At 53.6% G+C, this 56757-nt stretch carries 57 protein-coding genes and 1 pseudogene (2 of these 58 cut by a window edge); 27 read left to right on the forward strand and 31 right to left on the reverse strand.

The genetic code is table 11. The features are described from left to right. Both MUA00_RS19515 and MUA00_RS19520 read right to left on the reverse strand, forming a co-directional pair. On the reverse strand, nt 1–475 hold the 5' portion of the coding sequence (locus MUA00_RS19515; RefSeq protein WP_271124652.1) for a rhodanese homology domain-containing protein. It extends 1097 nt beyond the left edge of the window; only the first 475 of its 1572 coding nucleotides appear in the window; it begins with the start codon at nt 473–475; the stop codon falls past the left edge of the window. Beyond that, nucleotides 472–1083: a cysteine dioxygenase family protein gene (locus MUA00_RS19520; protein WP_271124653.1), complete on the reverse strand. Its 612-nt coding sequence runs from the start codon at nt 1081–1083 to the stop codon at nt 472–474. The genes MUA00_RS19515 and MUA00_RS19520 overlap by 4 nt, the downstream gene beginning before the upstream one ends. A 189-nt stretch (nt 1084–1272) precedes the next feature. On the opposite strand from MUA00_RS19520, the gene MUA00_RS19525 reads away from it, so the two are divergent. Both MUA00_RS19525 and MUA00_RS19530 read left to right on the forward strand, forming a co-directional pair. Further along, a complete protein-coding gene (locus MUA00_RS19525) occupies nt 1273–2358 on the forward strand; it encodes an LLM class flavin-dependent oxidoreductase (protein WP_271124654.1) in 1086 nt (361 codons plus the stop codon). Continuing rightward, a complete protein-coding gene (locus MUA00_RS19530; RefSeq protein ID WP_271124655.1) occupies nt 2358–3287 on the forward strand; it encodes an ABC transporter substrate-binding protein in 930 nt (309 codons plus the stop codon). The genes MUA00_RS19525 and MUA00_RS19530 overlap by 1 nt, the downstream gene beginning before the upstream one ends. Before the next feature lies 1 nt (nt 3288). Here MUA00_RS19530 and MUA00_RS19535 read toward each other — a convergent pair whose 3' ends face one another. The 4 genes from MUA00_RS19535 to MUA00_RS19550 form a co-directional block, all read right to left on the reverse strand. Further along, complete coding sequence (locus MUA00_RS19535) at nt 3289–4089, reverse strand: YdcF family protein (RefSeq protein WP_271124656.1); 801 nt, start codon at nt 4087–4089, stop codon at nt 3289–3291. Nucleotides 4090–4231: 142 nt separating this feature from the next. Further along, nucleotides 4232–4645, reverse strand: a complete 414-nt coding sequence (locus MUA00_RS19540) for a hypothetical protein (protein ID WP_271124657.1) — start codon at nt 4643–4645, stop codon at nt 4232–4234. 23 nt (nt 4646–4668) lie between these two features. Further along, nucleotides 4669–5832: a coiled-coil domain-containing protein gene (locus tag MUA00_RS19545; protein WP_408639735.1), complete on the reverse strand. Its 1164-nt coding sequence runs from the start codon at nt 5830–5832 to the stop codon at nt 4669–4671. 206 nt (nt 5833–6038) lie between these two features. Then, entirely contained in the window at nt 6039–7730 is a 1692-nt protein-coding gene (locus MUA00_RS19550) for a methyl-accepting chemotaxis protein (RefSeq protein ID WP_408639727.1), read from the reverse strand. A 288-nt stretch (nt 7731–8018) separates the two neighbouring features. Here MUA00_RS19550 and MUA00_RS19555 point away from each other — a divergent pair, with 288 nt between their 5' ends. After that, on the forward strand, nt 8019–8234 hold the full coding sequence (locus MUA00_RS19555) for a hypothetical protein (RefSeq protein WP_271124660.1): 216 nt from the start codon (nt 8019–8021) through the stop codon (nt 8232–8234). Between the two features lie 11 nt (nt 8235–8245). Here the strand turns inward: MUA00_RS19555 and bla are convergent, their stop codons facing one another. Continuing rightward, nucleotides 8246–9100 (reverse strand): class A beta-lactamase, encoded by an 855-nt coding sequence (gene bla / locus MUA00_RS19560; RefSeq protein ID WP_369123870.1) that lies wholly within the window; start codon nt 9098–9100, stop codon nt 8246–8248. Between the two features lie 207 nt (nt 9101–9307). On the opposite strand from bla, the gene MUA00_RS19565 reads away from it, so the two are divergent. Both MUA00_RS19565 and MUA00_RS19570 read left to right on the forward strand, forming a co-directional pair. Next, on the forward strand, nt 9308–11605 hold the full coding sequence (locus tag MUA00_RS19565) for an FdhF/YdeP family oxidoreductase (protein WP_271124661.1): 2298 nt from the start codon (nt 9308–9310) through the stop codon (nt 11603–11605). A gap of 385 nt (nt 11606–11990) precedes the next feature. Further along, entirely contained in the window at nt 11991–14381 is a 2391-nt protein-coding gene (locus MUA00_RS19570; protein WP_271124662.1) for a glucose/quinate/shikimate family membrane-bound PQQ-dependent dehydrogenase, read from the forward strand. Nucleotides 14382–14491: 110 nt separating this feature from the next. Here the strand turns inward: MUA00_RS19570 and MUA00_RS19575 are convergent. Beyond that, a pseudogene (locus tag MUA00_RS19575) lies at nt 14492–14626 on the reverse strand (rhodanese-like domain-containing protein); the annotation flags it as partial. Between the two features lie 170 nt (nt 14627–14796). On the opposite strand from MUA00_RS19575, the gene mgtS reads away from it, so the two are divergent. After that, a complete protein-coding gene (gene mgtS / locus MUA00_RS19580; protein ID WP_271124663.1) occupies nt 14797–14892 on the forward strand; it encodes a protein MgtS in 96 nt (31 codons plus the stop codon). Nucleotides 14893–15284: 392 nt separating this feature from the next. Then, nucleotides 15285–15635 (forward strand): RcnB family protein, encoded by a 351-nt coding sequence (locus MUA00_RS19585; protein WP_271124664.1) that lies wholly within the window; start codon nt 15285–15287, stop codon nt 15633–15635. A 521-nt stretch (nt 15636–16156) separates the two neighbouring features. On the opposite strand, the gene MUA00_RS19590 is transcribed toward MUA00_RS19585, so the two are convergent. The 9 genes from MUA00_RS19590 to MUA00_RS19630 all read right to left on the reverse strand — a co-directional run bounded on the left by MUA00_RS19590 (nt 16157) and on the right by MUA00_RS19630 (nt 26857). Continuing rightward, nucleotides 16157–16450 (reverse strand): hypothetical protein, encoded by a 294-nt coding sequence (locus tag MUA00_RS19590; protein WP_271124665.1) that lies wholly within the window; start codon nt 16448–16450, stop codon nt 16157–16159. A 73-nt stretch (nt 16451–16523) separates the two neighbouring features. Then, on the reverse strand, nt 16524–17972 hold the full coding sequence (locus MUA00_RS19595) for a mannitol dehydrogenase family protein (protein ID WP_271124666.1): 1449 nt from the start codon (nt 17970–17972) through the stop codon (nt 16524–16526). A 132-nt stretch (nt 17973–18104) separates the two neighbouring features. Beyond that, entirely contained in the window at nt 18105–19658 is a 1554-nt protein-coding gene (locus MUA00_RS19600) for an MFS transporter (protein ID WP_271124667.1), read from the reverse strand. A gap of 28 nt (nt 19659–19686) precedes the next feature. After that, complete coding sequence (gene uxaC / locus MUA00_RS19605) at nt 19687–21090, reverse strand: glucuronate isomerase (RefSeq protein WP_271124668.1); 1404 nt, start codon at nt 21088–21090, stop codon at nt 19687–19689. Between the two features lie 107 nt (nt 21091–21197). After that, the gene (locus MUA00_RS19610; RefSeq protein WP_271124669.1) at nt 21198–22598 is read right to left on the reverse strand and encodes an MFS transporter; all 1401 of its coding nucleotides are present in this window, start codon (nt 22596–22598) and stop codon (nt 21198–21200) included. Nucleotides 22599–22660: 62 nt separating this feature from the next. Continuing rightward, on the reverse strand, nt 22661–23674 hold the full coding sequence (locus MUA00_RS19615) for a Zn-dependent oxidoreductase (RefSeq protein WP_271124670.1): 1014 nt from the start codon (nt 23672–23674) through the stop codon (nt 22661–22663). 66 nt (nt 23675–23740) lie between these two features. Beyond that, a complete protein-coding gene (locus tag MUA00_RS19620) occupies nt 23741–25075 on the reverse strand; it encodes an MFS transporter (RefSeq protein ID WP_271124671.1) in 1335 nt (444 codons plus the stop codon). Nucleotides 25076–25134: 59 nt separating this feature from the next. Continuing rightward, on the reverse strand, nt 25135–26349 hold the full coding sequence (gene rspA, locus MUA00_RS19625) for a starvation-sensing protein RspA (protein ID WP_271124672.1): 1215 nt from the start codon (nt 26347–26349) through the stop codon (nt 25135–25137). Nucleotides 26350–26530: 181 nt separating this feature from the next. Then, nucleotides 26531–26857 carry a YnfA family protein gene (locus MUA00_RS19630; protein WP_271124673.1) on the reverse strand — a complete coding sequence of 109 codons (327 nt, stop codon included), beginning with the start codon at nt 26855–26857 and terminating at the stop codon, nt 26531–26533. A 111-nt stretch (nt 26858–26968) separates the two neighbouring features. Here MUA00_RS19630 and MUA00_RS19635 point away from each other — a divergent pair, with 111 nt between their 5' ends. Both MUA00_RS19635 and speG read left to right on the forward strand, forming a co-directional pair. Beyond that, entirely contained in the window at nt 26969–27319 is a 351-nt protein-coding gene (locus tag MUA00_RS19635) for a DUF1283 family protein (protein ID WP_271124674.1), read from the forward strand. 63 nt (nt 27320–27382) lie between these two features. Beyond that, nucleotides 27383–27940: a spermidine N1-acetyltransferase gene (gene speG, locus MUA00_RS19640; RefSeq protein ID WP_271124675.1), complete on the forward strand. Its 558-nt coding sequence runs from the start codon at nt 27383–27385 to the stop codon at nt 27938–27940. Nucleotides 27941–27966: 26 nt separating this feature from the next. On the opposite strand, the gene MUA00_RS19645 is transcribed toward speG, so the two are convergent. Further along, a complete protein-coding gene (locus MUA00_RS19645; protein ID WP_271124676.1) occupies nt 27967–28677 on the reverse strand; it encodes a YnfC family lipoprotein in 711 nt (236 codons plus the stop codon). A gap of 108 nt (nt 28678–28785) precedes the next feature. Between MUA00_RS19645 and MUA00_RS19650 the strand changes: the two genes are divergently transcribed. The 6 genes from MUA00_RS19650 (at nt 28786) to osmV (ending at nt 33669) form a co-directional block, all read left to right on the forward strand. Further along, complete coding sequence (locus MUA00_RS19650; protein ID WP_271124677.1) at nt 28786–29091, forward strand: DUF1161 domain-containing protein; 306 nt, start codon at nt 28786–28788, stop codon at nt 29089–29091. A gap of 162 nt (nt 29092–29253) precedes the next feature. Further along, entirely contained in the window at nt 29254–29883 is a 630-nt protein-coding gene (gene dmsD, locus MUA00_RS19655) for a Tat proofreading chaperone DmsD (protein WP_271124678.1), read from the forward strand. A gap of 342 nt (nt 29884–30225) precedes the next feature. Next, a complete protein-coding gene (gene osmY, locus MUA00_RS19660; RefSeq protein WP_271124679.1) occupies nt 30226–30942 on the forward strand; it encodes an osmoprotectant ABC transporter permease OsmY in 717 nt (238 codons plus the stop codon). Nucleotides 30943–30961: 19 nt separating this feature from the next. Further along, nucleotides 30962–31867 (forward strand): glycine betaine ABC transporter substrate-binding protein, encoded by a 906-nt coding sequence (locus MUA00_RS19665; protein WP_271124680.1) that lies wholly within the window; start codon nt 30962–30964, stop codon nt 31865–31867. A 9-nt stretch (nt 31868–31876) separates the two neighbouring features. Next, on the forward strand, nt 31877–32524 hold the full coding sequence (gene osmW / locus MUA00_RS19670; RefSeq protein ID WP_271124681.1) for an osmoprotectant ABC transporter permease OsmW: 648 nt from the start codon (nt 31877–31879) through the stop codon (nt 32522–32524). Next, nucleotides 32524–33669: an osmoprotectant ABC transporter ATP-binding protein OsmV gene (gene osmV / locus MUA00_RS19675; RefSeq protein ID WP_271124682.1), complete on the forward strand. Its 1146-nt coding sequence runs from the start codon at nt 32524–32526 to the stop codon at nt 33667–33669. Before osmW ends, osmV begins: the two co-directional genes overlap by 1 nt. 43 nt (nt 33670–33712) lie before the next feature. Here osmV and hisD (MUA00_RS19680) read toward each other — a convergent pair whose 3' ends face one another. The 4 genes from hisD (MUA00_RS19680) to MUA00_RS19695 all read right to left on the reverse strand — a co-directional run bounded on the left by hisD (MUA00_RS19680) (nt 33713) and on the right by MUA00_RS19695 (nt 38381). After that, on the reverse strand, nt 33713–35020 hold the full coding sequence (gene hisD / locus MUA00_RS19680; RefSeq protein WP_271124683.1) for a histidinol dehydrogenase: 1308 nt from the start codon (nt 35018–35020) through the stop codon (nt 33713–33715). Between the two features lie 3 nt (nt 35021–35023). Further along, complete coding sequence (locus tag MUA00_RS19685; protein ID WP_271124684.1) at nt 35024–36163, reverse strand: nuclear transport factor 2 family protein; 1140 nt, start codon at nt 36161–36163, stop codon at nt 35024–35026. Nucleotides 36164–36342: 179 nt separating this feature from the next. Further along, entirely contained in the window at nt 36343–37314 is a 972-nt protein-coding gene (locus MUA00_RS19690; RefSeq protein WP_271124685.1) for a nuclear transport factor 2 family protein, read from the reverse strand. After that, entirely contained in the window at nt 37311–38381 is a 1071-nt protein-coding gene (locus MUA00_RS19695) for a LacI family DNA-binding transcriptional regulator (RefSeq protein WP_271124686.1), read from the reverse strand. Before MUA00_RS19695 ends, MUA00_RS19690 begins: the two co-directional genes overlap by 4 nt. Before the next feature lie 369 nt (nt 38382–38750). Between MUA00_RS19695 and MUA00_RS19700 the strand changes: the two genes are divergently transcribed. The 6 genes from MUA00_RS19700 to MUA00_RS19725 all read left to right on the forward strand — a co-directional run bounded on the left by MUA00_RS19700 (nt 38751) and on the right by MUA00_RS19725 (nt 44891). Then, complete coding sequence (locus MUA00_RS19700; RefSeq protein WP_271124687.1) at nt 38751–40001, forward strand: MFS transporter; 1251 nt, start codon at nt 38751–38753, stop codon at nt 39999–40001. Between the two features lie 84 nt (nt 40002–40085). Then, nucleotides 40086–41417, forward strand: a complete 1332-nt coding sequence (hisD, locus tag MUA00_RS19705) for a histidinol dehydrogenase (protein ID WP_271124688.1) — start codon at nt 40086–40088, stop codon at nt 41415–41417. Next, the gene (locus MUA00_RS19710; RefSeq protein WP_271124689.1) at nt 41417–42184 is read left to right on the forward strand and encodes an SDR family NAD(P)-dependent oxidoreductase; all 768 of its coding nucleotides are present in this window, start codon (nt 41417–41419) and stop codon (nt 42182–42184) included. The genes hisD (MUA00_RS19705) and MUA00_RS19710 overlap by 1 nt, the downstream gene beginning before the upstream one ends. Beyond that, complete coding sequence (locus tag MUA00_RS19715) at nt 42181–42924, forward strand: alpha/beta fold hydrolase (RefSeq protein ID WP_271124690.1); 744 nt, start codon at nt 42181–42183, stop codon at nt 42922–42924. The genes MUA00_RS19710 and MUA00_RS19715 overlap by 4 nt, the downstream gene beginning before the upstream one ends. Next, complete coding sequence (locus MUA00_RS19720) at nt 42921–43712, forward strand: HpcH/HpaI aldolase family protein (protein ID WP_271124691.1); 792 nt, start codon at nt 42921–42923, stop codon at nt 43710–43712. Before MUA00_RS19715 ends, MUA00_RS19720 begins: the two co-directional genes overlap by 4 nt. 12 nt (nt 43713–43724) lie before the next feature. Further along, nucleotides 43725–44891, forward strand: a complete 1167-nt coding sequence (locus MUA00_RS19725; protein WP_271124692.1) for a cupin domain-containing protein — start codon at nt 43725–43727, stop codon at nt 44889–44891. 80 nt (nt 44892–44971) lie between these two features. Here MUA00_RS19725 and bioD read toward each other — a convergent pair whose 3' ends face one another. The 3 genes from bioD to MUA00_RS19740 all read right to left on the reverse strand — a co-directional run bounded on the left by bioD (nt 44972) and on the right by MUA00_RS19740 (nt 48035). Then, a complete protein-coding gene (gene bioD / locus MUA00_RS19730) occupies nt 44972–45664 on the reverse strand; it encodes a dethiobiotin synthase (protein ID WP_271124693.1) in 693 nt (230 codons plus the stop codon). Between the two features lie 126 nt (nt 45665–45790). After that, nucleotides 45791–47008, reverse strand: a complete 1218-nt coding sequence (gene mlc / locus MUA00_RS19735) for a sugar metabolism global transcriptional regulator Mlc (RefSeq protein WP_271124694.1) — start codon at nt 47006–47008, stop codon at nt 45791–45793. A gap of 124 nt (nt 47009–47132) precedes the next feature. Further along, nucleotides 47133–48035 (reverse strand): LysR family transcriptional regulator, encoded by a 903-nt coding sequence (locus MUA00_RS19740; RefSeq protein WP_271124695.1) that lies wholly within the window; start codon nt 48033–48035, stop codon nt 47133–47135. A 158-nt stretch (nt 48036–48193) separates the two neighbouring features. Here MUA00_RS19740 and MUA00_RS19745 point away from each other — a divergent pair, with 158 nt between their 5' ends. The 5 genes from MUA00_RS19745 (at nt 48194) to MUA00_RS19760 (ending at nt 52676) form a co-directional block, all read left to right on the forward strand. Next, nucleotides 48194–49390, forward strand: coding sequence for an MFS transporter (locus MUA00_RS19745; RefSeq protein WP_408639736.1), 1197 nt, complete (start codon nt 48194–48196; stop codon nt 49388–49390). Nucleotides 49391–49461: 71 nt separating this feature from the next. Next, nucleotides 49462–50946, forward strand: coding sequence for a carboxypeptidase M32 (locus tag MUA00_RS19750; RefSeq protein ID WP_271124697.1), 1485 nt, complete (start codon nt 49462–49464; stop codon nt 50944–50946). A 172-nt stretch (nt 50947–51118) separates the two neighbouring features. Continuing rightward, complete coding sequence (gene asr / locus MUA00_RS19755; protein ID WP_271124698.1) at nt 51119–51442, forward strand: acid resistance repetitive basic protein Asr; 324 nt, start codon at nt 51119–51121, stop codon at nt 51440–51442. A 238-nt stretch (nt 51443–51680) separates the two neighbouring features. Continuing rightward, nucleotides 51681–51761, forward strand: a complete 81-nt coding sequence (ydgU, locus tag MUA00_RS21420) for a small membrane protein YdgU (protein ID WP_456298741.1) — start codon at nt 51681–51683, stop codon at nt 51759–51761. Nucleotides 51762–51869: 108 nt separating this feature from the next. Further along, entirely contained in the window at nt 51870–52676 is an 807-nt protein-coding gene (locus MUA00_RS19760; protein WP_271124699.1) for a trypsin-like serine peptidase, read from the forward strand. A gap of 26 nt (nt 52677–52702) precedes the next feature. Here the strand turns inward: MUA00_RS19760 and mdtI are convergent, their stop codons facing one another. The 3 genes from mdtI to MUA00_RS19775 form a co-directional block, all read right to left on the reverse strand. After that, nucleotides 52703–53032, reverse strand: a complete 330-nt coding sequence (gene mdtI, locus MUA00_RS19765; protein ID WP_271124700.1) for a multidrug/spermidine efflux SMR transporter subunit MdtI — start codon at nt 53030–53032, stop codon at nt 52703–52705. Continuing rightward, nucleotides 53019–53393 (reverse strand): multidrug/spermidine efflux SMR transporter subunit MdtJ, encoded by a 375-nt coding sequence (mdtJ, locus tag MUA00_RS19770; protein WP_271124701.1) that lies wholly within the window; start codon nt 53391–53393, stop codon nt 53019–53021. Before mdtJ ends, mdtI begins: the two co-directional genes overlap by 14 nt. A 137-nt stretch (nt 53394–53530) precedes the next feature. Further along, nucleotides 53531–53644, reverse strand: coding sequence for a protein YdgV (locus tag MUA00_RS19775; protein ID WP_438941037.1), 114 nt, complete (start codon nt 53642–53644; stop codon nt 53531–53533). 235 nt (nt 53645–53879) lie between these two features. Here MUA00_RS19775 and MUA00_RS19780 point away from each other — a divergent pair, with 235 nt between their 5' ends. Further along, the gene (locus MUA00_RS19780) at nt 53880–54914 is read left to right on the forward strand and encodes an AI-2E family transporter (protein ID WP_271124703.1); all 1035 of its coding nucleotides are present in this window, start codon (nt 53880–53882) and stop codon (nt 54912–54914) included. Between the two features lie 160 nt (nt 54915–55074). Here MUA00_RS19780 and pptA read toward each other — a convergent pair whose 3' ends face one another. The 3 genes from pptA to MUA00_RS19795 form a co-directional block, all read right to left on the reverse strand. Then, nucleotides 55075–55305, reverse strand: a complete 231-nt coding sequence (pptA, locus tag MUA00_RS19785) for a tautomerase PptA (RefSeq protein WP_271124704.1) — start codon at nt 55303–55305, stop codon at nt 55075–55077. A gap of 32 nt (nt 55306–55337) precedes the next feature. Continuing rightward, on the reverse strand, nt 55338–56153 hold the full coding sequence (locus MUA00_RS19790; RefSeq protein WP_271124705.1) for an arylamine N-acetyltransferase family protein: 816 nt from the start codon (nt 56151–56153) through the stop codon (nt 55338–55340). Between the two features lie 74 nt (nt 56154–56227). Next, nucleotides 56228–56757, reverse strand: partial view of a glutathione S-transferase family protein gene (locus MUA00_RS19795; RefSeq protein WP_271124706.1) — the 3' portion only. It continues 88 nt past the right edge of the window; only the last 530 of its 618 coding nucleotides appear in the window; its start codon lies off the right edge, out of view — the gene reads right to left on this strand; it ends in the stop codon at nt 56228–56230.

Consider the following 56757-nt stretch of genomic DNA (forward strand, 5'->3'; position numbering starts at 1 on the left):
TATTCATCGTCTGGTATTCATCAAACCGCCTCACGTCCAGCACCACCAGCTCGGTTCCCTGCCGTTGCAGTTTTTGCACCTCTTCGGCGCTTAACGAAGGCGTGTGCCGCTTCGCCTCTACCAGTTCACCAAACGCTTTACTCGGCGCGTTCACGTCGATAAAAATCTCCCCGCCCGCTTCCTGCCAGCCCTGTAAACCGCCTGCCAGCAGCGCCACATCCCGATAGCCAAGCTGTTTGAGCTTTTCGACAGCTTTGATGGCCAGCCCTTCGCCGTTGTCATAGACGGTTATCGGCGTAGTGCGGCGCGGGATACGCGCATAAACCTCAAGCTCCAGCTTGCCGAGGGGAATATTCGCGGCAAACAAAGGATGACCGGAAGCAAACGGAGCCTCTTCGCGCACGTCTATCAGCGCCAGCTCTTCTTTAGCCGCCAGCGTTGCGCGCAGTTGTGCATAGTGCCGTAATTCACTCATACCGCCCTCTCTTTAGACAGGTCCCAGATGTTCGGCAGGAAAGCCCCCGAATAGCCGGAAATAAATGGTTTCTCGTCGCCGTCGGTGGTGTACACCCGGCGTTGAACCGCGCCAATATTGGCGCCGTAGACATGAATGCTGACAGAAACCCGATCGTCAAAGGCATTGCTTACCTGATGCACATCCTGCGCGCCAGGAGAGACGGTTTCGATGTCGCCCGGCCTGAGCGTGACCGCCTCGCCTTCCGGCACCCATTTGCCGTTAACTCGGGCATAAAACTGGCTGCGCTCAGAACCGCGCAGCATGCCAATCAGGCCCCACACGCCATGGTTATGAATCGGGGTTTGTTGTCCCGGGCCCCAAACAAAACTTACCACCGAGAAGCGCCCCTGAGGGTCGGCATACAACAAATGTTGCTGGTAATGCTGAGGATGGGGGATCGCTGCGACTTCAGGCAGCCAGTCGTCGTGACGCACCAGCTCGGACAGGAGCCGGTGGCCTTTTTCCAGCAGCGGTTTCTCCTGATGAAAATGCTCCACAAGCCTTGAGAACTCGGCGAGGAAATGGCGTAAGCGCGCATAGTTTGGCGCAGATGGCGATGTGGACATGGCGGGCTCTCAGTGAGTCTAAAAACCAAAGACTACCAGCGTCGCTCATCACCCCAAATGCCGGAAAAGCAATTGGTTATGCGCAATCCGGCATAGGCCCATCCTGGCAAAGCATAGCCAGAATTCGCATTTCAGCGGTGACGACTCCCCCGCTATGGTGGGTACACAAACAACGATAAGGAACCTGCAATGAGCATTCAATTCCTCGGCATGATAGGCCATCGTCTGGCCTCAGAAATCCTGCCTGCTACCGGGCCTGTATTTGATAAAGACTATATTGCGCGCTTTGCCAAAGCCCACGAAGACGCAGGCTTTGACCGTATTCTGGTGGGCTACTGGTCGGATCAACCAGACGGATTTCTGGTCACCGCACACGCCGGAGCCAACACTTCACGCGTGAAATTTTTGCTGGCGCACCGGCCGGGTTTCGTTGCGCCAACGCTTGCGGCACGGAAACTCGCCACGCTGGATCACCTGTTGGATGGCCGTCTGGCGGTGCATATCATCAGCGGCGGCAGCGACGCCGAACAGCGTAAAGACGGCGACTGGCTGAATAAAGAAGAACGCTACGCGCGCACCGATGAATTTCTTACCGTGTTGAACAACAGCCTGCACGGCGAAGAACCCTACGATCACACGGGAGGATTCTTCCGGGCTGAACAGGCTTTCTCTGCCATTAAACCTGTGCAGCCTCGCCTGCCGGTTTACTTCGGCGGTTCGTCCAACGAGGCCATTGAGGTTGCGGCAAAACATGCGGATGTTTTTGCATTGTGGGGCGAGCCGCTAGCCGGAGCGCGTCAAACGGTGGAAGCCGTACGGGCCGCAGCCAAACAGCACAATCGGAGTATCAGTTTTAATATTTCATTCCGTCCGATCCTCGGCAAAACGGAGGCCGAAGCCTGGGAGAAAGCAGAGCATATTCGCGAAACAACCCGCCAAAACCTGGCAGAAAACCACCACACCTACGGCCTGAAAAAACCGCAAAGCGTGGGGGCGAAGCGCCTGCTTGAAGCGGCGCATCAGGGCGATCGCCTGGATAGCAGATTATGGACGGGCATCGCGGCGCTGGTTGGCGGCGGCTACAACTCTACCGCGCTTGTGGGCACGCCGGATCAGGTTTCCGACGCCCTGCTTGAGTATTACGACTTAGGCATCGACAGTTTCCTGATCCGCGGATTTGACCCGCTTAACGACGCCGTCGAATACGGTAAAGAGCTGATTCCGCTGACGCGCGAAAAGGCCGCGGCCCGCCATCGTCTTGCAAGGAGCGCCTGATGAAAAAGTGGATAACCGCCGGGCTCGCCCTGGCGATGTGGAGCGCCTTCTCACAGGCGGAAGTTACCCTGCACATTGGGGATCAGAAAGGCGGGATGCGCTCACAGCTTGAGGCGGCAAATAAACTTGAAAACCTGCCGTATAAAATCGAATGGTCCGAGTTTCCCGCTGCCGCGCCGCTGGCTGAAGCGCTGAACGCCGGGGCAATCGACGTGGGCATTATCGGCGATGCGCCGTTGCTGTTTGCCGTTGCTGCTGGAGCGCAAGCAAAGGCTATTGCGGTAAGCAAATCTGATCCGTACGGCACCGCGTTGCTGGTGCGCCCGGACAGCCCGGTCAAATCTGCCGCCGATCTAAAAGGCAAAAGCATCGCGACAAACCGCGGCTCAATCGGCCATTTTGTCGCGCTGAAAGCGCTGGAATCCGCCGGGCTAAGCGCAAAAGACGTTACTTTCCGTTTTCTGCCGCCGAGCGAAGCAAAACTGGCGCTGATTCAGGGGTCGGTGGATGTCTGGGCAACCTGGGAACCTTATACCGCTTATGCTGAAAGCGTGGATAAGCTGCGGGTGGCGGTGAGCGGACGTGGATTATGGTCAGGCAATACGTTTCTTGCCGCCACCGACAGCGCGCTGGCAGACAGCGAGAAAAAAGCCGCTATCGCCGATTATCTGCAGCGTCTGAACGCCGCACAGGTGTGGGCAAACCAGCATCCTGACGTTTATGGTAAAACGCTGGCGAAGATAATCGGTTTTCCGCAAGACGTGGCGCGTTTGTCCTTTGAGCGTCGCCATTCTGCCTGGCAAACCATCGACGACACCACGGTAACGCAACAGCAGCAAACCGCCGACTTCTACCATACAAGCAGTTTGCTGCCGAAAACGATTCAGGTAACGCCGACGTTCAGCCACGCTTTTCAGGTGAGCAAGTAGTTTACAGCCCGCGCTCGCTAATCCATTTCGCTAAAGCGACATCGTTTTGCAAAAGCCGCCAGGCCTCTGTGACCCGCGCAGGGATTTCTACATGAGTAATGAAATCCCTGCCTTTTGGGCCGTAGCCCTGCTCGTCGTCTCTGATACGCGGGAGTTCGCCAAGAATCAGCGAAATATAACGCGCAACCGGCCACAATCCTTTTTCATTCGGCGTGAAACGGGTCGCCCGTTCATCGCTTTTAACGACGGGTATGAAACCAGGCCAGTTGCGCCACTGCGGCTGCAACGCTTCTTTCTGCCATGCTCGTTCAAAAGTTGCCGCCGTGCGGCGTTGCATGGTCGGGTCCTGAATCAGAACCACACGCTCCGGCGTTAACGCCTGTTCAGCCATAACCCGCTTCGCAAAGCTGGCGTTCTCGCCGCAGTTGGTAGATTTCTCTTCCGTGATGACTTTATCCGCCGGAATTTTCCAGAACGTTGTTGCAATGTCTTTCAGGATGGCGGCTTCGGCACGCCCCGTGGTCGGGAGGGTGTTATAACGAGGATGAGCGGCGATGGCGCCGTATAAAAAAGTGGTTGAATGGCCAATGCCGCCGGCAATCAGAAGCGGGAGTTCACTGCCCGCTGCAAACTGGCACGCAGCATCAATGGTGGGGATGACCGCATTGCCTGCCAGCACAATGAGTTCTGCATCGTCTGCCTGCGGGGAGCGGGCAAAATCATTGCGCGCAAGCCACTGCCCCAGGATGTTAATCGCATCGATCGTTGTTGCCTGTAAGGCCGGGAAAGTTGTCGTCAACATAACCCCTCCGTGTCAAAAACCAATGGGTATTCTATATCAACGCAGGCTCAGGCCGAATCAGAAGGAGCCGAAAGGAAATGCGGCACGGCGGGCGCTCAGGATAACGTACTCACGCCGCTGGACATGAGTACGTTTGCAGGAATTAAACGCTTGGTTCTTCCGCTGAAGGGGTTATTTCTTCAGGCTGAACTTCTTTAAACTCCGGCTTGCTTTTGGTCACGGCATATTCCACCGCTTTCTTGCTATTGGCGGTGGTGGTGAGCTTCACAGGCGCTACGCTTACTTTGCCGATTAAAGATTTAGCATAGCCGCCAATCTGGTAGGTTCCTTCCGGCAGGCGAAGCGCGACGCTTTCGCCAACTTTTAACGCAGCGGCATCTTTACCGTCCACGGTTACATACACCGTGGTGCCATCATCGGTACGGGTCCAGGCGTGCTCAACGGTGACAAGCGTAGGGCCGGTAGTAAAGTCTGCCGCTGGCTCTCCGGTGACAGGTTTGGCACAGCCCAAAAGAGAAAAAGCCGCGAGTGCGGTAAGGGTGAAACGATAACTCATTGATTAATTCCTGCGGGGGTGGGTTATTTTTCTGTCATCCAGCGCATGAAGCTTTTCGCGCCTTTCGAACGGGTAAGCTCAGCTTCGGCTGCTTCAAGCTTACGGCTCAATGTTTCACAATGTGAATAGCTGTGCCGGTTGTCGCTGAGCGCCTGCTCCAGCGCGGCACGGAGCTGCGACAGTTCGGCTTCAGCATTTTCTCGTGCATGAGCGTGATTCTGCGCGGTTTCGGCCATCTCGTCCAGAGTCTGTTGCAGACTGAGAACCTTCCTGGATAAGTCATCAGCTTGTTGGCTGCTGGCCTGCGCTTCGCCGCGCTGTTCTGTAAGGCTTGCTTCGAGGATTTTATTCTTGCGGGTTAACTCGCCAAGTTCGTTCTTCAGCACGTTAATGTAAATCTGATGCGCCTGGAGCGCCTGCTCATAGGCGCCCCGCGCCGTGTCGCTTTCCGCGCCCGTTTCCTGCAACTGTTGCTTAAGCCCGACAATCTGGTTTTGCAGCTCCTGTACCGTTTCGATCAGAGCATCGCCATTTTTAACCAGTTCGCTGCGTAGCATGCGTTGGTTGTCAATGTCCTGCTGCATGGTTTCGTGCAGTTGGGCAAGCTCAGCGCTGTGCATTTCTTTCTGCGCGCCAAGCGAATCCTGCAGGAAAAGAATACGCTCGGACAGTTGCTGATTCACCCTGCCGTCCGGCGTCTGGCGAACCTGTTCGTCCATTTTGCGCTGGAGGGTTTCACGCAGTAAGGCCAGCTCCTGATAATGGTGTTCGCGCTCGTCTTCAAGGCTTTTTTGTAGGCTGGCGATGCGCGTTGAAAGGCGTTGAAGTTCGGCTGGCGGCACAGTGTTTAGCCGTGCGGCGGCCAGTTCGCTCTGCACTTCCGCAAGGCGTCTGAGCGTTTCAGGATTGTCCTGATAAAGGGTTTTCGTTTTACTCTTACCAACGGCGGCTCTTAATTCCGCGCGGAGCTGCATGGCCTCAGCCTCGGCAGCTTTCAGACGTGCCAGAACGCCCACGTCATGGCTGCCGAGCCGATTGAGGTTCACACCGCACAGCGCCTGCTCGATTTCAAACTGAATCTCAGCTTTGCTGCTGTTTTTCATACGATTGCATGCGCTGGCTAAAAAGCTGGCCGCCTCGTTGCTATTGACGGTTCCAAAGGCCTTCTTAATCAGATTTTGGATCATGCTCACAGCAGTGTGTTCCTGTTGTTGGGTGATGTTGAATAGCCCGCGCCGCGCCTGAAAAATCGTATTAGCCTTTCATTCATCGGCTGATACGAATATTTCTTTATTTATACAGCGCTTTAGGGGATTCAGCCAGGGCGGCAAGCTGTCGTTAAACCTGCCGCCCTCACCCTTTCCTTCTTCTCGTCAGAAGAAGGAACTTAACGTCAAAAAGTCGCCCAGTTATCGTCGCCTTCCGCCGCAGGGGCAGGTTTAAGCCTGGCGATTTTAACCGCTGCTGGTTTTGCCGCCTGCGTTTGTGCATGGCTATTCAGGCGGAAAATGCCAACGGCTGCGGTCAGGCGCGCGGCCTGCTCTTCCAGCGATACGGCGGCGGCCGAGGCTTCTTCCACAAGCGAAGCGTTTTGCTGCGTTACGTTGTCCATCTCGTTAATCGCCTGGCCGACCTGCTGAATCCCACGGCTTTGTTCGTCGGATGCGGCAGCGATTTCGAGCATGATGTCCGTTACGCGTCGTACCGCATCAACCAGCCCGTTCATGGTTTCGCCTGCGTGAACCACCTGGTCGGAACCAGAATCAATTAAAGAAACGGATTCGCTAATCAACCCCTCAATCTCTTTTGCCGCCTGAGCGCTGCGCTGAGCCAGCGTGCGCACTTCGCTTGCCACAACGGCAAACCCACGACCTTGCTCTCCGGCGCGTGCAGCTTCGACAGCGGCATTGAGCGCCAGAATATTGGTCTGGAAAGCAATGCTGTTTATCACCGCGGTTATCTCAGAGATCTTTTTAGAGCTGGTGGAGATATTGTTCATGGTCTTCACAACGCCTGAAACGATGCGCCCGCCGTCGCTCGCTTTTTTCGAGGCGTCTTCTGCAAGCTTGCTGGCATGGTGGGCGTTATCGGCATTCTGTTTGACCGTCGCCGTCAGTTGTTCCATGCTGGCCGCCGTCTGTTCAAGCGCCGCCGCCTGCTCTTCCGTGCGAGAAGAAAGGTCGGTGTTACCGGCGGAAATTTCGCTGGTTCCCTGATAAATAGCTTCAGCGCCTTCACGCACCGAACCCACCGTTTTTACCAGCGCAGACTGCATTGTCTGCAAATGCTGGCTAAGTTTACCTATTTCACTGCGCCCACACGCCTGCTCCGGCAGGGTTAAATCTCCATCCGCGATATGTTCAATACGAGTTGCGGCCTGTTGCAATGGCCCGATAACGACACGGCGCAGCAATACGAATGTGAAAATTGTCATAAATAGCGCCACGGCAAACGCGCCCGCCATTATCATCACGCTCAGGCGCGTGTGCGCCTGAGCTTCATCCCGTAATGCCGTAGCCCTTTCGGTGCGGATGGCGATGGCTTTGAGCAGCACCGCGTTGTAATCCGCATCGAGTTTGCGCGCTTCTTCGTTCTCATGGTTGATAATTGCCTCAAACATGCCGTTTTTGGCATATTTCATCATCGGCAACATTCCTTTGTTAATATAGGCGTCGAAACGCGTGCGTAGCTCGGCATCCAGCGCTTCGTCCTGCGGGGTTTTAACTCGTCTTTCTAAGTAGGCGTTAAAACCTTCCTGGGCCTGCTTTATGCGCGTGCCAGCCTCGGCAATATTGAGCTTCATATCGTCCATATCGGCCACGCGGCCAGCCGCTCCGGCATGAATGATATTTAACCGCGCCGTGCGCAAATGGTTTGAACTGTTCGAGATCCCCATTCGAACCTGAATTTCTTCGGTGACATCCTGCAACGCCCTATCGCTCTGGATCAGAAAATAGCTCGCCAGGGCAATACACAGGGCAAATAACACCAGTATCCCGCCAAGAATGGAGCTAAATAACGGGACCAGCCGGATGTGATGCCAGAAATTTACTGCGACATGTCGGGAGGGTATTTTTGTAGCCATGTCCATGGGTTCTCTTTATAAGAAAGATGTTGTAGAAGCTTCATCGGCCCGGGAATCAGAATCCTTATTGCCGGGGTGCAGAATTGTGCACTCAGTAGCAAATAAGCCATGGAAAGTTAAACGGATCACATAAATTGAAACAGCAGTCCACTTTAATGTGTAACCGCTGCATGGACAGATAAAATGCGGACTGTTATTACTGAATAGCGCGCCTGGAGAGATCGGACGACTAAGCGTCATTTTTGCGCGTTATAATTGTGCTCACAAACCTCAACGGACAGGTATGCTGTGGCAAAACATCGGGTAACCCGACCAGACGAAATTGAAATGAAACGCCGGGCCCTGCGGCAAGCCCGACGTGCGATAATGAGCGCCCGGCCAGAAATGCCTCCGCAGGCTCCCCCCGTTACCCTTTATGAAGAGCTGGCCATTGGCTATCACATTCGCCAGCTCGCAAAGCTCGAACAGTGGTTTATCGCGCAGGGGCTGCCCGTACCTGAGTAACCGGCATTGTCCTATTTACCCTGCAATACAATTTCCGCCGCTTTAGCCAACACATCCCGGCGCGCCTGTGCGTCCTGTTTATGCTGAGTGAAATAGACGGTAAGCACCAGCGGGGCTTTTCCCGGCGGCCAGATCACCGCAACATCATTGGTCGTGCCATAATCACCGGCGCCGGTTTTGTCCCCAACCGTCCAGCCGCCCGGCGTCCCCGCACGAATGCTTTGCGCCCCCGTCTGGCTTTGCTTAAGCCAGGTTTGCAGCCGCTGTTTCTGATTTGCCGCAAGGGCATCGCCGGCAACCAGTTTTTGCAGATTATTTGCCATGGCGTCAGGCGTCGTTGTGTCCCGCTCGTCACCCGGTATTGCCGTATTGAGATGAGGCTCCCAACGGTCAAGGCGGGTTTGGTTATCACCAAGTGTTGCGGCCAGTTTAGCGATACCCGACGGGCCGCCGATCTCTTTGAGCAATACATTGCCCGCAGTATTATCGCTCCATTCAATGGCTGCGGCGGCGATGTCCTTCAGCTTCATGCCCTGCGCGACATGTTTTTCCAGCACCGGTGACCAGGCCACCAAATCGCTTTGCTGGTACGCAATATGTTTGTTCAGCAAGTCCGGCTGCTGTTCGCTCTTTTTCAATACCGCTCCTGCAGCCAGCACCTTAAATGTGCTGGTCAACGGGAAACGCTCATCGCCGCGGTAGCTGTAACGCTCACCGCTTGCTGTATCAATTAATGCCAGGCCAAGCCGACCCTCGGCGTTTTTTTCTAATGCGGCGAGTTTTACGTCGAATGAAGGCTGCGCGGCATAAGAGACAAAACTCGTCAGAAAAATAAATGCCAGCGAAGAATACGCTACGGATTTCATATTAATTTCAATCAAATTAAGGGTAAGCAGAGGCTAGCATAAATAAGCGTCGTGATTAACTTTTCGCGCCGGAGGGCGCGTAGCTTATCTCCCTGCGCCTACTCGTCGTTATTACCCTTACGTATTCTCCTGACGACGTGCTTGTACCCTTTTCGTTAAACAGGAGTAAACTGGATGTAATTATTTGCGCAACAAGATATCCGCCCGATGAAATTCAAATCAGCCATTAAGCCCTATCGCGCAGCAGCCGGCGGCTGGGGTTCGCTCGAAGCCACAACTCGTTTTGTTATCGACAGCAAACACGCCCTGAAAAATTTGCGCAACCTGATGCGCATGAACAAAGCCCGTGGGTTTGACTGCCCGGGCTGCGCCTGGGGCGATGATAATAAAAGCACCTTCAGCTTCTGTGAAAACGGCGCCAAGGCCGTCACCTGGGAGGCGACGCGTCGTTTTATCGACCGGCAGTTTTTTGCCCAGCACAGCGTCAGCAAGCTGTATGCGCAAAGCGACTATTTCCTTGAATATCAAGGGCGTTTAACCGAACCGTTGCGCTATAACGCCCGCACCGACCACTACGAGCCGATAAGCTGGGATGACGCCCTCGCGCTGATTGCGCAACATATTCATGGGATGGATAACCCAAACCAACTGGAGCTTTACACCTCCGGGCGCGCCAGCAACGAAGCGTCTTATATTTATCAACTGTTCGGGCGCATGGTCGGCACCAATAACTTCCCGGACTGCTCGAATATGTGTCACGAAGCCAGCGGCAGCGGGCTGAAACGCAGCATCGGCGTGGGTAAAGGCACCATTCAACTGGATGATTTTGATAAAGCCAATGCGATTTTTGTTTTCGGGCAGAATCCTGGCACCAACCATCCGCGCATGCTCCACAGCCTGCGCCACGCCGCTGAAAACGGCGCGCAAATCGTTACCTTTAATACGTTGCGTGAGCGCGGGCTGGAGCGTTTTGCCGATCCGCAAAAACCGCTGGAAGTGATCACTCCTCTTGCGGGCAGCATCAGCACTCATTATTACCAGCCAAATCTCGGCGGGGACATGGCCGCCGTGCGTGGCATGGCGAAGGCGCTGCTGGAAACCCATCGCGAATGTCTTGCGCGTGGCGACAAGGGCATTTTCGACGAGTGGTTTATCGCTGAGCATACTCACGGCATAGACGACTGGTTTGCTGAAATCGACAAGACCGCCTGGGAGCACATCACGCGGCAGTCCGGTTTGAGCGAGCAGCAGCTACGCGATGCGGCAGCTATCTGGCAGCAGGCTGAACGCGTTATTTGCACCTGGGCGATGGGCATCACGCAGCATAAGCACTCCCTGAATACGGTTCGTGAAATCGTTAACCTGCAACTGCTGGGGGGCCACCTTGGCAAGCCGGGCGCGGGACTTTGCCCGGTACGCGGGCACAGCAACGTGCAGGGAAATCGCACGATGGGAATTGACGAAAAACCCTCAGCCGCCCTGCTGGACAGCCTGAGCGCGCATTTCGGATTCAAGGCGCCGCGCGAAAAAGGGCATAACACCGTTGAAGCTTTGGCTGCCATGCTACGCGACGAGGTCAAGGTGCTGATTGCGCTGGGCGGTAACCTGGCCGCCGCCGCGCCGGACAGCCCGCGAACCGAAGAGGCGCTGCGCCGCTGTGGTTTGACGGTTCATATCAGCACCAAACTTAATCGCAGCCATCTGGTACCGGGACGCGATGGCTTGATTCTGCCGACGCTTGGCCGCACCGAGGCGGATATTCAGGCTACGGGCCGCCAGTTTATTACCGTCGAAGACTCGTTCAGCATGGTGCACGCCTCCGAAGGGATCGGCCAACCCATTGCCGATACGCAGCGCTCGGAAACAGCCATTGTGGCGGGCATTGCCGATGCCGTTTTGGGGAAAGATAAACTTAACTGGCAGGCGTTCGCCGATGATTACAATCTGATCCGCGATCGCATTGCGGCCACCATTCCGGGCTTCCAGAACTTCAATCAGCAGTGTGAAAAACCCGGCGGATTTTATCTGGGTAATGCTGCGGCGCAGTTGCGGTTTAGCACGCCGAGCGGAAAAGCGGAATTCAGCGCGGCAGCGCTTCCTGCTTCGCTATTTGGCGATCTGGATGCGCCCTTCGTCCTGCAAACGCTGCGATCGCATGACCAGTACAACACCACGATTTATGGCCTCGACGATCGTTATCGCGGGGTTTACGGCCAGCGCGAGGTGCTGTTTATTCATCCCGATGATTTAGCAGGGCTTGGCCTGCAGGAAGGCGACCTGGTGGATATCGAAACGGTGTGGAACGATGGCATTACGCGCAAAGTCAGCGGGTTTAAAATCGTGTCTTATAACATTCCACGCGGCAATCTGGCCGCCTACTATCCGGAAACGAACCCGTTGGTTCCCCTGGCAAGCGTAGGCGACGGCACGGGGACGCCAACCTCAAAATCAGTCCCGGTAAAAATCAGCCGTTCAGCATTAAAAACAAATAATCGTATCGCGTAAAAGTGTCTTTCCCTTCCTTGGCTATACTCAGATAAACCGGCTGGGCTTCAGTAACAGCACTTCGTCGGGTGGCGCCGCTTCACCCGACGAAGCCGATTTTCGGCTCCCCGGGCAACCTCTGTGCAATAAATGCGAGATTTCTCATTAACAACTTTGCAATATCATAGCGGCAGATTATGATAGCCGCGGCATTCACCATTTGGTTCGTTATGATTTCGTCTTTCGGCTGAAAGTCCGTTAACCGCGCGCCAGATGCGTTCATGTTTACCCCAATCGGTACAAATCAGGCGATCTCTCGCAACAGGGAGACGCCGCGACATCTGCAGTTTATGTAACAGAATAGATGGGACATCCTATAAGGAACATGTTCCGACAGGAGAACGTTATGGTAAGTCAAACTCCCCCGCGCGGCCTCGCACTGGCGCTGCTGTGGGTACTCGGCGGATTGATGGCTCTTATTGGCCTCGCCATCGGCATCGGCGGGGCTTATTTAGTCTCGCTGGGCGGCAGTTGGTATTTCCTACTGATGGGCATCGTGATGCTTATTTCCGCCGTCTTAATTTTAAGGAAAAAAGTCTCCGGACTGGCGCTTTACGCGCTGGCCTTTATTTGCTCAATATTTTGGGCCATCAGCGATGCTGGTATGGATTTCTGGCCGCTGTTTTCTCGCCTGTTTACCTTTGCGGTGCTTGCGTTTCTGGCGGCTATCGCCTGGCCGATTCTGCGTGCTGCAAACACGTCAGCTCCGGTAAAAAAAGCGCCGGCTTACGGCATTGCCGCGATCCTCGCCGTATGTATGCTGGTAAGCGCAGGCTGGATGTTTGTGCCGCAGGTGCAGGTGGCGGCTACTGAAGATGTACCGGTTAAGCCGGTTAGCGCGGGTGATGAGCAAAAAGACTGGAAGCACTGGGGCAACACTACCCACGGCGACCGTTTTGCCGCACTTGATCAAATTAATAAAGGCAACGTTTCCGATCTTAAAGTCGCCTGGGTTGCGCACACCGGCGATATCCCACAGAGCAACGGTTCTGGCGCAGAAGACCAAAACACGCCGCTTCAGGTTGGCGACACGCTGTTTGTCTGTACGCCATACAGCAAGGTGCTGGCGCTGGATGTGGATTCCGGTAAAGAGAAGTGGCGCTTTGACAGCAAGGCTACCGCGCCAAACTGGCAGCGCTGCCGTGGTTTAGGCTACTTCGAAGAAACTACCCAGCAGGCAGCCGCTACGCTTGCCGCCCCGGCTCAGCCAGCAGCCTGCCCTCGCCGCCTGTTCCTGCCAACCACCGATGCGCGCCTGCTGGCGATCAACGCGGATAACGGCAAGCTGTGCGATGACTTTGGCGACCACGGAACCGTGGATCTGAAAGTCGGCATGGGCGAAGTTAAACCGGGTTATTACCAGCAAACGTCCACGCCGCTCGTTGCGGGCAATGTGGTTGTGGTTGGCGGCCGCGTGGCGGATAACTTCTCCACCGGCGAACCTCCGGGCGTTGTACGCGCTTACGATGTGCACACCGGCAAACTGGCGTGGGCATGGGACCCGGGCAATCCGGCAATCACCGGCTTGCCGCCTGAAGGCCAGACCTATACGCGCGGTACGCCAAACGTATGGTCAGCGATGTCTTACGACGCCAAACTGGGCCTGATTTATCTGCCAACCGGGAACGCCACGCCAGACTTCTTCGGCGGCACGCGTACTGCGGAGGATGATAAATACAGCTCTTCTATCGTGGCCGTTGATGCGGCAACGGGACAGGTACGCTGGCATTACCAGACGACTCACCACGATCTGTGGGACTTTGACCTGCCGTCGCAGCCGCTGCTTTACGATCTGCCAGACGCTAAAGGCGGCACCACGCCGGTAATTGTCCAGACCTCCAAGCAGGGCATGATCTTCATGCTTAACCGTGAAACCGGCGAACCGGTGGCGAAAGTGGAAGAACGTCCGGTTCCGCAGGGCAACATTGAAGGCGAGCGCTATTCTAAAACCCAGCCGTATTCTGTCGGTATGCCGATGATTGGCAACGAAACGCTTACGGAATCGGATATGTGGGGCGCGACGCCAATCGACCTGTTGATCTGCCGTATCGAATTCAAAGGCATGCGCCACGAAGGCGTCTTTACGCCGCCTGGACTTGATCGCTCACTGCAATATCCCGGTTCGCTGGGCGGCATGAACTGGGGCAGCGTTTCCGTTGACCCGAACAACAGCCTGATGTTCGTCAACGATATGCGCCTGGGTCTGGCGAACTATATGGTGCCACGCGCGAATGTAGCGAAAGACGCAAGCGGCATTGAGATGGGTATTGTGCCGATGGACGGCACGCCGTTCGGCGCAATGCGCGAGCGTTTCCTGTCGCCGCTGGGTATTCCATGTCAGAAACCGCCGTTTGGCACCATGTCTGCGGTTGACCTGAAGTCCGGGAAAATCGTCTGGCAGGTTCCGGTTGGCACCGTGCAGGATACCGGCCCGTTAGGCATCCGCATGCATATGCCAATCCCAATCGGCATGCCGACCCTGGGCGCGACACTTTCAACGCAGTCCGGCCTGCTGTTCTTCGCGGGTACCCAGGACTTCTATCTGCGCGCGTTTGATACCGCAAACGGCAAAGAGATCTGGAAATCTCGTCTGCCGGTCGGCAGCCAGTCCGGCCCGATGACCTATGTGTCACCGAAAACCGGTAAGCAATACATTGTGATTAATGCAGGCGGGGCGCGTCAGTCTCCTGACCGTGGCGATTACATCATTGCTTATGCGTTGCCGGATACGAAATAGTTAACGGCGGGCGGCGTTTTGCCGCTCGCCTTCACTGCAACCCTCAGTCATTCATTTACTGAGGGTTTTTTATTGCAACCTGCAAATCTTCTTTGCAGCAGCGCTTACCTTCAGGCGAAGCTAAACCCCTCATCCGCCCAGCCGGTTATTCCACCCGGCATTATTTTGACCGCCCGTCCCAGGCGAGCCAGCTTCAGCGCCGCTCGATCCGCGCCGTTGCAATGGGGGCCTGCGCAGTACACAACTCGCCACAACCCCTGCGACCTATCGCAAAACATTTACCCCGCCTGGGTAATAATTTACGAACGGTTAGTCCTTGTTTAACTTTCGCCCGTTATGATGACTTCACTCTGATGAGTCAATTTCAATTAACGAGAGGTATTTCTATAGGAATGCGCAACAACGAGGAGTAATTATGCTGGGAAATATGAACGTATTTATAGCAGTGCTGGGATTGATTGTTTTTTCCGGATTTCTTGCTGCTTACTTAAGCTACAAATGGGATGACTGATGAACGGTGATTGCCCCCCACCAACCAGGCCCCTCGCAGATGCATATCTCGAGGGGCATTTTTTTGCGCGCGTTGCGTTAAAAGCGCGAAAAAAAACCGCCATTCTGGATGACGGTTCAAAGCTGCATGGATAGGTTTTTATTATTCACTAAATGAAATCGCGCAGATAAAGCCGTTTATTTTGCGCAGATCCCACCAGGCCAACAAAATAGCCTCCGCTGACTCAACCTTGCTTAAACAAGCTGTCAAAATATGTTTTCAGGCCAACTTGTGATGTGCGCCATTCGCAGCCATTCTTATCATGTTACGTTTGCACATCATTCGACAGACTCTTTTGGGTGATGATACGTTTAGTGCGCTACTACAAAAAATGATCTACAAGTGGAGATGTTATGCGTAAGTCGAAAGTTGTGTTGCTCTCAGTGCTGTTGATGGGTTTGCCCGTCGCTTTTTCCGCGCAGGCTTATAGTGAACCCGCGCCTGCGGCCCCGCAAAGCAATGCCAACACCTCGTATGAGCTTAAAGAGTTCTACGCCGACTATAAGCATTTTGCTATCGGCGATATCGCGCCCGATCTTTATCACACCAAACAGTACCAGATCGATGCCTGGAAAATCAGGCACCTCCCGGCCCCTGAAGCTGGCAGCCACTGGACATATATGGGCGGCAACTACGTGCTGATTACCGACGCCGAAGGCAAAATCATCCGCGCGATGAAGGGCGATATTTTTTACGCACATTAATCATGCAATTTAAAACGCATTAAGAATAAAACCATTGCAATAATAAATATTGCAGTGGTTTTTTATTTATCTGGTTAAATAGATGCAGGCTTAATTAACGAGCAATAGTGAAGAAAATGTGAAGGCGCTTTTTTTGAGTTTATTCTGGTAGTTTGAAATTGCCGTTCGCCGATAATCACTCACAGGTTAATAGTGAAACGGTAATATTCTATGAAAAAAATTGCATTCATGCTGATCAGTCTGCTGGTCGTGTTTTCTTTAAGCGGTTGCATCTGGCACGACGGGTATCATCACGGCGGCGGCCATCACCACTCTCATCACCACTAAAAAAATAACCCCGGTGTGCCGGGGTTTAAATTGCTGACAAAAAAGGAAAAAGCGTGGTTTTTCCTTCTTTGTGGTTGATCTGCCGAAAATCAATGAAGTGATTTTCCTTATTTTTTAAATGGCGGCATCTTTTAGTTTTGTGATGTCGGGAGGCCTGGCATCATTCTCTAACCCCGGCGTGCCGGGGTTTAAGTTTATGCCTGGTGCAACGCTTTAACTTTTGAATAGCCATATTCAAAAATAAGATCGGTTGTGCACATAAAGACAATCACATCTCCCGATTCACACTCCGTCAGCGAGCTGTTTAATTCCGCATCAAAATCCCTTGTCAGTTGCGGCATCAACATTTGCATATCGCCCGGATAATCATCGTCTTCGTCTGCCGGCATATGTTCGATTTGTGAACCGCGCACGACGTAAATCAACACGTTTTTGTCGTTGAACGTGACGGGCGCGCGCAGATGCTTGCCGACGGGATGCTTTGCCATAGAGTTACCTTAAATTACGTTGGCGCGAAGAGTCGCGATATCCCGCAAAATATACCTGCCAAAACGTCTGAGGTCATCCCGCCACCGTATTTTTTGCGCCGTATTCGCGCACGGCAAGATAGGCTTCCGTAACCTGCTTAACGAATTGTTCATTAGCCGGCAGATCTTCGCCAAAGATAGTGTTCAGCCCTAACAGCGCCTGAACGCGGGCTTCTCCTTCCTGGCTTGAGGCGACGGCCTGCTGGATTGCCGGCAGAAGCGGATCGCTGACTTCGATTTTTTCGCCCTGCTCATCAACGCCGCCAACATAACGCATCCATCCTGCCACGCCCAGCGCCAGCAACCTGAAGCTGCTGCCGTGCGCAAGGTGCCAACGGATAGAGTCCAGCCAGCGCTGCGGAAGCTTTTGGCTGCCGTCCATTGCGATCTGCCAGGTGCGATGCCGCAGCGCCGGGTTGGTGTAGCGCGCAATAAGGGAATCGGCATACTTGCCTAAATCAACGCTGGTTACTTTTAGCGTAGGCGCCTGCTCCTGCAGCATCAGCGCGTGGGCGGCACGGCGATAATTTTCATCCTGCATACAGTCAGAAATATGCTGATAACCCGCAAGATAGCCCAGATAAGCGAGGAAAGAGTGGCTACCGTTCAGCATGCGCAGCTTCATTTCTTCATAAGGAAGAACGTCGGCCACCAGTTCAGCTCCGGCTTTTTCCCATGCCGGACGCCCGGCAACGAAATTATCTTCAATCACCCACTGGCGGAACGGCTCGCAGGCGACGGCAGCCGGATCGGCAACGCCGGTTGCCTGCGCCACCTGCGCCAGCGTTTCAGGAGTCACCGCCGGCACAATGCGGTCTACCATCGTAGATGGGAACGTAACCTTGGCTTTTATCCACGCGCCTAATTCCGGGTCGATCGCATCCGCATAGGCCGTTACGACATGATGAGTTACATGGCCATTCTCAGGCATGTTATCGCAGGACATTACGCTGAACGCCGGTAAGCCCGCAGCTTTACGGCGCGCCAGCGCTTCCACAATCACGCCCGGCGCGGACTGCGGCTGATGAGGGTTTGCCAGATCGTGGGCAATAAGCGGATGATCCAACAAAAGCGTGCCCGTGGCGGGCGCATGGCAGTAACCCTTTTCGGTCACGGTAAGAGAAACAATCGCCACTTCTGGCTGTGTCATGGCGTCAAACACCGCTTCCAGGCCATCAACCTGCGCGTGAAGCGCCTTTTTCACTACGCCCACTACGCGACACTGCCAGGCATCCGCAGACATTTCCGCCACGCTATAGAGATTATCCTGCTGTCTGAGGTCGGCAATTTGCTGCTCGCCGCCAATCAGGTTCACTTCGCAATATCCCCAGTCGCTGCCGTGTTCCTGAGCAAGAATATCGGTATATACGGCCTGGTGGGCGCGGTGAAATGCGCCAAACCCCAAATGGACGATGCGTGGAACCAGTTTGCTACGATCGTATTGCGGAATAATCGCGTTTGCAGTTAAGAGCTTGTTTTCCATTTTAAAACTCGCTGTTGAAGGATAGTCGGGACAGCTTCAGACTACCTGCTATGGTAGTCTGCTTTTTGATTTGCATTAAGCTTTGGTTATTTGGTATGACATAATGCATGAAGTTGTATGACAACTCACAGTTTATACCTCACCATTGACGCGCGGTAACGAGCTGACGGAATTCGTGTTATGCGTTTCTTCTTCACACCAGAGCTTGTCGTAGCTATAACCCGTTAAATCCTCGACAACTTCACGCGTCTGCGGATCAACATCTTTTTTCGCGCCTTGCGCTTTCAAGCGCTCAACTTCATCGACAAAAATCTTATGGGTGCGTTTATTCAGGCGGAACGTCAGAGCCTGCCATAACGCCAGAACCAGCAATCCAGCCGTACCGGCGAACAGCAGCGTAGCAATCATGTTGACGGCCCCATCGGGCTGAACCTGACTGCCTTTAACAAACCCACCGGTCTGCAGCAAAACACCCACAATAAAGGTCGCAATGGCGACGGTCGTTTTACGTGAGAAGGTCATTACGGCGGCAAATAAACCTTCACGACGCTTACGGGTGATCATTTCATCGATATCAGGAATAAACGGGAAGACATTCCACGGTGTGAATTCCAGCACACAGCGACCAACCTGATAGACCGCCGCCAGAATAACCAACAGCGTGACTTTGTTATCGCCCGGGAACTGATAAACCATAAACAGCCCAACCAGACACAGCATCATCAGGCTGTAGGCGAAGATGTACAAACGAGACGGACCGTATTTGATGATGGCCATCCCTGCGAGCAAGGTCACCGGCAAGCCGACAATACTCATTGAAAGCAATGTTCCAGCCAGAGAGGAAGAGACGTTCAGGCAGTACACACAGAAGAAAACGAATACCGTGTTGTAGACATCTTTGGCAGTGAAAGAGAGCAAATATATCGCCAAATGTTTTCTGAATGCCCTGACCTTAAGCGTTGAGCCATATTCTTTAAACAAGCTTCCTACGGCGATAACTTTGCTCAATAAAGTTGTAGTCTGGGTTGGCTTTTCAAGCTCGGCTAACATTTCAGGCGTTAATTCTCGCTCCCATGTCACCTTCCAGGAGATGAAGACGCACAGCATGAACAGAACCGCAAAGACCACGCCGTTAATTAAATAGGCGTTAGCATCATGCTCGCCAAAATAGCCGATCAGCAGACCTGGAATAAAGGTCGCCAAAAACGTACCCAAAGCAGAAAAGAACATTCGGCAAGTTGAAAGTTTCGTGCGTGAATTAAAGTCTTTAGTCATTTCCGACGGTAAAGTTTCCCATGGGATAAGCACCATCGCCGCGATAATTTCAAACGCCAGATAAACCGCCAGATAGAACCCAAAGTTCATGCCGTTTACCCAAAGCAAGGCGTAAACCAGCATTAACGGTGCGCCAATCAGCAGGAAAAAGCGACGGCGGCCAAACTTCTTACCTAAATAATTTTTATAGAAATGGTCGGTGAAGCTGCCCATAAACAGGCTGACGACGGCATCAACGATACGCGCAATAGCGACAATCGAAGCGGCTTCAACCGGCGAAAGGCCAACAAAGGTGGTGTAAAAGAACAGCAGCCATGCACCTATAACGGTAAATGCCCCGCCGCCCATAATATCCGTCACGCCATAACCGATCCCGACCGGGATGGTTATTTTTCTGTTAGTTCGAGACATATTGATTCAATTCCTCGCAAAGGCGCCATTAAAATCCGAAATAGGCTTCGGCATTGTCGTGACAGATATTTTTTATCATGCGGGTGAGTATTTCCGGATCGTTGGGGATTTCTCCCTTCTCTACCCAGCTACCAACAAGATTGCAGACGATACGGCGGAAATAGTCATGGCGCGGATAGGAAACAAAGCTTCTAGAATCGGTCAGCATGCCGATAAAGTTCATTAATAACCCCTGGTCCGCAAGCGTATTTAGCTGGTTTTCCATGCCGCGTCGCGTGTCGTTAAACCACCAGCCTGAGCCAAACTGAATGGGTGATTTAATGCCTGATTCCCCCGACTGGAAGTTCGCAATGGCGCTGGCAACCACGTCATTATCACGGGCGTTCAGGTTATAAATAATGGTTTTTGGTAACGCATTTTGCTGCGACATCGCGTCCAGTAAGCCATTCAAATGGCGGGCAAGATGATTTTGGTCGTTAATGGAATCAAACCCCATATTGATGCCAAGCGCATTACGCATCGCGGTATTATTGTTACGTATCGCGCCAAAATGGATTTGCATCGCCCAGCCGCGCTGTTTGTACTGGCCGGCCAGCATCAGGAACATGGCGCTGTCAAACTGCGCCTGTTCCTCGGCATTCAGTTTTTCGCCCCGTTGTTTTTTGAGGAAAATCGCCGCTACGGTACGTTCATCAGCCGGTTGATAGCCTATCTCCAATGGACCGTGATCCGAAATACGACACCCGGCTTCATGGAACCAGTCGATACGTTGCGCTATTGCCTGATTAAAGTCGTCAATGGTGGAGATTTTGTTGCCTGCAAACTGTGACAGCTTGCTAATAAATGCAGCAAATACCTCCGGCTGCGGTTCGAAAATTTCATCCGGACGGAAAGTCGGCAGCACCCTGGTAGTGAAATCTGAGTCCTGCAGCAGACGGTGATATTCCAGTGAATCAAGCGGTGAGTCCGTGGTGCAAATAACCTCGACGTTAGAGCGGGTAATTAAAGCACGCGGCTTAAAATCATCCTGCTGCAAAAGCTTATTACAGTGGTTCATCACTTCACGCCAGTTTTTACTGTTTAAAGTGCCCTCAAAAGCAAAATATTGGTGTAGCTCAAGATGCGTCCAGTGATAAAGAGGATTACCAAAACAGGATTCTACCGTTTCGGCCCAGGCCTGAAATTTTTCTTCCGCGCTGGCCGTACCGGTAATTTTATTCTCCGGAATGCCGTTTGCGCGCATCGCACGCCATTTATAATGATCGCCCGCCAGCCAAAGCTCAGTAATATCTTTGAATGGTTTATTTTCATAAATATCTTTAGCATTTAAATGACAGTGGTAATCGATAACAGGCTGGGACTTTGCCACATCCAGATAAAGCTGAACGCCAACGTCATTACCGATCATAAACCTATCATTAATGAAACTCATACAAACCCCTTATTAAACTGCCGTGCGGATTTAATTTCATATAGCCTAAGGAAATCAGGCTATATGAATAAAAGTAATGGCTATATTTTTTTGCAGATGAATGTTAATTAATAGCTACGCACGCCTTTTATTATAGCCGAAGCGCCTTTAGCTTCGGCTGCGTCTTCAAGCTCGCTCAGGTCACGGTCTTTTACTTCCGGCATTACAATGGCGGAAATCAATCCAATAGCCGAGTAAGCAATCATCATGACCACAATAGGCCACCATGAGCCGGTCATGTTCACAAAGATACCTGCCAGCACGGGACCAAAACCGACCGCAATCAACCCTCCCGCTTCTTTGGAAATTGCCATGCGGGTAAAGCGATTACGCGCGCCGAACATTTCCGCCATGGTGATATTTTCCAGAGCGAATAACCCCAGCACCGCAACGTTATGAATCACAATGATGGACGCCATGATTACGTTTACATCGTTACTCTTATCAACAATCATCGAGATCATTGGCCAGGCGAGAACAATCGAAGAAATACTGATGATGATATAAGGAACACGGCGGCCAATTTTGTCGGACAGCCAGCCCAGGAACGGAATGGTAATAAAGCCGATGGCGGAGCTAATCATTAACGCATCGGTCGGTATCGCTTTCTCAAACAGCAGCGTTTGGACTAAATAACCGGCCAGGAATGTCTGGATTAAACCTGAGTTACCCGCCTGACCAAAACGCAACCCGGTTGCCAGCCAGAACGATTTGCTGGTGAACATGGCTCCCAGCGAGTGAGTTTTATCCATCGCGACTTTTGCCGCTGCGGCATTGTCGGTATCGTCTGCGACTTTCTCAAATACGGGGCTTTCTTTAAGATTTAATCGCAGCCATATGGCAAAGATCATGACTACAACGCTTGCCAGGAAAGGCACGCGCCAACCCCATGCCAGCAGCTCTTCTTTTGACAGGAAGAAGAACATTACCGCCCAGATTGCCGTTGCCGACAGCGTGCCGCAGTTGGTGCCCATAGCAACCAGCGAAGAGATAATGCCGCGTTTTCCTTTTGGCGCATATTCAGCAAGCATGGTTCCCGCTCCGGAAATCTCAGCCCCCGCTCCAAGACCCTGAATAATTCGTAACAGCACCAGTAATAACGGGGCGAAAATACCTATTTGCGCGTAGGTCGGTAATACACCAATCAAAGTGGTGCATATTCCCATCATGGTAATGGTGATAAACAGCACTTTTTTACGGCCGATGGTATCCCCCATACGCCCAAAGAAGAAGGCGCCAACGATACGGGCAATATAACCGGCCCCGTACGTTCCCATTGCCAGGATAAGCGCCATTGCTGCCGATTGTTCCGGGAAGAATATTTCGTGGAAGACCAAAGCGGCGCCCAGGGAATAGAGCTGAAAATCCATGAATTCCAGCGCCGTGCCAAGCCAGCCGGATACCGCCGCCTTTACAAGGTCAGATGTACTTCTTTCCGGCTGCGCCGTGTTTAGTGATGTTGTGTTCATATTTCTGTTCTCTGGAATTATCGTTGTAGGGACAGTAAATATTTAGGTACAGAGATTAGCGTTTAAAATTTCAATAAGACCTTACAGCACTGCTTCTGGTCTTTTTCGAATATATTCATCGCTTCAAGTACCTGTGTATAAGGGAACTGATGGGTAATTAATTTCTCAGGTTGTATTTTCTGCTCCGCCATCCAGCTAATAACCTGTGGGAAGCGATTACTGTTCAGGCGCGAACTATAAATAGTGAGCTCTTTACTGGTGATAGCCTGCTGGCTGAGCACGCAAGGATCCGCTGAGAAGCCCATAATGCCAATGCGCGCGGCAGGCGACGCCAGGCTAATGGCTTCCGGCAGAATGGATGGATGGCACGCGGCGTCAACAATCAGTGTCGGACGAATATTAAGCGCTTCCAGTTCGGTTTTTAGACAGAGATGCGCGTTATTAATCACGCGGTCCGCACCGTTGGCTTTTGCCATGGCCAGACGCTCATCGATGCGATCCACAACGATGATTTCTTTTACGCCGTAAACCCCGCGCAGCGCCTGAATCGTGGTCAGCCCCATCGGCCCTGCGCCGTATACTAACGCGGTATCCAGCGGGCCCGGATGCATCTGACTGCAAATATTGGCAGCGATAGTGAAAGGCTCCACCATTGTCGCTTCGTTATCAGGAATGCTGTCTGGCACAACGTGGGCATTTTTTGCCGGTAGCGTGACGAATTCGCTAAAGCCGCCATCCCGATGAACGCCGATAACCTGAAGCTCTGCGCATACGTTAGGGCGCCCGACAGCGCAAGGATAACAAGTCCCGCAGCTCACCACCGGGTCGCCAACTACACGTTCTCCAATACGCGACGCGTCCACCCCTTCGCCGACTGCGTCAATATGGCCGAAAAACTCATGGCCAATGACGCGGGGATATTTCGCGAACGGGTTGTGACCGCGATAAATATGAACATCAGAGCCGCAAATCCCCGCGCTCGCTACGCGAATACGCACTTCACCTGGCTGCGGTTCACACTGTGGGCGATCTTCAATAACCAGAGTTCCCGGTTGTTGAATAGTGATACTTTTCATTTTTAGACTCTCTGTTCGCACAAATAATGTCGTTACCCAGGCTGGGTGAAAATCCAGCCTGATGAATTAATGCTTTTGCCATTGCTGGTATTCTTTTTTCAGCCGCAGCGGCGCTGTTTCCGGCATCATAAGAAGACCAATGATTGATATAATGCCCAGCACAATGACATAGGTAGCCAGGCCATAATAATGTCCGCCGGTCATCTGCAATATTTTCACAGCAACCAGCCCCAGAATTCCGCTGCCGATTAACGACCCCACCTGCCAGATTACTGCGATACCGCTACAGCGAATATGCGTCGGGAATAGCTCCGGGAAATAAGACGCCTGCGGCGCGTAGCACATGCTGTGACCGATACTGAGCACCAGAATCATTACCAGTTGCGTTAACCAGAAGCTGTCCTGGTTAATTGCAAGGAAGAACGGCACAATCATCACTACCTGTAATAAAGCGCCGAATATATAAACAGGCTTGCGGCCGATCTTGTCACAAAGCGCGCCCATGAACGGAATCGTTATTATTTCCAGGATAATAGCGACGATCATGGTTTCCATTAAAATATTGGCGTCCAGATTATTCGCTTTACCGTATGCCAGAACAATAACGGTGAACATGGCAAAGGTGCAGGCTTCGATTAATTTCGCACAGACGCCTTTGATAACGATCCCCGGGAAATCGCGGATAACCTCCACTAACGGACGTGATTCTTCGGCTTTGGTTTCGCGAATTTGCGCAAATACCGGCGACTCGTCAATTTTCAGGCGGATAAATAATCCGACGATCACTAATAAGAGGCTCAGCAGGAACGGGATTCGCCAGCCATAATCCATCATCGCTTCCGGAGATAATGTGGCATTCAGCAAGGCAAACAGCGCCAGCGGCAATAAAAAGCCTACGGGGGCGCCAATCTGTACCCAACTGGCAAAAAAACCACGCCGCGAGGGAACGGAATATTCGGCGGTCATTAATACGGCTCCCGCCTGTTCTCCCCCTACTCCGAATCCTTGCAGAACGCGGATGAAAATTAAAAGAATCGGCGCCCAGATGCCTATTTTTTCATAGGTGGGTAAAAGCCCGATGCAGAATGTCCCCAGGCCTACAATCAGAATGGTGATGACCAGCGCTTTTTTCCGCCCGACTTTATCGCCGATATGTCCGAATACAATTCCGCCTAACGGACGGGCGAGAAAACCAACTGCGTAAGTCGCAAAGGCGGCAAGCGTGCTGATTAACGGGTCTTCGCTGGGGAAGAATAGATGCCCAAAAAAGAGGACGGCAGCGGTGCCATAAGCAAAGAAGTCATAGTATTCAGCCGCGGTACCGATTGCAGATGCCGAAGCGACACGTCTGATAACTGGCGTATTATCCACTTCATTTTTTACATCAACTGAACTGACCATCACATCTCCTTTATTTATAGGGTTAATTTGACCACCGTCCCTTGGGTATTTTTATTCGCTTACCAGTTCCACAGCGTGCCATCTTCCAGGCGGGCTACGGGCAGGTAAGCGGGTTCATACGGATATTTCGCCGCCAGCTTTTCATCAAACTCGATGCCGAGGCCTGGTTTATCGCCCGGATGCATATAGCCGTTATCAAACGTCCAGTTATGCGGGAAGACTTCCAGCATTTGCTCGGAATAGCCCATATATTCCTGTACGCCAAAGTTTGGCACCCACAGGTCGAAGTGCAGCGCAGCCGCCATGCAAACCGGGGAAAGATCGGAAGGCCCGTGAGAACCCGTGCGAACCTGATAAAGCGAAGCGAAATCCGCGATGCGGCGCATTCCGGTAATGCCGCCCGCGTGGGTAATGGTGGTGCGGATATAGTCGATGAGCTGCTCTTCAATGAGCTGTTTGCAGTCCCAGATGCTGTTAAAGACTTCGCCTACGGCGATTGGCGTGACGGTGTGCTGACGAATTAAACGGAAGCATTCCTGGTTTTCGGCAGGCGTCGGATCTTCCATCCAGAACAGACGATGCTCTTCAACGCTTTTGCCGAAGCGCGCCGCTTCAATCGGCGTCAGGCGATGGTGCATGTCGTGTAGCAGATGCTCGTTAAAACCAAATTTGCTGCGCACCGCCTCGAACAGTTTTGGTGTGAAATCGAGATATTTTTCGGTGGACCACAACTGCTCTTCCGGCCAGTGCCCTTTTGTGGCTGGTTCATAGGCAAGCCCCTTGCCTTTTGACATACCGTAAGTCGTTTTCATCCCCGGTACGCCGCACTGTACGCGAATCGCTTTGAAGCCCATCTCTTTATGACGCGCATAATCTTCAAGCACATCATCAATGGAGTGCCCGGTTGTATGGCAGTAAACCATAACTCCCTCACGGGATGCGCCGCCAAGAAGCTGATACAGCGGCATGCCCGCGGCCTTCGCTTTAATGTCCCAAAGCGCCATATCCACCGCTGAAATAGCGGACATAGTTACCGGCCCACGACGCCAGTAGGCGCCTTTGTAAAAGAACTGCCAGATATCTTCGATGCGATGCGCATCACGACCAATCAATTGCGGGCAAACATGATCTTCCAGGTAAGAAGCCACCGGCAATTCACGGCCGTTTAAAGTGGCATCGCCAAGCCCCGTCAGCCCTTCGTCGGTGGTGATTTTCAGCGTGACAAAATTACGCCCGGGACAAGTAACAAACACTTCTGCCTTAACAATTTTCATTCTGCTTTCCTTACTGCGGATGATTTCCAGGATCGACAATGACGATGAAATTACATCTGACCAAACTACCATACAAGTATATTTAAATGATTTTGACGGACTGAGTCACATTTTGAATGTGACTTTTGCAAAGGAAAGGAGGGAAAACGAGAATCAGGAAGGTATCCGGGACGCTACGAAATCAAGCGCGCCCCCATCCGGCAACGATGATTAGCATGCCGCAGAAGGCGACGGCGGCCCCAAGCCAGTCGTACATGCTCAGTTTGACGCCGTCAACAAAGCGCAGCCAAAGCAGCGCGGTAACAACATACACGCCGCCATAAGCCGCATAAACCCGGCCGCTGGCGGCAGGATGAAGCGTTAAAAGCCAGACAAATATCGCCAGCGAACACGCCGCGGGCAGCAGCAATAACGGCGAGCCATTACGTTTAAGCCACAGCCAGGGCAAGAAACAGCCGATTATTTCGGCAAGCGCGGTCGCAAAAAACAGCAAGGTTGTTTTGATCATATTGAACTATATCTGGGATAATATCGGCTAACAGGCGCACCCAATGGCGCACACGGTTTGCAATGGTAATATTAAAGGTGAAGTCGTGCTTCACCCTAAAAGGAAACTGCAATGAACACAATCCTTCACAAACGTTTTACGCAGGCTCTTTTGCCTATGGCGTTACTGCTAAGCGCGTTCGCGTTGACCCAACCGGCTCATGCTGAAACAAGCAAACTGATTATCGAGTCCGGGGACAACGCGCAAACTCGCCAGCATGCCGCGATGGAAAAAGAACAATGGAATGATACGCGCTCCCTGCGTCAGAAGGTCAATAAACGCGTTGAAAAAGAGTGGGATAAAGACGATGCGGCTTTTGATGCCCGCGATAACTGCCAGCAAAGCGCCAACCTGAATGCTTACTGGGAGCCAAATACCCTGCGCTGCCTGGACCGCCGTACCGGTCGCGTTGTAGCACCTTAATCTGCGCAGTAATCCGATAAGGCTTCTCCCGCAGAAGCCTTTGTCATCCCGAAAGGAATCAACATGAGTAACGAACTCAACATTAAACTTCGCCCGCTTGAACGCGAAGATCTTCGTTTCGTCCATCAGCTTGATAATAACGCCAGCGTAATGCGCTACTGGTTTGAAGAGCCGTACGAGGCCTTCGTGGAGCTTTCGGATCTGTACGACAAGCACATTCATGATCAAAGCGAACGCCGCTTTGTGGTGCAGTGTAACGGCGACAGAGCGGGCCTTGTGGAGCTGGTAGAGATTAACCACGTTCACCGGCGTGCCGAGTTCCAGATAATTATTTCTCCGGATTATCAGGGAAAAGGCCTGGCATCACGCGCCGCGAAACTCGCGATGGATTACGGATTTTCCGTGCTAAACCTCTACAAGCTTTATTTAATCGTTGATAAAGAGAACGAAAAAGCCATCCACATCTATAAGAAACTGGGTTTTATGGTGGAGGGCGAATTAATCCACGAGTTCTTTATTAACGGCGAATACCGTAACACGATTCGCATGTGTATTTTCCAGCGGCAGTATCTGGATACGCACAGAACGCCGGGCACAATTTTGAAGCCGACGGCGCAGTAGAACCGGCAGCGCCAGCCCAAAGCCCATCAATAATAATCAATAGTATTTTTAATGGAAAAACGCATGCTGGCCGGTGGAGTGGCGCTGTCGTCGGTGATGTTCAGCGTGCAGGAGACCGGATTAAAATGGCCGTCGTAATCACAGGATTGTATTGTTTTCACGATCGGCTTTTCGTTTAAGGTGCTGGTTGCCGTGTAATCAAGCTTCTTTTTTTTGTCGCTACCGCTTTTTGTCGTCACCGCAAGCGTTGATTCTTTCGCCCTGGTGGTCTTGCCTGTCGGATAGCCTTCGGCGTCGTAGCTGTATTCGGCTGAAACGTCTTTACCGCGAGCCCTCACCACAAAGCCGTTATCATCGGTATCGTAAATCACCGCAGCGGCAGGCAGCTCCGCTAGCTGGCATTTTCCCTGCAGCCTGATGCGTTTTTCGCGGCTTACCGCATCCAGATAATAATTGGCGTCAAGCACAAGCGTCGCGCCGGTGTTGCTCTCGATATCGTGGAATTCAAGCGTATCAAAACAGCCTTCCGCCGACATGGCGCCCACAACGCGTTTAAGCACCTCGCCCTTCTCATTCATCAGCGTCTGGCTGAAGTTTTTCACCGGGCCGCGCAGCGGATCAAAATCAAATTCATTGGAGAAACTGGCCATTTCCGGCGTAAAAGCCTGGGGAGCATCCGGCTTATCACACCCGGCAAGACACGCCGCCAGCGCGCTAAGGATAATGATTTTCTTCACGTTAGTTCTGTTCCCGTCTTGAAATGTCCTGACATGATATAAGCAAATACAGTTATTTACACCAGAAGTACTATCCTTAGAGAACATCCTCAATATAAGGAAGAGACGATGAAACGATCCGTTTGGGTAACCGCGCTGCTGTTAATGGCTTCCACGCCAGTGCTGGCGGCGCAGACTTCTTGCGACAAAGTTAAGGCCGACATTGAGCAAAAGATAATCAACAATGGCGTGCCCGAATCGGGCTTTACGCTGACGATTGTGCCAAACGATCAGGCTGATAAACCTGATGCGCAGGTTGTGGGGCACTGCGGCAACGACACGCAGAAAATCCTCTATAGCCGCACCAGCAGCGGAAATGAAGCGGCAGGCAACAGCGCCACGCAAGACGCTCCGCAAAACGAACAGCAACAGTAATCAACGGGGCGCTCCTTGCGCCCTGTTTTTTACCTGAGCTTCTCTTTGCTTATCGCTCCGTTATTGACGAGCGTTAATAAGTCACTCCCCCGAATAAGTACAATTCTGCCCACGAGATGCCCCAAAATGTAATCATTGCGGGTTAAAAACAAGGTAGAAAAGATGTCATCACAAAATTCAACAAGGCTTGCGACTATCGCTCTGACGGGGCGCGTTCTGGGCGTGCTGTATCGTCAGAGTCCGCAAAGTCAGGATGCGGCGCCGCTTTATGCCACCCTTGCGAATACGGCCTGGGCCGCCCAGTGGCCGGTGCAATCCGTTGAACTGACCGAAATAGCCCAACGCATGGCAGACGGCATAGCACATTCGCAAGAATCCCTTAACGAAGCTTATCAACGTTTGTTCATTGGGCCGTATGCGTTGCCTGCTGCGCCCTGGGGGTCCGTCTATCTCGATAAAGAAAACGTGCTGTTTGGCGATTCCATGCTGGAGCTGCGCCAGTGGATGCGCGAAAACGGCATCGCCCACCAGACGGAACAAAACGAGCCGGACGATCATATCGGCACGCTGTTAATGTTGGCCGCATGGCTTGCCGAGCAAGGCCATCAGCAACGCGTCGATGAACTGCTCGCCCGGCATCTTCTGCCTTGGGCCGGGCGTTTCCTCGAACTGTTTACGCAAAAAGCCGCGCATCCCTTTTATCAGGGCCTGGGCGAGCTAACTCGCCTGACGCTTGCCGGCTGGCGCGAAGGCTTGTTGGTGCCGGTTGCCGGTAAAGAGCTTTATTACTAAGAATCTTAGGAAGGGTGGATAGCGCGCCTGCTTATCCGCCACTTTTCTCTCCCCGCACCGCCGTTCTTTGTGTCACTCTTTATCGCAAAAAGTTACACCGTAACCCGTCCATATCTTTTTTAAGACAATTCTTTACGATGCGCACGCAGGCGAGGCGCTATAAGGCCCGCCAATAATTCACCCCGTGAATCATTAGCCACTCAATGATTGCGCCGGGTGGAATCATTCCCGCTGCATTGCTATAGCTTTCAACACCCTGCCGACACAAGGCATAACAACAGGCGACCTTTGGTGGCTTTATCTAAGGTGGCTATAACGCGTGCAACAGGGAGACACACCGCAATGCAAAACGCATCCTTCGTAAAACGTGCCCTTTTGGGCGCCCTGGCGCTTTTCGTGGTGCTCGGGCTGCTGGTCTGGGGCATCGGACCGGAAACCATTAAGGCGCGGCAAGTAGATTTACTTTATCTCGGACAACAGCATCTGATTCTGGTCTTCAGTTCAATGGCGCTGGCGCTGCTGGTCGGTATTCCGAGCGGCATTCTGCTTAGCCGTCCAGCGGCGCGTCGCTGGGCTGAATACGTTATGCAGATCTTTAACGTGGGCAATACGCTGCCGCCGCTGGCGGTTCTGGCGCTGGCGATGGTCATTATCGGCATTGGCGACAAACCGGCCATTATCGCCCTGTTCCTGGCTTCTTTACTGCCCATCGTGCGCAACACCTACGCCGGACTCTGCGGCGTTCCTCCGGCGCTGATTGAAGCGGCAAACGGCATTGGCATGACCAAAGGGCAACGTCTGCGTCAGGTAGAACTGCCAAACGCCTGGCCGGTGATTCTCTCGGGCATTCGCATTGCCACGGCAATCAACGTGGGTACCGCGCCGCTTGCCTTCCTGATTGGGGCGAGCAGCTACGGCGAACTTATCTTCCCCGGCATTTATTTGAATGATTTCCCAACGCTGATTCTTGGCGCGGCGGCGACCGCTCTGTTTGCTCTGATTCTTGATGTCGCGCTGGCCGGGCTGGGGCGCGTTTTAAGCCCGCACGTCGCGAAATAACAACAATAAGGAGCGTTGAATGAAACAGTTTACACGTCTGCTGACCGCCCTTGCGGCCGCCACGACGCTGCTGGCAGGTGCTGCTCAGGCTGAGCCTATCGTGTTCGCCACCAAAGGTTTTACCGAGCAGCACATTCTCTCGGCGATGACCACCCAGTATCTGCGCAAAAAAGGCTTCCAGATAACACCAAAAACTAATATTGCGGCAGTGATTTCCCGCAATGCCATGGTCAATAAACAAATCGATATGACCTGGGAATACACCGGCACGTCGCTGATTATCTACAACCATATCAATCAGCGTATGACGCCGCAGGAATCTTATGAAACGGTGAAAAAGCTGGATGCCAAACTGGGTCTGGTGTGGCTTAAGCCTGCGAACATGAACAACACCTACGCCTTTGCGATGCAGCGTAAGCGTGCCGAAGAAGAAAATATCAACACCATGTCGGAGCTGGCGGCGAAAATTGAACATATTCGTCAAACCGAGCCGAAGAAGAACTGGATGTTAGGTCTGGATCTGGAGTTCTCCGGGCGTAGCGACGGTATGAAGCCCTTACAGGAGGCCTACAACATGCCGCTGGACAGACCGCAAATCCGCCAGATGGACCCCGGCCTTGTTTATAACGCGGTGCGAGATGGGTTTGTCGATGCGGGCCTGGTTTATACCACCGACGGGCGGGTTAAAGGCTTCGATTTAAAAGTGCTGGAAGATGATAAGGGCTTCTTCCCGAGCTATGCGGTGACCCCCGTGGTGCGCAAAGAAACCCTGGCCGCAAACCCCGGGCTTGAAGAGGCAATGAATACCCTCTCCGGCCTGCTGAACAACGACGTGATTTCTACGCTGAACGCCAAAGTAGATATCGACCATGAATCCCCGCAGCAGGTCGCCCGCGAGTTCCTGCAGCAAAAAGGCTTGCTCTAAGGAGGCATCATGGACACGTTGCATTACATGATTGATAACGCCGGTTATCTCGGCAGCCTGACGCTTCAGCACCTGCTGCTGGTATTGATGGCGGTAGGTCTGGCGATTGTTATCGGCGTCCCGCTTGGGATTTTGATTGTCCGCCATAAATGGCTGGCGACGCCGGTACTGGGCATCGCCACCATCGTGCTGACTATTCCGTCTATCGCGCTGTTCGGCCTGATGATCCCGCTGTTTTCGATGATCGGGCAAGGAATTGGCGTGCTGCCAGCTATCACCGCCGTCTTTTTATATTCCCTGCTGCCGATTGTGCGCAACACGCATACCGCGCTGGACAGTATTCCGCCAGGGCTGCGTGAAGCAGGCCGCGGGATCGGCATGACCTTCTGGCAGCGTCTGCGCTGGGTTGAAATCCCAATGGCTCTGCCGGTGATTTTTGGCGGTATTCGCACGGCGGTAGTAATGAATATCGGCGTGATGGCCATCGCCGCGGTTATCGGCGCGGGCGGCCTGGGCCTGTTGTTGCTTAATGGTATCGGCGGCAGCGACATCCGCATGCTGATTGCCGGCGCCATCATGATTTGTGTTTTAGCGATTGTACTGGACTGGCTGCTGCATCGCCTGCAATTGGTCCTGACACCGAAGGGGATTCGATAATGATAAAACTGGAAAATCTCACCAAACAGTTCGTTCAAAAAAATGGTCAGACTTTTAACGCGGTTGATAATGTCAGCCTGAACGTACCCGAAGGCGAAATGTGCGTACTGCTCGGCCCTTCCGGCTGCGGGAAAACCACCACGCTTAAGATGATAAACCGTCTGATTGCGCCAAGCAGCGGCAACATCCTGATTAACGGTAAGAACACCAACGAACTCGATACCGTGACGCTGCGCCGCAACATTGGCTACGTTATCCAGCAAATCGGCCTGTTCCCGAACATGACGATTGAGGAGAACATTACGGTTGTGCCGCGCATGCTGGGTTGGGAAAAGGCTCGCTGTAAAGAGCGCGCCGCCGAGTTGATGAGCATGGTCGCGCTGGACCCGACCAAATATATGAATCGCTACCCGCGAGAACTGTCCGGCGGGCAGCAGCAGCGTATCGGCGTGATCCGCGCTCTGGCCGCCGATCCTCCGGTTTTGCTGATGGATGAGCCTTTTGGCGCGGTTGACCCGATTAACCGCGAAGTCATTCAGAATGAGTTTCTGGATATGCAGCGCCAGTTGAAGAAAACCGTCATGCTGGTAAGCCACGACATCGACGAGGCGCTCAAGCTGGGCGACCGTATCGCCGTCTTCCGTCAGGGTAAAATTATCCAGTGCGCAAGCCCGGATGAACTGCTGGCGAAACCGGCGAACGAATTTGTGGGTTCGTTTGTCGGCCAGGATCGCACGCTGAAACGTCTGCTGCTGGTGCAGGCAGGCGACGTTACCGATCAGCAACCGACCATTACGGCGCGTGAATCCACCCCGCTGCCGGAAGCTTTTGCCACCATGGACGACAACGATATGCGTTCGATTACGGTAGTAGACAGCGAGGGCAAACCGCTGGGCTTTGTGAAACGCCGGGAAGCGCGCGGCGCGACGGGAGTCTGCGCAGAGATGCTGCATCCGTTCCGCATTACCGGGCGTGCGGAGGAAAACCTGCGTATCGTGCTGTCAAAGCTTTACGAACACAACATGGTCTGGATGCCGATTACGGATGAAGAAGGACGTTACAGCGGTGAAATCTCGCAAGATTATATTGCCGACTACCTCAGCTCGGGCAAAACGCGCCGCGTGCTGAATATTCATCAGCCATAAAATGCAAACCCATACTCATGCAATGAGTATGGGTTTTTCTCTGTTAATCCCGCGCGCCACCCGTTATTGCAGCAATCTCCTCCGGGCGTAAACGGATTTCCGCTGCGCGACGATGCGCCTGCATCCCTTCCGTACGGCTCTGGCGAACGGCTGGCTCAGCGACGGCCGCAATGCCATGATCGTCAATCCACTGATGAGTACAAATTTTCACATAAGCCCCCACCCACAGCCCGCCGGTGTAACGCGCTGCGGCCATGGTCGGCAGCGTGTGGTTGGTGCCGCAGCATTTATCCGAGAACACCACGCTTGCATTCTGGCCGATAAACAGCGAGCCGTAATGACGAATTTTGCTGGCGGTCGCGTGCGGGTCACGGGTATGCACCTGCAGATGCTCCGTTGCCATATGATCGGCCCAGGCGATAAGCTGCGCCTCATCGCGACACACCACGATTTCGCCCTGACGACGCCATGCTTCTCCGGCAGTCGCCGCAGTCGGCAAGTTTCCAAGCTGGCGTTCAATTTCAGACAGCGTTTCATCCGCAATGCGCTGACTGGTCGTCGCCATCCCAACACGGGTGTGGACGTCATGCTCCGCCTGCGCCAGCAGGTCGGCGGCCAGCATTTGCGGGTTTGCGCTGTCATCGGCAACCACGTAGATCTCGCTTGGCCCGGCAAGCGCATCAATGCCGACTTTACCAAACACCTGCCGTTTGGCTTCGTTAACGAAGGCATTGCCCGGTCCGACAATTTTATCCACCGCTGGAATGGATTCAGTGCCCCATGCCATAGCGGCAATAGCCTGCGCGCCTCCCACTTTGAAAATGCGATGGGCTCCCGCAAGGTGACAAACAGCAATCATTGCTGGATGTGCGCCCGGCGGCAGACAGGCGATGATTTCATCACAACCCGCCACCACAGCCGGAACTATCGACATAACTGGCGCAGACAGGATGGGATAACGCCCGCCTGGCACATAGCAGCCAACTTTTTGAATCGGGATAATGCGGTGTCCAAGATGCACGCCGGGCAGCGTTTCCACTTCCAGCGGTTTCATGGTGGCAAACTGCGCCTGGGCAAAACGTTTCACCTGAGCGATGGCGAATTCGCTGTCTTTCCGGGTCTGCGGGTCGAGGTCTGCCAGCGCAGCGGCAATTTCGCTCCCGGAAACCTCAAAATTCTCCGGCACGGTTTTGTCGAACTTTGCTGAGAAATCGCGCAGCGCGGCGTCACCCTGCGCCTTTACCTGGTCGATAATAGCGCTGACTTTGTCCGTTAGCGCCAGGTCTGCCTGGGTATCCTGGCCCTGCGGGCGCTTAATAAATTGCACGTCACCTTCGTTAATCGCGCTCATGACCTACTCTCCCATTTGACCCAGTTTAATTTGCGCAAGCATTGCCAGATGATCGTAAACCACCCATTCGTCGACGATTTTGCCGTTCACGATGTGGTAATGAGACATCCCCATAACGAACAGACGCTCGCCGGTAGGTTTACCCAGCTCGCCGTAGCCCAAATGATGACCTTCCATAATCCAGCGCACCGCGACTTTAGTGCCGCCTTCTTCACAAGGATTTGAGCAAACATGCTGTGGCATCCATGCGCCATCCGGGATCATGCCGATCAGGGCGAGCGTCTGATGGATAACCGCCGCCTGGCCGTACAGCTCTTTCATTAACGGGCCGTGCCACTGCACGTTGGTCGCGTAAACGTCCTTAATTTTGCCCAGCATGCGGCGGTTGTAGATTTCGTGCAGCCAGCGCAGGCACTGTTCTTCGATATCGGTATGCGCGATGGAAACGTCACATTCCATTTCCGGCGGGTATTGCCCAACCATGCGGCGGTTTTCACCGATATCCGTCACGCGGAAGCCTTTATCAAACTGCTCTTTCGCCATGTTGTAAGCCACCGCATCGGTATCAAGCCCGAGCTGCTTCATCATGGACATATTGTCGCTGACCACCCACTCACGATAAATTTTATTCTCGTGGATCATGCAATCCGCCACGGTGCGGGTAACAAAAGTGCGGTTTGTCGGTTTACCAAGGTGGCTGTATTGGGTATGGCGGCCGCTTCCGGTGACCAGATGCGACGTATAAAAGCCATCCACGTCATTGCCGTTCCAGATAACCTGGGTCGCCATTCCACGACGTTCAGGGAAGGCAATCAATCGTTGCAGGGTATCCTGCACCACCTGCTCGCGGTTATACATGGTGCCCAGCGCGTTATATAAAACGCAGTTATGCGTGTAATGTGTATAAATTAACCCAACGTCACGTTCATCCCATATTTTATGCGTGCAGCGAACAATATAATCGACAATATCGGTATAACAATCATCAAAGCCTCTTAACGACTGAACTCGCGGCCGTTTTTCGGGAACCAGATCGATAAAATCGCGGCGCTCCACCTGTAATACAGGATCGTCACGGGTAGATTTCGCACTGGTTTTTTCAGAAACTACCGGCGTTTTATTTGTCGCTTCAGTTGAAGACATATAACCTCCTGCGTTCGATTGGCGTACCGGGAAATACCCGGCACATAGTATTTAGGGTTGTAGGTAACCCTCACCTGTAAATGGCGATAATGCTTTTCTTTTATTCGGGCAATAAAATCCCCTGATAAATTAATTATCATTACCAGAAGATTTATTTTCTGAAGGGAGCCCCTCCGTGATTAATTAAAAATCTGTGACCAGATAGCTAATTCATCAATACCAAGATATTCGCGAATAATTAGGCCATCGCGTAACTCAAGCTGGCTAATGCCGGTAATTGAGACAGGACGGCGTGTTGGCGCGCCAAATTTGCCGTAACCATCATGCCAGGTTAATAGCGACCAGCGTAACGACAGCCGGACGGGTTCATTGGCATCACGGCGCACAATCAGGTGATGCAATTGCGTCTCGCAGTCGGCAAACGATGCCCGGTAGCCTGACAAAAACGCGCCTATATCCTGCTCGCCCGTGCGCAGCACGTGAGCCGGGCCGTGCAAAGTGGCGGCCGGATGATAAAGTCCCGGCACCACGCCGCTATTGCCGCCCGCCCACATAGAAAGATAGCGCTCCACCAGTCCTGCCAGCGGCCCGTCAATGTCGTCGCCTTCCGGGCCGCCCGCCCAGCGTGCATCGAGCTCTTCCGCTGGCGTATTTTCCAGCCCGATTTCCTGACGGGCATATGCCAGTTGCTGCGCAAAATCGCGCACGCTAAGCCCAATTTGCGACACGATCGCCGCGCGATCCTGTAAAAGCCACTCCTGCCTTACCGCGCCGTCGGCGCAGATACGATCCGCCCAGGTACGAACCCACACGGATTTACCGCTCGGTTTGCCAAAGAACCCTTCGCCCTGATGCTGAATGCAGGCCAGCGTGCGCTGTGCGGCGTAGTATTCGAACTCAGGCGTATGGGTGCACAAAATATCTTCGGTCAGCACGGTGCGCTGGGGAAAGCTGTGCATGGCCTCGAGCGTGAGACGCATAAATTGCGAAAGGTCGTTAAGCTGCTTTTCAGGCGTGTGGAAAACAACCGGCGTAGCGTAAAAGTCCGCCAGTTGGCCAATGTCTTTTTGCTCCCACACCACGTGGGTCAGCGTCAGAATAAACTGCTGTATTGAATCAAACTGAGGGCTAAAGCCCGGCAACCTGGTCATTCAACCTCCTGCGGCTGGAACAGAGACAATCCGTCTTTTTCGACCACGCCAGAACGCGGGCGCCGGGCCGAATGGCGCACCACCAGAACACCCGGAACCACCACCTGTTCCGGCTCAATGCTTTCGCTTTCAATCTGTTTCATCAGTAAGGCGATTGTCGCGCTCACCATCTCGTCTACCGGCTGTGAAGCAGACGTTAAAGCATAAGAAGGCCAGCCGGACGGGCCGGTATCGTCATAACCGATCACCGACACATCCTCAGGAATTCGCAGCCCAAACTCATAGCGGGCAACGTCCATCACCGTGAGCGCCATATGATCGTTTGCGGCAAAAATAGCGTCCGGCGGCTGCGGTGAGGAAAAGAGTTTACTGGCCGCACGCGCGGTTATTTTCGCATCGTAATCCCCCTGCACCACCCGTATATCCTCAATGCCTTTTTGCTTAAGAAGATTCACAAACCCGTTCTGCCGCGCCTGATTAACCGATGAGTCCGACAGCCCGGCGATATAGGCAAAGCGCTTGTGCTCACCGGCCAGTAAAAATGCGGCTATCTGGCGGGCCGCGGCTTCGTTATCGGTATTCACACTTGATGCCACGCCGTTTTCTTCGCTGCGGTTAAACAGCACTACCGGGATGCCCGCCGCCAGGCACTCTTCGGAAAGCTCAATGGATAACGACACCGAAGCCAGCACGATCCCATCGACCCGATACTGCATGATCTGGTCGAAAATCCTGTCCACGTTGCCGTCACGATCGCCCACAAACAGCAGCAGGTGATAGTTAAGTTCATCCAGCTTCTGCGCCAACGCTTCCAGCACCTGCGGATAAAACTGGTTGTCGAAATAAGACATCACCACGCCGACAATTCGTGAACGTGCGGTGTTCAGCGAACGGGCAATGGCATTAGGCCGATAGCCAAGCTCACGCGCCGCTTTAAGTACTTTTTCACGCGTTGCGGGCGAAATGCTGGCCCCCGGCGTAAAGGTTCGCGATACCGCAGATTGTGACACTCCCGCGATTTGCGCCACCTGCTGTGACGTCACGGGTCCAAAAGTCTTACGTTTCATTGTCGCTGTTCCTTATCAACATTCCCGTTATGACGCATATGAAAGAAAAACAGTAGCTTGCATCAGTTTAACGGACCGCGAGGGGAATACCAGTCTGGCCATTTTCAACCCCGCAGGAATGTCTGTTTTTTATACTTACACCATCTTTGCATGCGTATGCAACCGCCAAAATTATTTTTTTCACATTTACAAACCCGGCCTTTACAAAATTGAAACCTTTTCGTAACTTCAACCTTTGAATACGTATGCATAGAAAACAAAATACACCGTCAGTTTTACCGGTGACAGTGGGTTCAGACCTAAAAACACAACCGGTTAATGCCGTACTTGATTGGTAATAACCCATTAATTTTTAAGAGGTTCATCACCATGTTTCGTGCCCTTTTTCGTCGATCCGAAGTCAGACTCTTTTTTACTATTAGCGTACTGTTTTATATCTGTATCCACAGTATTGACGCCTTTCTCGCCCCGATGCTGGTTAGCGAAGGGATGCAGCCGGAGGTGGTGGGTATGATTATGGGGGCCAGCGGGCTTGCCACTCTGTTCGTGCGTTTTCCGATTGGCATACTTTCGGATGTGGTAAAGAGCCGTAAGATTTTTATCCAGTTCAGCCTGCTGCTGCCGCTGGTAACATGGCCGATTGCTTATCTGGAGCCTAACGCCACCACGCTCTATCTGGCCAAAGCCGCCGATGGCTTCACCGCCGCGACCTGGGTGCTTTATAACATCTTGTTTATTCGCTACTTTGATCGAAAAGACGCGCCTGCCGCCGTTGCCCTGCTCGCGCTTGCCGGGCCGCTGGGAGTCTTTCTGGGCAACTGCATTGGCGGGGCGCTGATCCACTTTTTCGACAAAAATATTGCTTACTTCGTCTCAAGCGTTGCCGCGTTGTTGGCCCTGATCCTTACGACTCGCATCAAAGAAACGCACGATGCCGCCCGGGCGCCAACTTTACGGGCCTGCATTACCAGCGCAAAGCGCCAGTTAAGCGACGGCTCCGTCTGGTTTATCGGCCTGCTGGCAACCGTTGTCATTCTCGTTCCTTTCGCCACGCGCGATACTTTAACGCCTATTTACGCCCAGCAGCTCGGGGCCAAAGCGGGCATTCTTACCCTGCTCAGCAACCTGCATCTGATTTTCTACGCGCTGGCAATCGCGCTGTGCAGCTCGGTGTTCTATAAGCGACTCGGGCTGGTTAATACGGCGATAATCGGTATTTTTCTCCAGCTCATATCCACCGTCGGCGTACCTTTTACCAGCAACATGTACCTGATTTATTTGCTGCAATCTATTGGCGGCTTCTCGTTCGGCATGGCTTTCGCGGTCTTTATGTCGCTGAGCGTAGTCAACACCGTTGAAGATGAGCAGTCCACGCGGATGGGGCTGTTTCAGACAATCTACTCCTGCGGCATGTTCGTAGGCCCGGTATTAATGGGGCTGATGCTGCAACATATTAATTTATCCTCGGGCTATTTATTGATTGGCGTCCTGACATTTATCGCGATGTTATTAACCCCGCTGGCCGCGCGCAGCGTTAATCAACGCCAGAATAAAATGGCTTTATCTCACGCGGCGACAGGAAAAATGACCACCGCACAGAATTACGGCAACAAAGCATAACCAACCCGGCCCTACTTATTAACAGCGTAACCTCCCGTTTATTCGGGCGGGCAAAACACGCCTATAAAAGCACTGGAGAACATCATGGCGCAATATTTAAAAAGCAGTAAATCTTTATCTGAACGTCAGCAGGCCAGTAAACAAGTTAGTATTGCGGTGGAAAATATACTTGCTGATATAGAACAGCGCGGTAATGAAGCCATCCGTGAATTATCGATTAAATTTGATAACTATGACCGTCAGGATTATCGCCTGTCGCCCGCTGAAATTAACGCCTGTATCAGGCAGTTGAGCCGCCAGGATATAAAAGATATCGAATTTGCCCAGCAGCAGGTTTTTAATTTTGCCAGCGCACAAAAAGAGTGCCTGTTAGATCTTGAAGTGGAAACCAGGCCTGGGGTGATTCTCGGCCATAAAAATATTCCGATTAATGCCGTGGGTTGTTATGTGCCGGGCGGCAAATATCCCCTGCTCGCTTCAGCGCATATGTCCATCATCACCGCTAATGTAGCAGGCTGCTCGCGCATCATAAGCTGCGCGCCGCCTTTTAAAGGACAGCCCGCTCCCGCTATCGTCGCGGCCCAGTCAATGGCTGGAGCTACGGAAATTTATGCTTTAGGCGGCATTCAGGCTATCGGCGCTATGGCGTTAGGAACCGATACTATCGCCCCTGTCGATATGCTGGTTGGTCCGGGTAATGCATTTGTCGCCGAGGCCAAACGTCAGCTCTTTGGCCGGGTGGGTATCGATCTGTTTGCCGGGCCCACGGAAACGCTGGTCATCGCTGACGAAAGCGTTGATGCCGAAATGTGCGCCACGGATCTGCTAGGCCAGGCAGAACACGGCGTCACTACCCCAGCTATTTTGTTGACCAACTCAATGAAGCTTGCGCAAGAGACGCTAAAAGAGGTTGAGCGCTTGCTTACGCAACTGCCTACGGCGGAAATCGCCCGCCAGGCCTGGCAGGATTATGGCGAAGTCATCGTCTGCGACAGCTACGAAGAAATGCTGCAGGAAGCCGACCGCATAGCTTCCGAACATGTGCAGGTAATGACCAGCCGCGACGATTGGTTCCTTGCCAGAATGACCAACTACGGCGCGCTGTTCCTGGGCCCACGCACCAACGTGGCTTACGGCGATAAAGTAATCGGCACCAACCACACGCTGCCAACGCAAAAAGCCGCGCGTTATACCGGCGGGCTGTGGGTCGGCAAATTTATGAAAACCTGCACCTGGCAGAAAGTACTGAGCGATGAGGCCTCCACCGAGATAGGCAGCTACTGCTCCCGCCTGTGTCAACTGGAAGGTTTCTCCGGGCATGCGGAGCAGGCCAATATTCGCGTGCGCCGCTACGGCAATCGCGACGTGCCTTATGCAGGTTCCGTTCCGGTTATCGACGTGAACGAGGCCAGCTAATGCTCACGCTTCCCTCTGCTCCTGATTTTCGTCTGGACAATCAGCGGGCGCTGGTGACCGGCGGCTCAAAAGGCATCGGCTTTGCCGCAGCGATAGCCCTTGCGCGGGCCGGTGCCCAGGTATGGATAGCCGCCAGAAACACCGCACCGTTGCGCGAGGCGGCAGAACTTGCCGCACAGGAAGGGCTGGAGTTGCACACCGTCGCCCTGGATATTACCGATACAGCCCAGGTCAGGCAGGAGCTAAGCCGGCTGCCGGATTTCGATATTCTGGTCAACAGCGCCGGGCTCGCCCGTCATCAGCCGTTTCTGGAAGTCAGCGAAGAAAATTACGACGCGGTGATGGCGCTCAACCTGCGGGCAACGTTCTTTCTAAGCCAGCAGGTTGCTCGCAGGATGAAAGCGAACCATATCCCGGGCGCCATCATTCATATCTCTTCGCAGATGGGGCATGTCGGCGGGCCTGAACGCAGCGTTTATTGCGCGTCGAAATTTGCCCTTGAAGGGCTGACTAAAACGATGGCGCTGGAACTGGGAGAGGCGGGCATTCGGGTCAACACGCTTTGCCCGACTTTTATTGCCACCGAGCTTTCCCGTGCGAGCCTGGCCGATCCGGCTTTCAGCCGCTACGTCCTCGACAATATCAAGCTTAAGCGGCTCGGAACCCTTGAGGACGTGATGGGGCCCGTGGTCTTTCTGGCTTCCCCGGCGGCGGCGTTAATTACCGGCGCCGCACTGCTGGTCGACGGCGGATGGACGGCCACATGAGCAAATCCACAAACGCTTTTCCGCGTCTGGATAATCACAGCGTTCCGCTGATTTTACTGGGCGGCACCCTGTGTAATCACCGCCTGTGGCAGCCGGTGATTAACAAGATGAATGTCAGCAGCGTAAGTAGCCTTATCGTCAGCGGCGCCGGTTCTGCTCCCGCGCTGGCAAAGCAGTTGCTCAGCGCCCTGCCGCCACGTTTTTGTCTGGCGGGATTCTCTCTCGGGGCAATCGTTGCGCTACAGATGCTGGCGAACGCACCGCATCGCATTGCCGGGCTGGCGTTACTTTCGGTTAACCCGCTTAGCGACGCGCCTGCGAACGCCGCCGGTCGACGGGCAGCGGTGCAGGATGCTGCCCGCCAGGGCATGGGAAACTGGCTGAGTGCGACAATGTGGCCGCGCTATGTCGCCCCGGTAAATCTTGCTGACCCGGCGTTGCACGCCACCATCACCCAAATGGCCGATGAGTCCGGGAATGAAACTTTTGCCCTGCAAACGGAAATCGCTATTACCCGCGCCGATAACCGCGCCGCGCTGAAAACTTTCACTGCGCCAACGCTCATCCTCAACGGCGGCTGCGACGACATCTGCACCCCGCAACATCATCTTGCCGCGGCCGAAGCGGCCCCGCACGCACGCTGGATAACCTTGCCGGACAGCGGCCATTTTCTGCCGTTAGAAGCGCCGAACAAGGTGGCAGACGCCCTGCGAAACTGGATAAAGGAGATACTTTTATGAGAAGCAACACGTTAAAGGCGGCCTTTCGCCGGCAGCAGCCGATTATCAACGGCTGGCTTGCCATCCCTTCCGGCTACAGCGCCGAAATCGCCGGGCATCAGGGCTATGATTCGGTTACCGTCGATATGCAGCACGGCATGATTGATTTCGCCAGCGCGCTGGCGATGCTTCAGGCCATCTCAGCTACGCCTGCCCTTCCGCTTGCGCGCGTTAATTCCAACGATCCCGCGCAGATTATGCGTTTGCTGGATGCCGGCGCGTGGGGGATCATCTGCCCGATGGTTTCAACGCCGGAACAGGCGCAGCAATTCGTTGCGGCCTGCCGCTATCCGCCGCTGGGCAATCGTTCTTTCGGCCCGGCGCGAGCGCTGCTGTATGGCGGCAAAGATTATCCCCGCTATGCCAACGACGAAATCCTTACGCTTGCGATGATTGAAACCCGCGAAGGATTAAAAAATCTGGACGCGATTCTGGCGACCGACGGGCTGGACGGCGTATTTATCGGCCCCAACGATCTCTCACTAACCCTGACCGGCAGCGCCTGCGCGGAATCGCAGCATCCGGAGATGCTTGCCGCCATTGAGATGGTGCTGGCCCGCAGTCGCGAGCATAACAAACTCTCCGGCATTTTCTGCACCTCCGGCCAGGCCGCGGCAGACCGCCTGGCGCAGGGCTTTAATTTTGTAACCCCCGCAAACGACGTTATGCAACTTGGCCGCGCCGCCCGTGAAGCTATCGCTCTGGCGCGCGGTGAAACCCCGTCTGCCAGCGGCTCATCTGGCTATTAAAGGAGGATTAACATGCAATATGTAACACTGACGCCCGAAGAGGCGCGCCGCCGTCTGGTGCTGCCGGAAGACCGGGTATCATGCAGCGTGGCGTTTATTGACTGTAAGCTGCCGGGCTCCCATCTCAAGCAAAACTACTCATTTATCGGCCCGGGCGTCACCCAGTCCGCCTCACAGGTGGTGAATATTCCCGAGGCGCATGGTTTTAACATTGGCGCAGCCGCCATGCCCAAAGGCGTGACCAACAATCAGCATCTGCATTTCACCTCCGAAGTTTTCCTCATTCATGAAGGAAGCTGGCGTTTTCGCTGGGGGGCGAACGGTGAGCATGAAACCGAGCTCAGCGCACCGGCGATTCTGTCGATTCCGACGTGGATTTTCCGCGGTTTTACCAACGTCAGCCCGCAGGATACCAACGGTATGGTATTCACCGTGCTGGGCGGAGATAACACCGGCGGCATTATCTGGCATCCGTCAATTCTTGAAGCCGCACGTGAATACGGCCTGTACCTGAGCCGTGACAATATGCTCATCGATGTGGAAGCAGGCGATGCCGTGCCCGCAGAAAGCGAGCTGTTACAGCCGTTGGCCCCTGAATATATCGCGGCTCTGCGGGATTACTCTGTTGAAGAAATGAAACGGCGTGCGGTGACGGGCGAACAGCGACAATGGTCAAACCAAGCGCTGCTGGACACCATTCTGCCCGGCCACGGCGCGGAACTGGCCCCGGTCATAGGCTTCGGTATTTCGCAGGATCGCAACAGCGCCCCGCCAATCGTTAATCCTCATGGATTTTCCGTAGAGTGGCTGCGTATTCAGGACCAGCACAATGTTGGGCTGCACTGTTGTCCGGATGTTCAGGTGCTGATGGTCTTTAAAGGCACCCTGCAAGTAACCTATAACCGGCAGGATGAGGAAGTGACAATTATCGCCGTGGAAGGCTCCGTTATTTCGGTGCCGGGCGGTTGCTGGCGGCGCTATCGGGCGATTGAAGGGGAAATGGAGGCCACCCTGACGACCCGGGGCGACGGGCGCAAAGCGCTCTACTGGGATCGAGACATTATCGAACAGGCGCAAACATATGACCGCTGTATCGACCCTGATGGCTACGTAGCCATTGCCAGTATTTTACCCGCCACGGCACGCCGGGCTGGTGAAAAAATCGCAAATGCAAAATAAAGAGGTTTAATTACCTGAGAGGGTCCTGCTGATACAGGCAGGCTCCTTTTTTCCTCGCCGGTTGTTCACTTCCCTGCCGTTCAATGGTCTTCTCTGACCGGGGCGCAAACATTGAGCGCTGATAAATCGATATATTGCGCGAGTTCGCGCTGCTCTGCGCGCGGCAGGTAGGGCAGCTCGCCTACCAACGGCCCGGGCAGTTTTTTACGCAGCACGTTAATAATTTCAGCGTAATGGGCAAGGCCCGGATTGATACGGTTCGCCACCCAGCCCACCAGCGGCAGACCGTCGTTGGCAATGGCCTGCGCGGTCAGCAGCGCATGGTTGATACAGCCTTCCTGAATACCCACCACCATCAATACGGGCAACTGTTCCTGAACCACCCATTCGGACAACGGACGCAGGTCGTTCATCAGGCTGCGCCAGCCGCCGGTGCCCTCAACCACCACGTGATCGGCGAGGCTCGCCAGGTTCGACAGGCCGTCGGACAGTAAGGTGTAGTTGACCGGACAGCTATGGTTTACGCTGCTTTCCTCGGCGCTCAGGGCAATAGGATTAATGGCGCTATAAGGCAAAGTCAGCGACGAAACGCTTTGCAGAACCAGCGCGTCTTTATTACGCAAACCGTCTGGCGTCTCTTTGCTCCCTTTGGCTACCGGCTTGTAGCCGACAACACATTTGCCACTGGCCGCCAGCGCCTGCAGCAAGGCGCGAGACACCACCGTCTTGCCGACTGCAGTATCGGTACCTGTGATAAAGAAACGCTTAAGCATGGTAACTCCCGGGGTATGACACAAAAAACTCGTTAAAAATTTGAATAATTCAGTTCCGGAAGTCTAAAAGAAGAGTGGAATGACCAGATTGAGATAGCGCAATTTTTAGTGGAACAATGAAAATGATTATCCTTGCAGCAGGCGAATCAGTAACGAACCGTTATACATTGCGTCTTTCACCAGCGCCGCTCCCGCCATCGTGCCGCGGTGATTGTACTGGGTGCTTTCGACAACCATATGCTCGCTGTAGGCGGGTAAAGCCTGCTGACGGATGCAGCTTGTAATAGCCGGATGAAGAATGTCCGCTGCGCGATTAAGCGGCGAACCTATCAGAATCTTTTGAGGATTAAACAAATTCACCATGATGGCGAGGATGCGCCCTACGTTCACGCCAACGCCAAGAATAATATCTTTAGCGAGAAGATCGCCCTGCAGGGCCGCGTCGCAAAGCGATTCTACGGTGAGAGGCTGTTCGTGCAGCATCGAGCCCATGGACTGATTCATTCGCAACTGGGCCAGTTCCAGCACGCTTTCTATGCTGGCGATGGTTTCCAGGCAGCCGTGGTTGCCGCAGTAACAGCGCTTCCCGTAAGGATCGACCTGCGTATGACCAATCTCTACCAGACTGCTGCTGCCCGCGTGCAACAGGCGGCCATCGGTGATAACCCCGGCCCCCACGTTGTGATCGATAACCACCTGAATCACATCACGTGCGCCACGTGAAGCGCCGAACAGCCCTTCGGCCATGGTCCAGGCGCTGATGTCATGCTGAATAAACACCGGCACGCCGGTATGGTTTTCCAGCACTTCCCCCAGCGGCATATCGCAAACGTCGTAAAAAGGCATGCGGTGAACAATCCCGCGTACCGTATCGATAATACCCGGCAGGGTAATGGCGATGGCGGTCAGGCGTTCGAGTTTGTCCTGATGACGAATAAAGAATTGATCCACCTGGCTGATGATGCGTTCAAGGAGAGGATCTGGGTCTTGCGTCGGGAGAGAAACGGTGTCTTCAATAATTAGCTGGCTACTGAGGTCGTGCAGGCCAAGCGAAATTTCGCCGCGGTTAATGCGTACCGAAAGATAATGCCAGGCTTCGGTCTCAAGCATTAGCCCCACCGCCGGGCGGCCACGGCTGCCGGGGTCCTGAATTTCTGTTTCCTGCACCAGATGCGCTTCAAGCATTTCGCGCACGATTTTAGTGATGCTGGCGGGAGCAAGCTGCGCCAGACGAGAAAGATCGATACGCGACACCGGGCCATGGTTATCAATGAGGCGGTAAACCACGCCTGCATTCGTTTGCTTAATCTGATCGATATGGCCCGGTTGGCTATCAGCAACCACGTGGTACTCCCTTTATTTTCGCGCTTCGAAATAAACTTTTGGCTATGGTGAAACACTTCAAGCGGGCTAGTCAAATATTTACGTAGGGTTGTGATTTACCGCACATAATAGGCTGGATTTGCGCTTATTTTAGCCCGGACGTCGCCTCGGTTAGCAGAGCGCTGATACGAAGTGCTGCGCTGGAAAGTTCACGATGTTTTGGCCATACCAGCCACATTTCCGATCGGGCCTCCTGCTCCTGCAAAGGCAGCCACACAACATCGCTGACCCGCACACGCTTAAATGAGGCGGGCAAAATCGATACCCCAAGCCCCGCCGAAACCAGGCCGATAATCGTCATCGCTTCCCCCACTTCCTGAGTGATATAAGGCGAAATATTGAAGCGGTGCAGCAGACCAAGAATATCGTCATACAGGCCGGTTCCCACGTGCGGGTCAAAGAACACAAAGGGCTCGTGCGCCAGCGCCTGCAGGGAAATGGATGCAGACCCGGCCAGCGGATGGTCGCGGTGCACCATCGCCAGCAGGGGTTCGCGCAGCACCAGCTTCCATTCGAGCGTATCCGGCAGGCGCGTATTACGCATTAGCCCCAGCTCCAGCTCGCCGTCGTTAAGCGGCGCGATTTGCTGGCGCGTATTGATTTCGCGCATCTGGATATGAACATCCGGGTAGCGTTTTCTGAACGTTGAAAGACTGTCTGAAACGCCTTTAATAAACGGCGCGGAAGAGGTAAATCCTATGCGTAGCTCCCCTGTTTCCCCGTGATGCAAACGTTCGGCGCGTGCCGCCGCCGCTTCAACTTGTCCGAGGATCTGGCGCGCATCGGTCAAAAATTGCAGACCTGCCGCCGTAAGGTTCACGCTACGGTTGGTGCGCGCCAGCAGCCTTGCGCCGATTTGCTGTTCAAGGATCTGGATTTGCTGGCTCAAAGGAGGCTGTGAGATCCGTAAACGCGCGGCGGCACGCCCAAAATGCAGCTCTTCCGCTACCGCCACAAAATAGCGCAGGTGCCGTAATTCAATATTCATATTTTAAACATATCAATTGAGATTATTAATATATTAGACAGAACATTCGCCGTTTTCTACTCTGGAAAGACGCAAGCAACACACTATCGTTCTAAGGATTGATCTTGAGCCGTACATCCTCCGTTAGCGCCGACTCGGCACAGGGCGTTGACGAACATATTTCTGCAAGGCCGGCAACTTACATTAAACGTGGTTCATCCCAATTTATGCGCGTTACCCTGGCGCTTTTCTCCGCCGGTCTGGCCACGTTTGCCCTGCTTTACTGCGTGCAGCCTATCTTGCCGGTGCTCTCGCAAGAATTCGGCGTTACCCCCGCCAGCAGCAGTATTTCCCTGTCGATATCAACCGCCATGCTCGCCATAGGTTTGCTGTTCACCGGGCCGCTTTCCGATGCTGTCGGGCGCAAACCCGTTATGGTTACGGCTTTACTGCTCGCCTCGTGCTGCACGTTACTTTCCACGATGATGACAAGCTGGCACGGCATTTTGATGATGCGCGCGCTGATTGGTCTTTCTCTAAGCGGCGTTGCCGCCGTCGGCATGACTTACCTTAGCGAAGAAATTCACCCAAGCGTCGTAGCCTTCTCAATGGGGCTTTATATTAGCGGAAACTCCATCGGCGGCATGAGCGGCCGACTGTTAAGCGGCGTTATCACGGACTTTTTCAACTGGCGCATTGCGGTTGCGGCGATTGGCTGTTTTGCTCTGGCCTCTGCGCTGATGTTCTGGAAAATCCTGCCGGAATCCCGACACTTCCGCCCCTCTTCACTGCGCCCTAAAACGCTATTTATTAATTTCCGCCTGCACTGGCGAGACCAGGGCCTGCCGCTGCTGTTCGCCGAAGGTTTTCTGCTGATGGGGGCGTTTGTCACGCTGTTTAACTACATCGGTTATCGCCTGATGGAAGCGCCGTGGTTTTTAAGCCAGGCGGTGGTGGGTTTGCTTTCGGTCGCTTATTTGACGGGCACCTGGAGCTCGCCGAAAGCCGGAGCGATGACGACAAAATTTGGCCGCGGCCCGGTCATGATCTTCTCAACCGGCGTGATGCTGCTGGGCCTGATCCTTACCGTGTTCTCGCCGCTGCTGGTGATTTTCGCCGGCATGCTATTGTTCTCGGCCGGTTTCTTTGCGGCGCACTCCGTTGCCAGCAGTTGGATTGGGCCGCGCGCGAAACGCGCCAGAGGCCAGGCATCGTCACTTTATCTGTTCAGCTATTACCTCGGTTCAAGCCTCGCGGGTACGCTGGGCGGCGTGTTCTGGCATCAGTTCGGCTGGTACGGCGTCGCCGGTTTTATCGGCTCATTGCTGGTGATTGCTTTACTGGTCGGCAACCGTCTGCATCATCGCGCGCACTAACCGCTGGCGGGCCTCGTTTTTATTAACGCTTTTTGCTATTTTCGCTGCGTTAACAACACTCACGAGGCCCTATGGAAAAGCAAAACTATAACCATCTCACCCGCACCTTCCAGCGCCTGTCCCGCTTCGGACATCTCTCCGCCATCGCCGGATGGGACATGTTCACCAACATGCCGCCGAACGGCAGCGCAGCCCGCGGTGAAGCGCTCGCCGAACTGAGCGTGCTACAGCATCAAATCCTGACCGATAAAAAAATTGCCACTCTGCTGCAGGCCGCCGCTCAGGAGGATCTGAATGACGTTGAGCGCGCCAACCTCCGTGAAATGACTCGTCAGTACCAGGAAGCGGTTCTGCTGCCGGACTCGCTGGTTGAGGAAAAGTCGCTGGTGGGCACCCGTTGCGAACACGGCTGGCGCACGCAGCGTCCGGCCAACGACTGGCGGGGCTTCTCAGCTAATCTGAAAGAAGTGGTTCGCGTCAGCCGCGAAGAGGCGAAACTGCGTTCGGAAGCCAAAGGGATCTCCCGCTACGATGCGCTTCTCGACCTTTACGAACCGGGCATGACCAGCGCGAAACTCGACGTGCTGTTTGGTGATTTGCGCGCCTGGCTGCCGGGCCTGTTGCAAACCGTAGTGGAAAAACAGGCAAAACAGTCGGTTATCGTACCGGCAGGCCCGTTTGCTACCGGCGCCCAGCGCGAACTTGGCCTTGAAACTATGCAGCTTCTCGGCTTCGATTTTAACGGCGGACGCCTGGACGTAAGCGCGCATCCTTTCTGCGGCGGCGTGCCTGAAGATGTGCGTATCACAACCCGCTACGATGAAAACGATCTGGTCAGCTCGCTGTTTGGGGTTATCCATGAAACCGGTCACGCAAGCTATGAGCAAAACCTGCCGCGTGAATGGTTGGGTCAGCCGGTTGCTCTTGCCCGTTCAACGGCCATTCATGAATCACAAAGTCTGTTCTTTGAAATGCAGCTTGGCCGCAGCAAAGAATTCCTCAAGCTGCTGTTGCCAGGGGTTGTGGCTCGTTTTGGCGCACAGCCTGCTTTCGATGAGCAAAACTTTATTGCAGTAAACCAGCGGGTTGAGCGTGGTTATATCCGCGTGGATGCCGATGAAGTGAGCTACCCGGCGCACATTGTGCTGCGTTATGAGATTGAACGAGCGCTAATTGAAGGGGATATTGAAGTGGAAGACATCCCCGCGCTGTGGGATGAAAAAATGCAGCACTGGCTGGGGCTGTCGACCAAAGACAACTACCGCAACGGCTGCATGCAGGATATTCACTGGACCGACGGCGCGTTCGGCTACTTCCCGTCGTACACGCTGGGCGCCATGTACGCCGCACAATTGTTCAACGCGGCAAAACGCGCGCTGCCGCAGCTTGAAAGCGACATTTCAGCAGGCGACTTTACGGCGCTGTTCGACTGGCTGCGCCAGAACATCTGGCAGCACGGCAGTCGCTTTACCACGTCGCAACTGATTATCAATGCGACAGGCGAAGATCTTAACCCGCTGTATTTCCGCAAACATTTAGAAGCGCGTTACCTGTAAGCCTTTTCGCCGGGAAGGCAAATTCCCGGCGATTTTCCTCCCCCATCCTCTTTGTACATTCCGTTACACGCCGATACCAATCACTCACTGAAGGCGCTGAACGACAAGCCTATAGTTCATCTCAACGGCCCCGCAGTGGGGTTCACACACAAACAAATTCGAGGATGTCGAGATGAATAAAGTATTAGCTCTGGCTGTTGCAGCGCTCATGGGTCTGTCTTCTGCTGCTTTCGCTGCTGACACCGCCGCAGCACCTGCGCCTGCTGCTACCGCTGCGGCTCCGGCTAAAGCGCCAGCTAAAACCACCCATCACAAAAAGCACAAAAAAGCCGCTACCGAACAGAAAGCTCAGGCTGCCAAAAAGCACCACAAGAAAGCGGTAAAAACTGAAGCAGCAAAACCCGCTCAGACCGAGCAGAAAGCGCAGGCTGCTAAAAAGCACCACAAAAAAGCGACCCACGCTGCGACCAAACCCGCTGCCCAACCAGCAGCATAAGTTTGTCGGGGCATCCCGAAATTAAAGTCTCTATGAAAACACCCGGCTCGCCGGGTGTTTAATTTGATGACAAACCTTTCGGCGCCACAAAAATAAAGGGTGCCGTCATTTAAAAAACAAGGAAAATCAATTCATTGATTTTCGGCTACAACCACAAAGAGGAAAAAATCACGCTTTTTCCTTCTTTGTCAGCAACCTGACGCTCGCTTCGCGGGTGCTTAGTTCTGGAGTCCGGGCGATGTTGCGACGCTACGGTTTTGAAATCATCCTTTCTGTACTGATTATTTGCGGCATTATTACGTTTAGCTTCTGGATTTAAAGGCGTAGTACGCTGTTTTTACTCCCACTTTCGGCGCGACCCGTCTATAGTTACCCCATCCAACGGGTTTACACAAAAATCATAATTAATCGCCCCATAGAGAGTGATATGCGCAAAAAAGTTGTATGGCTGTTAGGAGCTCTGTGTTTATTACCGGCACTATCCCATGCGGATGAAGACAGCGCCAGGGATGTAAAAACGTTGTTTTTTGGCAACGATGACCGCACCCGCGTGCCCGATCCCGAAAACTCCCCCTGGGATGCTATCGGCCAACTGGAAACCGCCAGCGGCAATTTATGCACCGCAACCTTAATTTCTCCCCATCTGGCCTTAACCGCCGGACATTGCCTTCTGCAGCCTCCACGCGGCAAACCCGACAAAGCCGTGGCGCTACGTTTTATCTCGGCTCAGGGGAAATGGCGTTATGAAATTCACGATATTGAAGGCCGCGTAGAAAGCACCCTTGGACGGCGTCTGAAAGCCGACGGAGACGGCTGGATTGTCCCGCCCGGCGCGGCGCCGCACGATTTCGGCCTGGTTATTTTGCATAATCCTCCGTCCGGCATCACTCCCCTTCCTCTGTTTGAAGGCGATCGCGACGCCCTGACCGAAGCGTTAAAAGCGCAAAATCGGCAGGTTACGCAGTCCGGCTATCCTGAAGATCATCTGGACGATCTCTATAGCCATAACCATTGTCTGATAACCGGCTGGGCGCAAAAAACAGTCCTGTCGCATCAGTGCGACACGCTGCCGGGCGACAGCGGTTCACCCCTGATGCTTAAAACCGATAACGGCTGGCAGTTGATTGCCGTACAAAGCTCCGCCCCTGCGGCAAAAGACCGCTACCGCGCTGATAACCGGGCCATTTCAGTCACCGGTTTTCGGGATCGGTTAGAAGCGCTGGCAAGCCAGTAGCCTGGCCTGTGCCAGGCTACGCAGCTTCAGGCGACTTTAATGATTATCATACCTGCCAGCAAAAAAAGCAGTCCCAGCCAGCCTTTACGGTTCAGGCGCTGCCCGTAAAGTATCCAGCCGGCGGCAACCGTCGCGGCAATACCAAAACCGCCCCACAGCGCATACGCGACTGAAAGTTCAATGCCCTTAACCGCCTGCGCCAGCGCGCTAAACGCGGCAAGCACCGCGAATAAAGAAAGCACGCCGTAGAGGGGCCGCCGGAAGCCGTCAGACTGTTTAAGAAAAATGTTTGCTGCAATTTCAAGCACGATGGCCGTCAGTAACCAGGCTGCATGAACCCATTCAAGCGATGGCATGGTCACCTCCCCGCGCCGTCCGATCCTTGCGAACCTTCTTTACGCTGGTTCCCGATTTAATCAGCACAATGCCCACCACCAGCGTGGTCAAACCGATAATTTTCAGCGCTGAAATGGATTCATCAAACAGCATTACGCTAAACAGCGTAATAAATAAAATACCGATGCCTTCCCACATCGCATAGGCTACGCCAAGCGCAATACGTTTAATGGAAAAGGACAGCAAAATATAAGACAGGGAAATCATCACCAGCATGAAAATATAACCGCCGTTATTATTACTCACGCTTGACCATTTCATCGACAAGGTGCCGATAATTTCAGCAGCAATAGCCAGAACTAATAAAATCCAGTAAATCATGGTTTCTCTCCTGACAGAGAAAATAACGATGCCGCAGCTTTAACAATCGTAATGAACGATGAAAAAACCGAACAAAAAATATCAGATAGCCTTACAGCGCACGGGATGTGCGTGGCGGCCAAAGCAGGAGAGCGGAACTATAGCGCGTTGCGCCAGTGTTGTTCACCGGAAAGGAAGAAAGCGGAAGAAACAGCAATAGAGAGGTTCATTAATAACGTTTTGAACAGCTTGTTCGTAAACATAATGTCCATAATATTCACAACATATCCGCGGTATTGCTTCTCATCGGTTGCGGATAATAAATTGTCCTCGGTAGTAAAACACGCCGAATTTGTACCATAATTGATAGGGTCTTCGCGTTCCCTTTTCATTTCTTTACGCTAGCGTTTAATAAACTATTATCGCATGCGCCGTATTATCGCGATAATTAACAGGAATGACGTGTGCCGGAAACGCTCCCGCACATCCATATGGAGAGCCTCAAGAATGGCAAAACCCATCATTACCCTCCGCGGTTTAAAAGCCGTCATTATGCTCGGTATGCTGGTCGTCATCATGGCGGGCATAAAAGTGGCGGCGGACATTATTGTGCCCTTTATTCTGGCGCTGTTTATTTCGGTTATCCTGAACCCGGTTATCCATCGTCTTGAAAAATTACGCGTTCCCAGAGTGCTGGCGATCTCGCTGGTTGTTGCGATCATCGTGTTATCAATGGCGCTGCTGTTAGCCTATCTGGGCACCTCGCTCAACGAGCTGGCTCGCACCCTGCCGCAGTACCGTTCCTCGCTGATAGCTCCCCTGCAAATGCTTGAGCCCTGGCTGCAACGCGCGGGGATTGTGATATCCGTTGATGAATTGCTCAGGTATATCGACCCCAACGCGGCGATGACGCTCGTCACCAGCCTCATTACGCAGCTTTCAAACGCCATGACCTCTCTTTTCCTGCTGCTGTTGACCGTGGTGTTTATGCTGACGGAAGTACCGCAGCTCCCCATAAAACTTCAGCAGTTGATGGCTCGCCCCACAGAAGGAATGGGCGCCATTCAACGAGGGCTGGATAGCGTCAGCCACTATCTGGTGCTGAAAACGGCCATCAGTCTGGTGACGGGCCTGGTGATATGGGCCATGCTGGTCATGCTTGACGTACGCTTTGCTTTTGTCTGGGCGCTGCTCGCCTTCTCGCTAAATTACATCCCGAATATCGGCTCGGTCCTCGCGGCTATTCCGCCCGTCGCGCAGGTTCTGGTGTTCAGCGGTTTTTATGACGCGCTAATTGTGGTGACGGGTTATCTGGCGATAAACCTTGTGTTCGGTAACATCATTGAGCCACGCATGATGGGGCGCGGTTTAGGTTTATCCACGCTGGTGGTGTTTTTATCGCTGATATTCTGGGGCTGGCTGCTTGGCCCTGTCGGCATGCTGCTCTCTGTTCCCCTTACCATCGTGGTAAAAATAGCGCTTGAGCAGACGAACGGCGGCAAAAGCATCGCGGTATTGCTCAGCGACGTGAGTAAAGCTTAAAAGACATCACTCGCGGCGAAATCAGCTCCCGGACAAGATCTACATAGAATCCCACAGAGTTATCCACCGATTTTGTGGATAACTTTTTTGGCGTCTTCCGCTTTCGCATGCCTGAAGATGATGAGCACACGAGGGAGTATTCTCCCTCGTTATGCCAAAACTACATGCTGTAGCCCGGTTTTTTGGCGAGCGTATCAAGCGCAGGCTTTATCTCTGTGTCGTAAACATCCTCTTTCCAGCGGTCTTGTTCCACCGGCACTAACGCAACCGAAAGCGAAGCGTCCTTCGAGCTAAAATGCTTTTTAACAACGTCGCTGAGATCTTCCGCCAGAGCCTGTTTCTGCTCGTCTGTCAGTTCACGCGGGAAATATTTAACGGTGATATGTGGCACAGCTTTTCTCCATAGTCGTGGTGAGTTTGTCGTTACCGGGCACTGATTAAATTAAACGCGGCGGCAAAAGTTTCACAGTCGATGCCGTGTTTTGGGGAATCCAGGCGCAAACCCAAACGGGATTGCAGCGTCTGATATACGGCGGCCGCATCGGCCAGCTCGTGCTTTTCGCCGCCAACCGTGAGCTGGCGGTTGCTTAGCGTGACGGTGCTGCCGTTATGAACATGCAGGCAGAGCATCAGATGATGACGAAAATGCGACTCCGGCCAGGTCGCGACATAATGGTTCGCTACTTCGTAGTCCGCGAAATATTGCGGCTGCAAATCGAAGCGGTAAAGCGGTAGCCAGTCGCCGCCTTCTCGCAGGCTAAGCAGATAATCTTCATCAAGACGTGTAAGACGATATGTGCCGTGCGGAGTGGTTTGCTCGCTATTAAGTTCAAAACGCAGCGGGGCGGTGAGCGTTTTGCCGCCAAAACCCACATCCGTCAGCCAGCGTTCGCGCCCAACCGTCACGAGCTGCAATCGATGGGTGCGGGCAGGCACCCGCTCCGGGCGCGCAATCAGCACTCGCGCCGCTAAATCTTCCACCTGATAACCTATTGCCAGCAGCGCACGGCGCAGCAATGCGTTTTGTTCATAGCAATAGCCGCCCCGCCCGGCCGTCACCAGCTTTTCGAACACGCTGTCATCATCAAGCAAAATTCTTCGCCCCAGAAGCACGTCCAGATTTTCGAAAGGAATGGCGCAGGTATGCAGCAAGTGCAACTGCCGCAGCGTATGCAAATCCGGCGCGAAATTGCCTGAAAAATGAATACGCGCGAAGTAAGCATTCAGATCAAAAGCCATGGGACAAATTCCGTTGCGATGAAAGTCTTGTCACTATAAAGGATTAGCTTCGCGCCATATGATCGATGGTGCGATCACAGCATCTCATTACGGCTTAGCACGTCCTGAAACTCCTTACGCTGGCGCATCTTCTGCGCAATGGCGAACAGCTTCGGCGTATGCTCCTCAAACCATTGCTGGCGTGGCCGCCAGTTAATCATCGCCGCGGGATACGCGTCCAGCAGCGTGATTTTTTCACCAAAAATATAGGGCCCGCTGCTGACCTGAGACTCCAGCCAAAGATAAAGCTGCTCGCGATAATGATTTGTGCTGATAAGAAGCTCCTCTGCGCCGCTTTGCGTCCAGCGGGGAGGATTATCGCCGTAGGTGAAAGTGGGATAAACATTGGCGACAAACCAGACCAGCAGCCGATAAAAACGCTGGCGCTCCGGCGTGTCCGCAGGCGGCGCCATCTCCGGATGCTTATCAAGCAGCATCAGCGCGATAGCCGCGGTTTCGGTCATGACAGCGCCATCTTCAAGCATCAGCGTCGGCACCTGGCCCAGCGGGTTGAGCGTTAACAGCGCATCGCGTTGCGGGCCGGGCTCCTCGAATCCCTCAACGT

The sequence above is a fragment of the Dryocola boscaweniae genome (assembly GCF_025215095.1).
GTDB classification, from domain to species: domain Bacteria; phylum Pseudomonadota; class Gammaproteobacteria; order Enterobacterales; family Enterobacteriaceae; genus Dryocola; species Dryocola boscaweniae.

Excerpts from the sequence above, each read along its gene's own strand:
- mdtJ (WP_271124701.1), bottom strand. The coding sequence starts at position 53,393 with ATGATTTACTGGATTTTATTAGTTCTGGCTATTGCTGCTGAAATTATC.
- osmW (WP_271124681.1), top strand. The coding sequence starts at position 31,877 with ATGGACACGTTGCATTACATGATTGATAACGCCGGTTATCTCGGCAGC.
- MUA00_RS19650 (WP_271124677.1), top strand. The coding sequence starts at position 28,786 with ATGAAACGATCCGTTTGGGTAACCGCGCTGCTGTTAATGGCTTCCACG.
- MUA00_RS19720 (WP_271124691.1), top strand. The coding sequence starts at position 42,921 with ATGAGAAGCAACACGTTAAAGGCGGCCTTTCGCCGGCAGCAGCCGATT.
- MUA00_RS19600 (WP_271124667.1), bottom strand. The coding sequence starts at position 19,658 with ATGTCTCGAACTAACAGAAAAATAACCATCCCGGTCGGGATCGGTTAT.
- MUA00_RS19595 (WP_271124666.1), bottom strand. The coding sequence starts at position 17,972 with ATGGAAAACAAGCTCTTAACTGCAAACGCGATTATTCCGCAATACGAT.
- bioD (WP_271124693.1), bottom strand. The coding sequence starts at position 45,664 with ATGCTTAAGCGTTTCTTTATCACAGGTACCGATACTGCAGTCGGCAAG.
- mgtS (WP_271124663.1), top strand. The coding sequence starts at position 14,797 with ATGCTGGGAAATATGAACGTATTTATAGCAGTGCTGGGATTGATTGTT.
- MUA00_RS19570 (WP_271124662.1), top strand. The coding sequence starts at position 11,991 with ATGGTAAGTCAAACTCCCCCGCGCGGCCTCGCACTGGCGCTGCTGTGG.
- MUA00_RS19540 (WP_271124657.1), bottom strand. The coding sequence starts at position 4,645 with ATGAGTTATCGTTTCACCCTTACCGCACTCGCGGCTTTTTCTCTTTTG.
- MUA00_RS19620 (WP_271124671.1), bottom strand. The coding sequence starts at position 25,075 with ATGGTCAGTTCAGTTGATGTAAAAAATGAAGTGGATAATACGCCAGTT.
- MUA00_RS19520 (WP_271124653.1), bottom strand. The coding sequence starts at position 1,083 with ATGTCCACATCGCCATCTGCGCCAAACTATGCGCGCTTACGCCATTTC.
- MUA00_RS19615 (WP_271124670.1), bottom strand. The coding sequence starts at position 23,674 with ATGAAAAGTATCACTATTCAACAACCGGGAACTCTGGTTATTGAAGAT.
- mdtI (WP_271124700.1), bottom strand. The coding sequence starts at position 53,032 with ATGCCATCGCTTGAATGGGTTCATGCAGCCTGGTTACTGACGGCCATC.
- MUA00_RS19610 (WP_271124669.1), bottom strand. The coding sequence starts at position 22,598 with ATGAACACAACATCACTAAACACGGCGCAGCCGGAAAGAAGTACATCT.
- MUA00_RS19780 (WP_271124703.1), top strand. The coding sequence starts at position 53,880 with ATGGCAAAACCCATCATTACCCTCCGCGGTTTAAAAGCCGTCATTATG.
- MUA00_RS19665 (WP_271124680.1), top strand. The coding sequence starts at position 30,962 with ATGAAACAGTTTACACGTCTGCTGACCGCCCTTGCGGCCGCCACGACG.
- uxaC (WP_271124668.1), bottom strand. The coding sequence starts at position 21,090 with ATGAGTTTCATTAATGATAGGTTTATGATCGGTAATGACGTTGGCGTT.
- MUA00_RS19585 (WP_271124664.1), top strand. The coding sequence starts at position 15,285 with ATGCGTAAGTCGAAAGTTGTGTTGCTCTCAGTGCTGTTGATGGGTTTG.
- rspA (WP_271124672.1), bottom strand. The coding sequence starts at position 26,349 with ATGAAAATTGTTAAGGCAGAAGTGTTTGTTACTTGTCCCGGGCGTAAT.
- MUA00_RS19545 (WP_408639735.1), bottom strand. The coding sequence starts at position 5,832 with ATGATCCAAAATCTGATTAAGAAGGCCTTTGGAACCGTCAATAGCAAC.
- MUA00_RS19525 (WP_271124654.1), top strand. The coding sequence starts at position 1,273 with ATGAGCATTCAATTCCTCGGCATGATAGGCCATCGTCTGGCCTCAGAA.
- MUA00_RS19775 (WP_438941037.1), bottom strand. The coding sequence starts at position 53,644 with ATGGACATTATGTTTACGAACAAGCTGTTCAAAACGTTATTAATGAAC.
- MUA00_RS19685 (WP_271124684.1), bottom strand. The coding sequence starts at position 36,163 with ATGTCTTCAACTGAAGCGACAAATAAAACGCCGGTAGTTTCTGAAAAA.
- MUA00_RS19695 (WP_271124686.1), bottom strand. The coding sequence starts at position 38,381 with ATGAAACGTAAGACTTTTGGACCCGTGACGTCACAGCAGGTGGCGCAA.
- MUA00_RS19690 (WP_271124685.1), bottom strand. The coding sequence starts at position 37,314 with ATGACCAGGTTGCCGGGCTTTAGCCCTCAGTTTGATTCAATACAGCAG.
- asr (WP_271124698.1), top strand. The coding sequence starts at position 51,119 with ATGAATAAAGTATTAGCTCTGGCTGTTGCAGCGCTCATGGGTCTGTCT.
- ydgU (WP_456298741.1), top strand. The coding sequence starts at position 51,681 with ATGTTGCGACGCTACGGTTTTGAAATCATCCTTTCTGTACTGATTATT.
- dmsD (WP_271124678.1), top strand. The coding sequence starts at position 29,254 with ATGTCATCACAAAATTCAACAAGGCTTGCGACTATCGCTCTGACGGGG.
- osmY (WP_271124679.1), top strand. The coding sequence starts at position 30,226 with ATGCAAAACGCATCCTTCGTAAAACGTGCCCTTTTGGGCGCCCTGGCG.
- MUA00_RS19760 (WP_271124699.1), top strand. The coding sequence starts at position 51,870 with ATGCGCAAAAAAGTTGTATGGCTGTTAGGAGCTCTGTGTTTATTACCG.
- MUA00_RS19530 (WP_271124655.1), top strand. The coding sequence starts at position 2,358 with ATGAAAAAGTGGATAACCGCCGGGCTCGCCCTGGCGATGTGGAGCGCC.
- MUA00_RS19590 (WP_271124665.1), bottom strand. The coding sequence starts at position 16,450 with ATGGCAAAGCATCCCGTCGGCAAGCATCTGCGCGCGCCCGTCACGTTC.
- hisD (WP_271124688.1), top strand. The coding sequence starts at position 40,086 with ATGGCGCAATATTTAAAAAGCAGTAAATCTTTATCTGAACGTCAGCAG.
- MUA00_RS19740 (WP_271124695.1), bottom strand. The coding sequence starts at position 48,035 with ATGAATATTGAATTACGGCACCTGCGCTATTTTGTGGCGGTAGCGGAA.
- MUA00_RS19535 (WP_271124656.1), bottom strand. The coding sequence starts at position 4,089 with ATGTTGACGACAACTTTCCCGGCCTTACAGGCAACAACGATCGATGCG.
- MUA00_RS19635 (WP_271124674.1), top strand. The coding sequence starts at position 26,969 with ATGAACACAATCCTTCACAAACGTTTTACGCAGGCTCTTTTGCCTATG.
- MUA00_RS19790 (WP_271124705.1), bottom strand. The coding sequence starts at position 56,153 with ATGGCTTTTGATCTGAATGCTTACTTCGCGCGTATTCATTTTTCAGGC.
- MUA00_RS19710 (WP_271124689.1), top strand. The coding sequence starts at position 41,417 with ATGCTCACGCTTCCCTCTGCTCCTGATTTTCGTCTGGACAATCAGCGG.
- speG (WP_271124675.1), top strand. The coding sequence starts at position 27,383 with ATGAGTAACGAACTCAACATTAAACTTCGCCCGCTTGAACGCGAAGAT.
- osmV (WP_271124682.1), top strand. The coding sequence starts at position 32,524 with ATGATAAAACTGGAAAATCTCACCAAACAGTTCGTTCAAAAAAATGGT.
- MUA00_RS19700 (WP_271124687.1), top strand. The coding sequence starts at position 38,751 with ATGTTTCGTGCCCTTTTTCGTCGATCCGAAGTCAGACTCTTTTTTACT.
- MUA00_RS19750 (WP_271124697.1), top strand. The coding sequence starts at position 49,462 with ATGGAAAAGCAAAACTATAACCATCTCACCCGCACCTTCCAGCGCCTG.
- MUA00_RS19630 (WP_271124673.1), bottom strand. The coding sequence starts at position 26,857 with ATGATCAAAACAACCTTGCTGTTTTTTGCGACCGCGCTTGCCGAAATA.
- hisD (WP_271124683.1), bottom strand. The coding sequence starts at position 35,020 with ATGAGCGCGATTAACGAAGGTGACGTGCAATTTATTAAGCGCCCGCAG.
- MUA00_RS19725 (WP_271124692.1), top strand. The coding sequence starts at position 43,725 with ATGCAATATGTAACACTGACGCCCGAAGAGGCGCGCCGCCGTCTGGTG.
- bla (WP_369123870.1), bottom strand. The coding sequence starts at position 9,100 with ATGAAATCCGTAGCGTATTCTTCGCTGGCATTTATTTTTCTGACGAGT.
- MUA00_RS19715 (WP_271124690.1), top strand. The coding sequence starts at position 42,181 with ATGAGCAAATCCACAAACGCTTTTCCGCGTCTGGATAATCACAGCGTT.
- MUA00_RS19550 (WP_408639727.1), bottom strand. The coding sequence starts at position 7,730 with ATGGCTACAAAAATACCCTCCCGACATGTCGCAGTAAATTTCTGGCAT.
- MUA00_RS19565 (WP_271124661.1), top strand. The coding sequence starts at position 9,308 with ATGAAATTCAAATCAGCCATTAAGCCCTATCGCGCAGCAGCCGGCGGC.